This is a genomic window from Flavobacterium ajazii, assembly GCF_010614725.1.
Lineage (GTDB): Bacteria > Bacteroidota > Bacteroidia > Flavobacteriales > Flavobacteriaceae > Flavobacterium > Flavobacterium ajazii.
On the sequence record NZ_JAAEHL010000009.1, the window covers coordinates 1 to 57,671 of the forward strand.

Consider the following 57,671-nt stretch of genomic DNA (forward strand, 5'->3'; position numbering starts at 1 on the left):
TCTGCCGGGGTATAAGTCGTTCCTGAGATGCTTCCGCCTCCTGAAACTACCGACCAAGTCCCTCCTGCCGGTGTAGCCGATAAGGATTTGGTTGTATTCTCACAAATTGCTGTTGTTGAAGTCGTATTGCTGGCTGTACCTGAAAAAGCATTCACAGTGAAAGTTGCATCGGAACTTCTAGCGGCACATGATCCGTTGGCTGCAACCGTGTAGCGGATTGTTACCGGTGTATCTACTGTTACATTTGCCGGAGTATAAGTAGTCCCTGAGATACTTCCTCCTCCTGAAACTATCGACCAGGTTCCGCCTGCCGGTGTCGCTGACAAGGATTTGGTGGTATTCTCACAAATTGCTGTTGTTGAAGTGGTATTGCTTGGGGTACCAGAACTGGTATTTACAACCACAGTCCTTGTAACTGTTATTGCCAGACTGCAAGTTCCATTACTTACATTAGTTAAATTTAATGTAGTACTAGGTGAAACTCCTAATGTCGTCACAGTTACAGTGCCTCCTGAACCTATTGTTGCTGTACCTGAAACTGCTCCTGAGTAAGTCACTACATCTCCAGCTGTACCTGTAATCGTGAAAACAGCATTACTCCCTGTACAAATTGGAGTCGGCGAAGTCAGAGTTGGGGTTGTTAAAACGCACAAATTTGCAACCCTGGAAGTGGGTCCGCAAGCCAAATTACTCTGTTTAACTAAATCCCTATATTTATAGCTATTCATTGCTGCAGTAGCCGCTGTGATAGTTAAAGTAGCAGTTGTTGCTCCAGAATAAACACCTCCATTGGTAATGTTGGTCCAAGTAGTACCATTATTTGTGCTCACTTGCCATTGATGTTCTGTTGTTCCTGAACCTGAGGTTGTAACAGTGGTTGTAAATGTTGTATTTCCTCCTGCCAATACAGATTGATCTGCGGGTGTCGCAGCATTTAAAACACTTGAAACACCACCACCAACAGTTACATTTGTATAACTTCCTGTATAAGAAGCCGCAACCGGTCCGGTTACAAGTCCTGTACTGCTAACCGTTGGAGTCCCTATACCATAAACACCTCCATCATTACCATCGGCAGAAGCTAAATGATAATACTCATTAGCATCAGAACAGCCATCGTTATCGGAATCTAAATCAAATTTATTTGCAATTCCATCACCATCACTATCACACTCCCCTATCAAACTGGCATTATCAAAATTAATAGCATTATCCATTGATACCACATATGAATAAGTACCAGCAGGTAAACTTACCGTACCTTCAATAAAGGTCCAGCTAGTATTATTTGTAACTGAAATATTACCAGTGGTAGCTCTTACAGTTCCCCCTGTTCCAGTACCATTTACAATTCTTATAGATCCTATACCTGTTGCAGGAGCAGGATTACCACTAGCAATATTTCTTGAAGAGAAAAATCCACTAAAAGTTAATAAAGTAGTTCCTGATCCTGTTATTGTAAAGGTTTGATAAAAATCATTAGAACCATTAGCTATATCTAAATAATGTTGGGGAGTATTAAGATTAGCCAACCCTGGATCTGCACTGCTCTCTGGCCCAAAACCATTTCCGTATACATAAGGACCTGGCCCATCAACTTTAACTACATTTGCATTACTTGTACCTCCCAGTACCCAAGGAGCTATATTTACACCTATGTTATTTCCATTGTTTAGTCCTGTAAGATTTTCAAAACTTCCTGATAAGATTAAGTTATTACACTCATCAGTATCTAAAATTCCATCATTATCATCATCCAAATCCTGAGAATTGACTATACCATCTCCATCAAAATCATCCGAAGGACCGTATTGAGCATTTGCCGAAACAATAAAACAGAATAGTATAGCTGTTAGTGTTGTTTTTGAAATTAAAACTGATTCTATTTTTTTTATCAAATTATTATTTCCTATTCTACAATTGCATAAAGACGATGCAATTTTTTTGAAAACGATAAAAAACACATTAAAAAAAGTAAAATTATACATAGGCGTTTAGATTTGGAAAGTGAACTAAAATCCAAAATAAATATTTAGAAAAGAATAGCTTTTTGAAGGGAAAATAAAGTGTTTACGAAAAAAATATTTCGTGAAAGCAGAAGCTTAATTATAGTAGGTATCATAAAACAGAATAAGGACCGACAATAGTTTTTGTTTAATAATCAGTAGTTTGAGTTGCACAAAACTAAATAAACCCTGAATTAATAAATATCTTAATCGGTAATCTACTTGAATAAACGTCGAAATACGTTTTTAAAAAAGAATACGTAACTTTTTATTTACAAATAAATGTTAATTATCAATGTTTATAAGGTGATTGGTAATAAACAGCTGGAGCCGGTAAATCTAATTTTAGATAACATAGCATATTAAAAAACAGAACAAATCAATCAATTTTAAGAAATAAAGTAACTCATTTTGAGTCAAAAAACTAAAACAACGATTGGTTAACAACTAAAAACAAACACTTTTACTTTTACGGAAAAATCGTGGCCTTTCAGTTTTGATAATCATATATTTTAACTCTAAAAGGACTAATAAACTACCTTCTGCAATTTCAGGATAAATTATTCTACAAACCGACTTCAAAACAAGCTATTTTGTTTAAATTCTGCATAAAATGGTCCGAGAATTGTACTGTTCCAGCTACAATAAAAAAGATAAAACCTGAAAAATCTTATTCTCAGGCTTTTTTGTGATTCAACAAATTTTACTTTTCTTCCCTAAATTTAAAACCCAATGTTTACAACAAAAACTGGTTCATGCTTAGTCAAGTAAATCTAAAAAACAAAACTACAAACTAATACTTCTTTATATAGTCAGCATTGATTTTCAATTAAAGTGTTTTAATACCAGAAATCAATGTTGCATTTTCGCTTAATTGGTTGCAAATTAAAATGTGAAACAACCTTTTCTCTTAAAAATTCTGTCCCCTATTATTTTAAAGTTAATTTCGATACACACTATGATATAGGAATCAACATTATAATATATAATAACTTAAAATAAGATATTACCATGAAAAAAGCATCGAAAACAGCAGTCAGGTTTTTATTTTTTATAACCTTAAATTTACAGCAATGCTAAAACTTCCGGAATCGCTGGATAAAAAAATCTACAATAGAAGAGATCATATTTTTCTGTTTTCTGTTTTCTACACTTCTAATTATGAGCCAATTTAAAAGAGTTTTCATTTCTTTATGTGCAATATTAACTGCACAAATTTCAAGAGCACAGCTGGATCCACCTTATACAATTGGATTCATTCCGGCTTCTATAACAGAAGGGGATATTGCTTTTCCAATATATGAAAAATGGAACTTAAGTGGCCAGACTGATGTACAATTGGTGACTCAGGGTACTTATGACACTAAAAATCCTTTTGAATATACACAGCGAGTGGTTGTAAGACCGTGGCTGATATATTCTGGTTTTAAAAATATTAAATTGTGGCTGGGATATGCGCACAATCAGAAATATGCCGTTGAAGAAATGGGAAATTATGAAACACTCGAAAACCGCTTGATCATAATGAGCACCTTTTCACAAAATATGCCGAGAGGGAATATGTTTGAACAGGTTCGTTTTGAAACCAAATTTTTTGATGACCGAAACGGGGTTCATCAAACGATACCAAGAATTCGAATGAGATTTGGCGTAAATCATTTTCTTCCTGAAAGTAAGAGTAAAGCATTATTTTTAGCTCCAAACATAGGTTACTACGCAGAGCTGATGCTTAAATTCGCCTCAAAAGATTATGCGAAAGAGAATTTTGACATTTTCAGATTGTCAGTATATTATACGGCAGGAATTACTCCAAATATTCATTTTTTGGCTGGAGTAATCGGGCAAATGCAGCTTCGCACAAATGGAACTCAATTCGATATTTACTATGGACCAATGGTATCTGTTAAATACAGTATTAAACCCAAAGAAAGAGAAACTTTTGACAGTGTAGATGGGGGAGCGGATTAATCTGTGCCTTTCTATTTTTTAAGAAATTAGGCCTCAATCAGTTAATACCTAGCTTGCTTTTATTTATCCTTACACTGCCAAAAAATTAAGTATCTTCGTGTACGATCCATACTTTATTAATACATTTCCATAAAGCATTTTTTTATACAGATAAACAAAACTTTTTATAATGCAAATAAAGTTTAGGTATCTTATAAATACTTAAATAGAGGTAATGATAAACTCACTTCGTCTATTCTCCTGATGTTCCTCTTCGGTACATTTTACTCCGTCAGAACATTTGTTTACTAACTGAGTTTCTCCATACCCTCTTCCGGTCAGTCTTTCCGGATTTATACCGTTTCTTACTAGCCAGTATATAATAGATTTAGTTCTCTTATCTGATAAAATCTCGTTGTACTTAAATGTTGCCCGACTGTCTGTATGCGAACGGATATCAAGTTTAACAGAAGGATTCTCTTGTAAAACAACTAATATTTTTACCAAATCTACCGCTGCTTCCGGTCTGATATCTGACTTATCCAAATCAAAATAAATCCTTTTAATTCCAAAACATTTTGCTAAATCACCTCCCACAACTAATTTACAGGCATCTTTATCTAAAGCGATAGGTAAATTGGTTTTGCCGTTTAATTTTGGTATTATAACATTAACTTCCTTTGTGATGTAATCCGGATTTTCGGTTCTTACGGAATAAGATTTTCCACATTCGACAGGAAAACTGTAAAATCCGGTTGATTCAGCAATGGTGGAGTTTTTGATAACCTGATTTTCATACAAAATGACTTTTGTTCCCGGCAGGATAATTTTGGTTTCAGCATCCGTTATGATTCCGTTAAGTTCCTGAATACATTTTAGCTTTTTGGTTTCCAGAAATTTGTAAATATCATCACTCCCCTCTCCTCCTTCTTTATTTGAACTGAAATATCCTTTTCGGGAAACCGGATCGATGATATAGGCAAAATCATCCTGAGGGGAATTAACATCGGTACCTACATTCTGAATATTGCTTATGTTCCCGTTACTCTCAATCTGAGCCACAAAAACATCCAGTCCGCCAAGTCCTGGGTGACCGTCTGAAGCAAAATAAATTTCATTTTCAGATGTTACAAACGGAAATGTTTCTTTGCCTTCTGTATTAATCGCTTTTCCTAAATTTATCGGCTTTCCGTAGCTTGCATCTCCATTTATACTGACTTTATAAAGATCCGATTGTCCTATACTTCCGGGCATATCAGACGCAAAATATAATGTCTTTTCATCAGGGCTTAATGCAGGATGTGCAGTACTGTAATTGTCACTTGCAAATGGCAGGGCGCTTATATTAGTCCACTTATCATTTACCAGAGTAGCTTTATAAATTTTAACTAAGGTAACTTTTTTATCGTCTTTTCCTTTTTTACCATTTAGATAATTATTTCTGGTAAAATAAACTGTTTTTCCGTCTTTAGTAAATACAGGTGAAGCTTCATTAAATTTAGAATTCAAAGAAGTTTTAAACTTGGTTACCCGAGCAGAATCAACATCAGCAGTATATAAATTGGTAAAATATTCTCCTGTCCATTTATGCTTGCGCTGCGTGAAATTACCGGTATCTCTTGCCGATGCAAAGTATATTTTATTCTTGTATATAAAAGTTCCATAATCTGAATATTTTGAATTGATTCCGGCGTTTTCTATAACATAACGTCCAGAATTTGCCTTAATCTGATCAAGATAACTCACATTTTCGTCATAAAGCTTTGCTCTGCTGTCGGTTTGTTTTTTTGAGTTGAATTCATCCAGTATTTTGTTGGCCTGCTCTGTTTGTCCTGATGATTTTAAGGATTGGGCATATCTGTAATAGTATTCAGATCCTATTTCATCAGTATTCATTGCAAACAGCTCTCCATACCATTTGGCAGCACTTTCAAAATGCGAGTTGAAGTAATGAGCGTTTCCCAGTTTTTTAAACAGCTCTTCCGATTTATACCCCTTTTCTGCTACTTTTTCGTAAATCTTTATAGCATCAATGTAAGCATAATTGTCGTAATCTTTGCCTGCAGTTTTTACTTTTGATTCCTGTGCATAACCGTTAAACGAAAAAATATTTATTATAATCAGGGATAGGATAAAATTTTTCATAACCTTTATTTTTTAGAAAAAACGAGGAGTTGTCATTTTGCCGTTGTTTTTGAAGAATTCGTAACGCAGGAAAATTTCGTGTGATCCTGAATTGTAATTATTAAGGTTGCTGGTTTCACGATCATAACCATAACCTATATAAAGTCCATCAGTAATCTGGAATCCAACCATAGCGCTCAATGAAGCGCTCCATCTGTAAGCAGCACCCAGTACAAATTTGTCCACAAACATAAAATTTGCCGAAATGTCAACCTGAAGCGGTGCTCCTTGTACCATTTTAGCCAAAACTGCAGGCTTGAATTTGAAATATTCATAATGATCCAGATTGAAGACATACCCACCCATTAAATAATAATTGATTTTGTCTTTGTAAATAGCAATGTCATCGTCATCATAACGGTTTGTTTCTATGAAATTGGGTACCGAAAAACCAATATAAGCCTTGTCAGAATGCCAGTAAACACCTGCTCCTACATTGGGTGAGAATTTATTGTCGAGATCCTGAAACTGTGGATCGCCCTGATCTTCGGGATTTAGTTTACTGATATCCAGATTGAATAAATTAGCGGTTCCCTTGATTCCAAAAGAAAGCTTAAAATCTGCAGATACCTGCACGGTGTAGGATACATCTGCAGAAAAATTGTTCTCATTGGTAGGTCCTATTTTATCATTTACGAGCGAAACCCCAACACCCAATCTACTATTGTTTATAGGAGTATTGACAGAAAAACTACTGGTTTCAGGAGCTCCGTCCAGACCAACCCATTGTGTACGATACAGACCGAAAATACTCAATGCTCCACGAGAACCCGCATAAGCAGGGTTTATATTGATGGTGTTGTACATGTATTGTGTGTACTGAGCATCCTGCTGTGCAAAACACGAAGCTGTTACAAACATAACGACCAAAGAAAATAGTTTAGTTCTCATAGCAGATAATTTATTTTTCGATTATTATCATTTTTTATATAGTGCATATATCAATTATTTCCTGATAAATACAGGTATCCTGTTTTGCTTACGGGTTCATTTAAATATGTTGTGTAAGTAATAACATAGAAATACGTACCGTCTGGTAATCCTTTTTGTTTAGCGACAGTTGCCCTTCCTTCAGAAATTCCTCTAAAGGCTACTGCATCATTATCGTAACCGTAAGCATCATAAACTAAAACTCCCCAGCGATCATAAATTTGTACATAAGCATTTGGATAACATTCGATTCCGTCGATTTTAAATACTTCGTTTTTACCATCACCATTTGGAGAAACAGCATTATGAATTGTAACCAGACAGGCATTTAAAGGCAATACTGTAGGATCATCTTCCAGATTAGAATTATCATCAGAAAGATCTGTTGCCATTACTCCGTCCGGACTTACAGACTCTGCAACGGCCTGATTTTCTACTTTTCCTAATTCAATATCTGCTGCTGTTAAAACATAAGTTCCTGTAAATGCAGTAGTATTTGTTTCTCCTTGTTTCAAAATAATTGGACCACCTGTTATTTTCATTCCGGGTTTAGGATCTTTTACAACAACATTTACCAAAACAACATTTCCGGTATTGGTTACAGTAAAACTGTAAGTAACAGTTTCTCCAATTTCTGCATAACCATTTTTGTTTTCATCATTAAATAATGCCGTTTTAATGACTGCGATTGATGGCTGAAGTGTTAAGTCAATTACTGTCGGGTCATCATCACCTGGCAAAGTAGGATCTGTACTGTCTGAAACATCTGTAACAGGATCTCCTTGCGGATCATCTCCAATAGCCAGCGCCGTATTAATTACCTCTCCGTTTGCAACATCAGCCACAGTAACCGTATAAGATGCTGTTGCGGTTCCTGTTGCGCCTGGTGCCAATGTACTTGGTGTCACGGTGATTGAACTGGATGATAACATTGGATCTGTAATCTCAACATTGGTCAAAATAACGTTTCCGGTGTTTCTTACTGTGAAGTTATAGTTGATTACAGAACCAACTCCTCCACTGCCGGTCAATTGTCCGCCTTTAATTAATGTTAATTCTTTAAACTGAGTAACAGGTGTAACTGTCGGATCGTTATCCCCAATAAGAGTTGGATCATTACTATCGGATAAATCCTGAATAGTACTTCCTGTGACAGGCTGAGCGGTAACCAAAGCCTGATTTACGACAAAACCTAAATTGATATCAGCTTGTGTCAGAATGTAAGTCCCTGTATAAGCTGTCACATTCACCTGACCTACCGCAAGCGTAATCGGACTTCCTGAAATGGTTGCTTTTGGATCTGTAACCGTTACATTGTTTAGATTTATTGTTCCTGTATTGGTAATACGGAAAGAATAACGAATCAACTCTCCAGGCTGTGCATAACCATCTCCGTTTGTATCTGAGAAAACTCCTTGTTTAATTAATGTAACAGATAGCTGAACTACAGTTATTTTTATAACTGCCTGATCGCAGTTTGTCGCATTCAGATTTTCACAAATTTGATACACAATAGTATAAATACCTGATGATGTGCCGGCAGGAACATTTACCAATCCTGTAGCAGTATTTAATACAGGAACTGCTCCTCCTGAAATTGCATCAGCAGGTGACAAGACACTAATTGTAATTTGTGATAAAGCTGGTGTCGCATTATCTAATAAATCGTTTGTTAAAACATTTGCAACATTTACAGCTCCGTCCAGCCCGTTAATTCCCGTTGCGGAATCGTCATTTGCAATAATTGATCCTGAAACAACCGTTACAATAATATCTGCCTGGCTGCAATTCGTTGGATTTAAAATTTCACAAATTTCATATCTGATTGTATATGTTCCGCTTGGCGTACCTGCCGGAACACTTACACTTCCGTTAACAGTATTCAATGTTGGAACAGGTCCCGCATTAATTGGTGTTGCCGGCGTCACAACATTCATAGTGATTTCAGCCAATTGAGCTGCAACTCCATTAAGATTATCATTTGTTATGGCATTAATCACATTAGCCTGACCCTCAAAGCCATTGATGTTTAGCACTGTATCATTATTTGCTTCGATTGCAGTCGCTGTAACGGTAATGAATACCATTGCATCATCAAAATTTGACGGATTTAAATTCTCTGTAATTCGATACTGAATTCGATATATTCCTGCTGGTGTTTGAGGAGGAACACTTACAATTCCGGTAGCAACATCTAAAACCGGCACATTTGGGCTGCCGTTTACAGGATCAGCAGGATCCAGAACCGTAATGGTAATCTGACTGATGTTAATAGCCACTTTTGCTTTTTTAGACGTAATCGAAGAATCATCAAAAGAGTCGTTACTTAAAACATTCAGTGCATTTACAGATCCTGTATACCCATTTACATTAAGATCAATGTCGTTATTAGCTACAATTTGTGCAGCATTTACCTGAATTACAATATCTGCCTCACTACAATTTGCAGGATTTAATTTTTCGCAAATACTATAATGAATCGTATATGTTCCTCCTGAAGTTCCTGCCGGTACATCTACCCTTCCGTTTGTTATATTTAATACCGGAACAGGGTTTCCTGATACATAATTTGCAGGTGTTGTTGTAGTTATTGATGAAATATTAATTTGAGACAACTGAGCTGCTGCCCCGTTTAACAAGTCATTTGTAATTGCATTTACCACATTGGCTGCGCCGGTGTATCCGTTAATGTTTGCTGCATTATCATCAACTGCAAGAATTAATGGGCTTATGACTGTAATATAAACAGTCGCATCATTACAATTCGCAGGATTCAATTTTTCACAGATATGATATTTAATTTCATAATTTCCTGCCGGAGTACCTGCCAAAATACTTACTTTTCCGGTAAGAGGTTCTAATACCGGAACTGGTCCACCGTTGATTGGCGCAGCCGGAACATCTACAGAAACAGTAACATTGTTTAAAGTTGTTAGTGCGCCATTAAGCGTATCATTTGTCAAAACATCAAGAGCATTATTGGTAGCTACATAACCGTTGATATTTGTCAATGTATCATCATTGGCTTCTATCGCTGGCGTGTCAACTACAATTGTAATAATAGCCGTATCACTATTCAATAAAGTTGTTGCTTCTCTAAGTGTGTATGTAATTGTATAAATTCCTGCAGTTGTTCCCGCAGGTACATTCACAATTCCCGTTGCAGCATCTAATACCGGAACAGTACCTCCATTTATTGGTGTCGCCGGAAGAACATTTGTAATAAGAACATCTGCCGGATTTACCAATATGCCGTTTAAAGTATCGTTATCCAAAGCATTTAAGGCATTTGTAGTTCCTGTAAATCCATTGATTCCGGATGCATTATCATCGACAGCATCAATTGCTGCAGGTACAACTCTGATTCTTATTACAGCTTCGTCACAATTTAACGGATTTAATTTTCCACAGATTTTATATCCGATAAAATAGTCTCCTGCATGCGTGCCTGGTGGAACATCTACATTTCCGGTAAGAACATTAAGCACAGGAACCGGAGCGCCGTTAATTGAAGTTGCCGGAGTAAGTAATGTACCGCTGAAATTTGAGAAGTTTACCGGATTTCCATCTAAGATATCATTATCATAAGCGTTCAATACATTATTTACTCCCGTATTACCGTTAATGTTATCTACAAAATCATCATTGGCAATAATTGGCGGTTCAATTACGAGTATGGTAATAACTGCTTCATCACAATTTAACGGATTTAGTCTGTCGCATAAAGCATATCGTATTTGATAAACTCCCGCCGGAGTACGTTCAGGAATCGATACAAGTCCTGTTGCAGGAATCAAAAACGGAACGAAACCTCCATTAATAGGAGTTGCCGGAGATATTACTGTTCGTAATACCAAATCTAAATCACTCAAAGGCGATCCGTCATATCTGTCATTGCTTGTCATCGCATTCAATACGTTTGGAGCTCCAAGATATCCGTCAATATTTGTAATCGTATCGTCTTCGGCAACAATTTGTGGTTGGTCTACAACCACATAAATTGAAGCAGTACTACAGTTAGCAGGATTTAATTTTTCGCAGATTTCATATTGAATGATATAGGTTCCTGAAGATGTTAATAATGGAACATCTACATTTCCTGTAATGGTGTTCAATACCGGAATATTTCCGTTAATAGAAGTCAAAGGAACAATAGTACCAATATGGCGAATATTTACCTGAAGTAACGAAACCGATACACCATTCAGCTGGTCATTTGTCAAAGCATTTACCACATTGTTTCCGCCTCTGTATCCATTAATGTCCTGTGCAAAATCATCATTGGCAACAATACCGGTAGCCAAAACTGTAATTACAATATCAGCTTCACTACAATTTGAAGGATTCAGTTTTTCGCATATTCTGTAATGAATAGTATAAGTTCCCTCTGAAGTTCCTGCTGATACATCTACGCTTCCGTTTGTTTCATTTAATACCGGAACAGGGTTTCCTGCAACATAATCAACAGGTGTGGCTGTACTTATTGAAGTAATATCAATTGCTGCTAAATCAATATCCAAACCATTCAGTCTGTCATTTGTAATAGCGTTGACCACATTACTGGCTCCAACAAATCCATTAATATTACTTGCAGAATCATTATTGGCAATAATACCAGGAGCAATAACATTGATAGTAATAACTGCTGTGTCAAAGTTGGTCAGATTCAGATTTTCACTCAATCGGTATCCAATCGTATATGCTCCTTCTGCCGTACCAGCTGGAACACTCACATTTCCGGTTGCTGCATCTAATACCAGAATTGCCCCTCCGTTGATTGAAATGGCCGGAACAATATTACCGATAGTAACTTGCGAAGAAATTACTGCAACTCCGTTTAAGATATCGTTTGTTAATGCGTTTACAACATTAACTGCACCTGTAAATCCGTTAATATTTGAAACAGAGTCATCAACAGCATCAATTGTTGCTCCAACTACTATTATAGTAGCGACAGCATTATCACAATTCAATGGATTTATTTCCTCACAAATATGATATTCTATTGTATAAGTACCCGCCGGAGTACCTGCCGGAATACTTACTATTCCGGTTAACGGTTGTAAAACAGGAACAGGACCAGCATTGATTGGTGATGCCGGAGTATCAACTGTAATATCAACTTTTGTTAAATCTGTTACTGCTCCGTTAAGTCTGTCATTTAATAAAACATCAATAGCATTAGGTGTAGCAACATAACCATTTACATTGGTCAGAATATCATCATTGGCTACAATAACCGGAGCTTCAACGGTAACGGTTATTACACCATCATCACAATTGGTTGGATTTAGTTTTTCACAAATGCGGTAACCAATACTGTAAACTCCTGCAGTTGTTCCTGCCGGAATACTTACCAAGCCTGTTGTGGTGTTTAATATCGGAACCAATCCGCCGTTTATTGGAGTTGCAAAACTGGTTACTGTCGTGTTGATTTCAGCAAGTAATGCAGGATTGCCATTCAAAGTATCGTTGCCTATTGCATCCAAAACATCTACTCCACCCACATAGCCATTGATTCCTGAGACAGCATCATCATTCGCCACTATTGCCGATACAATGACTGGAATGGTAATCGTTGCCTGATCACAATTGGCAGGGTTTAAAGTCTCACAGATTTTATAGGTAATGATATAAGTCGCTGCCGGAGTATTCGCCGGAACACTTACTATTCCTGTTGCTAAATTCAAACTTGGAACCGGTCCGCCTGATATTGGAACTGCTCCGGAAACAATCGTTCTGGTAATCTGGCTCAATACCAAAGCTGATCCCTTCAGGGTATCATTTGTATAAGCATTTAATGCATTGGCTGTTCCGGTTTTTCCGTTTACCGAAGCAGATACATCATCAACAGCATCAATTACAGGAAGCGATACCTGAACCAGAATCGTAGCCTGATCACAATTTGTTGGATTTAATTTTTCACAGATTTCATATACAATCGTATAAGCTCCCGCTGGTGTATTCGCCGGAACACTTACATTACCTGTATTTGGATTAAACACCGGAACTGGACTGTCAGTAGCAGAAAGAGCAGGTTTAATAATCGTAGTTTCTATTTTTGAAAGTACTAATGCAACTCCATTAAACGTATCATTAGCATAAGCATTTATCACACTTGTATTACCTGAGTAGCCATCAATACCGGTTACCATTTCATCATTGGCTTCAATTGGTGCTGCCGTTACCTGAATTCGCACAATTGCATTATAACAGTTTGTCGGATTCAATCGTTCGCACAATTGATAACCAATTGTATAGGTTCCGACCGGAGTTCCTGCAGGTACACTGACTATTCCCGTTGCAGCATCCAATAAAGGAACATTAGCTCCCGGAAATCTTGGTGAAGCAGGATTTATAATCACAGCTTTTACTAACGCATTGGTAACAGTAGCCCCATTAAAAGTATCATTCCTTAAAAAGGCATTAGCCACATTCAGATTTCCTTCATAACCATTTATTGGTCCTAAGAAATCATCATTGGCAATAATTGGAGCTGCAGCCACCTGAACTAATACCGTGGCAATATCACAATTCGCCGGATTTTGTTTTTCACAAATTTGATATTCTATAGTATAAGCTCCTGCCGGTGTTCCTGCCGGCACTGATACCGAACCGCTGCTTAAGTCTAAAGTCGGAACTAATGCTCCTGCTGTTAATGGAATTGCCGGATTAATCAATGACAAATTGATTTGACTTATTGAAACAGTACTTGCATGTAACCTGTCATTGCTTAAGACATTGATAATATTTGGATTATTATTCGTTCCGTTTACAATTGCAGGCGTATCATTTACTGCATCAATAACAGGAGGCACAACAATAACGGCTATCGAAGCATTGTCACAATTAGCTGGATTCAGTACTTCACAAATTTGATAATTAATTAAATAATTACCCGCTGAAGTTCCTGCCGGAACAGATACTAATCCGGTTGTGGTGTTTAGAACCGGAACCTGACCACCATTTATTGCTGTGGCAGTTTGGGTAACGTTTATAGTAATTTGTGAAAGATTTATTACTGCCCCATTTAATCTGTCATTCGTGATGGCATTCAGGACATTATTGGCACCTACAAAGCCATTAACTCCTGTAATGGCGTCATTGTTAGCTACTATAGCCGGGCTGGTAACCGAGATATAAGCAATTGCCGTATCGCAGTTGGCCGGATTTAGTTTCTCACAGATTTGATATTCGATAGTATAAACTCCTTTGGCAGTGCCTGCAGGAACAGAAACTTGTCCCTTAGCACTATCTAATACCGGAATTTGTCCTCCGTTGATCGCAATTGCTGGCTGCACCACACTAATTGTAATGTCGCCAAGTACAACCGGACTCAGATTCAGGTTGTCATTTGTGATTACATTTACCACATTTGCAGCACCTGTAAAGCCATTGATTCCTGTAACAAGATTGTCATTGGCTTCAATTGGAGCTGCCATAACTCTGACTGTAATTAAGGCATCATCACAATTCGAAGGATTCAGTTTTTCACAGATTTGATATCTAAAAGTATACAATCCTGCTGGTGTTCCTGCCGGTACGCTTACAATTCCAGTTGTCGAATCAAACGCCGGAATTCCTACTCCTGGAATTGGTGACGGTGAATTGATAATGCTTACATTCACTTCGCTTAGAATTAAACCAGCACCATTTAAAGCATCATTATCAAATGCATTAAGTACATTGGCTAAACCTGTTTTACCATTTACAGGTAAAATTCTATTGTCATCATTGGCTACAATTGGAGGTGGAAGCACGTCTATTACTGCCGTAGCAATATCGCAGGAAGCTGAATTTAAGATTTCGCAAATTCTGTAGGTAATAAAATATTTTTTAGCCGGTGTTCCTGCCGGAATACTTATCAGTCCCGTTGTTGTATTTAATACCGGAACCGGAACTCCTCCCACAGAAACTGCAGGCATTACAACTGAGATTGAAATGTCTTTTAATTCCGCAGGAAACCCGCCAACTTCATCATTTGCAATGACGTCTAAAGCGTCAACTGCACCTATATATCCGTTAATTCCTCCAACTGCATCATTATTAGCAATTATAGTTGATGCGCCTACATTTACTTTTATGCTCGCACTATCGCAATTAGCTGAATTTAAATTTTCACATATCTGATAAACAATTGTGTAACCTCCTGCTGTTGTTCCCGCAGGTACAGATACCATTCCTGTTGCAATATCCAAATACGGAATTTGTCCTCCCGAAATTGGAACTGCCGGGTTTAATACCGAAATTGTAATATCTGATAATGAGACAGCTGTTCCATTTAGTGTATCATTTGTAATGGCATCTAAAACATCACTGGCTCCCGTAAATCCATCAATTCCTGATACTGTATCATCATTTGCAACGATTTGTGCCGCAGTTACATCGATAGTGATAATTGCATCATCACAATTGGCTGAATTTAAAATTTCACAAATTCTATACGTAATGGTGTAGCTTCCAACTGGTGTGTTTGCAGGAACATTTACTTGTCCTGTAGCAGTATCCAATACCGGAACCGGACCTCCTAATGAAGTTGCAGGAGTTACTTCTGTAATTTGAATTTCTGCAAGCTGAACAGGTGATCCATTCAAATTGTCATTGTTAATTGCATTGATGACATTCGACGCTCCTGTTAATCCGTTTATATTAGAGACAAAATCATCCTGTGCTTCAACTACTGCAGGGTTTACTGTAATTGTTATTGTTGCATCATCACAATTTGATGCATTTAATGTTTCACAAATTCTATATACAATCGTATATGTGCCCGCAGTAGTTCCGGCCGGAACAGATACAAATCCTGTCGCAGTGTCCAATACCGGAACAGCTCCGCCTAATGAAACTGCCGGAGTTACTATGCTCATATTAACTTCTGCAGCCACTACATTGGTTCCGTTTAACATATCGTTCTGACCTGCATTCAAAATGTTCGATGCGCCTGCATATCCATTTATTCCGGTTACCGAATCATTAACAGCATCAATCACTGGTGCGGCAACGGTAATCGTAATTTTGGCATTATCACAATTTGAAGGGTTTAATTTATCACAAATCTGATATCCAATTTCATAAGTCCCTGCCGGTGTTTGGGCAGGTACATCTAAATTTCCTGTAAGCGTATTTAAGACTGGAACAGGTCCTCCATTGATAGGGATTGGAGATGTAAGTATAGAAATTTGTACATCTAATGCTTTTGCAGGGAGCGCATTTAATAAATCATTATTAATCGCATTAATCACATTCGAAGCTCCGGTATAACCATTTACATTTAATACTGAATCATCATTGGCTGTAATAATTGGTGCTATAACAGTAATGGCGACATTGGCATTATCACAATTGGCAGGATTTAATTTATCACAAATACTATATTCAATAAGATAACTTCCTGCCGGAGTGCCTGCCGGAACATTTATTCTTCCCGTATTTGTATTTAAAACAGGTACAAGTCCTCCGCTAATTGGAGTCGCTGGCTGGACAATGCTCAAATTAACATTGAATAACTGAACCGGCTGTCCGTTGAGCGTATCATTTGGCAGAACATCCAAAACATTATTTGCACCTGTCATTCCGTTTATATTCGTTACCAAATCATCATTAGCTACAATTGCCGGAGCATCAACGGTTATGGTTATTGTTGCATTATCACAATTGGCAGAATTTAATTGTTCGCACAATTGATAATCTATCGTGTAAACGCCTGCTGGAGTTCCTGCAGATACGGTAACTTTTCCGGTGGCAGTATTCAATGTTGGTACTAATCCTCCATTTATTGAAACCGCTGGCTGTACTATTGAAATAACAGTTTCTGATAAAACCGCTGGCTGTCCGTTTAACAAATCATTCGTCATTACATCCAAAACATCATCGGCTCCTGTAAAACCATTAATATTATTGACAGTATCGTCATTGGCAACAATAGAAGTTGCCCCAACAGAAATTGTGATTCTTGCATCGTTGCAATTCGCCAGATTTAATATTTCACAAATGCGATAATCTATAAAATAATTTCCTGCCGATGTACCCGCCGGAACATTCACCTGCCCTGTTACGGTATCTAAAAATGGTACAGCCCCTTCGTTTATTGAATTGGCAGGGGTAATAACCTGAGTCTGAATCTCGCTTATATTTACAGCGCTGTTATTTAAGGTGTCATTGGTAAGGGCACTCAGAATATTCGATTGACCTGTGTAACCATCTATCCCGCTTATGGTATCGTCATTGGCAACAATTACAGGAGCTACAACCGTAATACTAATAGTAGCCTGATCGCAAACTGTCGGATTTAGTTTTTCGCAAATTTGATACACAATAGAATACGTTCCTGCCGAAGTTCCTGCCGGCACATTTACCAATCCTGTTGCAATATCCAGTTCCGGAATATTTCCTGTACCGATAGCTGTTGCAGATGTAATAACTGTCAGGTTCACCGTTGTTAATGAAGCAGGAAATCCTGTTATCTCGTCATTTGTTAATGCATTAACCACGGCATTTGCTCCAACATAACCATTTATATTTGTTGCCTCATCGTTATTTGCAACAATTGTTGAAGCACCAACCCCTACTTTTATCGTGGCAATATCACAATTACCGGAGTTCAGGTTTTCACAAATACGATAGACAATTGTATAAGTTCCTTCTGTAGTTCCCGGTGGCACATTCACTTGTCCAGTTGTAATGTTCAAAATAGGTACATTTCCTCCTAACGAAACTGCCGGAACGACTACGCTAAGTGTAATTTCTGACGGATTTACCAAAGTACCGTTTAAAGTATCATTTGCTAAAGCTGCGACCGCATTAGCCTGTCCCAATAAACCATTTACATTGGTTACTGCATCATTTACAGCATCAATTATTGGAGGGTTTACAGTTATTGAAGCTGTAGCTGTGTCACAATTTGTTGGGTTTAATTTTTCGCAGATTCTATATACAATCGTATAGTTTCCTGCTGTGGTTCCTGTCGGAATACTTATTAATCCGGTTGTCGTATTTAATGTTGGAACTGCTCCCCCGTTTATAGATACTGCCGGAGTAACAACAGTCATATTAATTTCTGAAAGTGTTACTAAAGTTCCGTTTAAAGTATCATTCGGAATCACATCCAGAGCGTTTGCTGATCCCGTATAACCGTTTATTCCGGAAATTGTATCATCATTTGCAACTATTGATGCTCCTGTCACATTTACCGTTATGGTTGCTTGGTCGCAATTGTCAGGATTCAGGTTTTCACATATTTTATAGGTTATGGTGTAAACTCCCGCCGGTGTATTGGCAGGAACACTTACGTTTCCGGTAACAGTATTTAGTGCCGGAACTGGTCCTCCAAGAATTGGTGAAGCCGGAGTGACTACTGTTCTTGTTATTTCACTTAAAATCAAAGAAGCCCCGTTTAAACTATCATTTGAATAGGCATTCAATGCTGATAATGCTCCGGTTTTTCCATTGATTGATGATGAAACATCGTCATCAGCTATAATTGGGGCCGGCGCCACTCTAATTGTAATTAATGCGACATCCTGATTATCCGGATTTAAATTTTCAGTTAGCAAATACTCTATTGAATAATCATCTGCAGGAGTACCTGCCGGTACACTTACTATTCCTGTATTGACATCCAAAACCGGAACCAAAGCTCCCGGAGTTACCGGAACAGCAGTATTAAGTATTGTTGGTGTTACAAATGCAAGATCAACTACTTTTCCGTTAAAAGTATCATTGCTGTAATAAGCATTTCCTACGTTTGAGTTTCCTACATAACCGTTAATTGGTCCGGCATTATCGTCATTTGCAATTAATGGCGCTGCAATTACAGTAACAGTTGCAAAAGCATTATCACAATTGGAAGGATTTAATTTTTCACAAATCTGATAATTGATAGAATAGGTTCCCGATGGAGTCCCTGCCGGAACACTAACAATGCCATTTGCCACATCCAGAACCGGAACTAATGCTCCAGGTGTTTTTGGCGTAGCACCTGCTATTTGGGTTAAATTAATCTGACTGATTGTAAAAGTAGCTCCGTTTAAACTGTCATTTGAAAGAACAGTCATTACATTCGGATTTCCATCAACGCCACTTACAGGACTTGCCGAGTCATCAACTGCATCAATATTGGGAGCTACTACCGGAATCACAATCGTAGCGATATCGCAATTAGCAGGATTCAGTTTTTCGCAAATTTGGTATTCTATCGTATACGTTGATTCCGGAGTTCCTGCAGGTACAGAAACAGTTCCTGTTGTAGTATTTAATGTCGGAACAGGCGCGCTTCCTATTGAAACTGCAGGGGTTACAACAGTAATAGTAACCTGAGAAGCAAGAACAGCATTACCATTCAGCTTATCATTTGTTAAAGCATTAATAGCTAATGGTCTTCCAATAAAACCATTCACATTCGGAGTCACCACGTCTGCCACCGCATCTATTAAAGATTGGGTTACCTGAACCGTTTCTGTAGTAGAAGAGCAATTGGACAGATTTGCTTTTTCACAAATGGTATAATTAACCGTATAAGTTCCGGCTGGTGTTCCCGGGGCAATTGTTATTAATCCTGTGGCTGGATTTAAATTTATCTGAGGAGATGAAGCAAAATTGACTGTTATATTTACCGTTAAAAGTGATGCCGGATTTCCGTTTAAGGTATCAGATCCTAAAACTGTAGTTGTATTTCCGCCAGTTGCTCCATTTATAGAAGCATATACTTCCGGATTCGCACAGATTCTTTTATTAACAGTAAAATTAGTTCCCTGAGAAACACAGGTACTGGCTCCTATTTTTCTAACGGTTATGGTTTTAACACCATCTGTCAAACCGCTAAAAGTACTACTTGCCTGATAGCTCGTACCGCCATTTATTGAATATTCAAAGCCAGTTCCTTCTGCAGGAGAAGTGATTATTATTGTTCCAGTTGCAATACTGCAATCAGGCTGTTGAGTCACGGTTCCAACTGGTTTTGCAGGTTGTGCTGAAATAGTTAAGGTAACTGTATTTGATAAAGTTTCACAGCCCGAAGTTCCTTGAGATATCACAACTCTGTAATATCGTGTTGTTGTAGTGTTAAAAACAGGAGTTGTATAATTAGCTGTTGTTCCGCCTGTGCCATCTGTAACATTGGCAAAAAGCCCCGTTATTACAGTGGCAGTCTGCCATTGATATTGCACTGCTCCAAGACTTGAATCTCCTGATGCAGCAACACTAAAAGCATAATTATTCCCCACACAAATTGCTCCGTCCTGAGGTTGTGTCGCAATAATTGGATCATCTACCACTGTTACGGTTGCCGGATCAGAAATTACAGTTGTACAACCATTTCCCGAAGCACTAACCTGAACTCTGTAATAAGTAGTTGCCGTTAAAGCCGGTGTTGTATAATTGGCACTTACAGCTCCTGAAATATCCGTATAGGTTCCTCCTAATGTTGATGCTGATTGCCATTGATATGTTAATGATGGCGTACCATTCGAAGCAATTACAGACAAATCGTAAGTCCCTCCCTGACAAACAGAACCATCTGCAGGTTGTGTAGTAATTGAAGGATCAGGAATCACAGTTACTGCCACGACATCAGAAGTTAAACTACACGTTGGTGTTAATGAAGTTACTATTGCTCTGTAATAAGTGGTTGCAGTTAATGCCGGAGTTGTATAACTGTCTGAATTGGCAGAACCAATAGCCGTCCATCCGTTTACGCCATCAGTAGAACTCTCCCATTGGTAAGCAAAAGTCGCTGTTCCTCCATTTGCAGAAGCTGTCAAAGAAACCGTTGCAGTACCTCCCGAACAAATTGGATCTGGTGCGACAGGCTGTACATTAATATCTCCAATATAAACAGTCGCAATATTTGAAATGATATCATCACAACCAGAGCCTGAATTAGCAATGACAACCCTAAAATAACTGGTAGCTGAAAGGTTTGAAGTTGTATAAGTATCTGATGTTGCTCCGCTTATATCAGCATAAGTTCCTCCTAATGTTGGTGCTGACTGCCATTGGTATGAAAAAGAACCAGAACCTCCAGAAGCTGCTACAGAAAGCGTTGCTGTTCCGTTTTTACAAATTGTAGTATTGCCAACTGGCTGTGTTGTAATAATTGGATCCGGAATCACAGTGACCTCAACCTCAGCAGAAGTAATCGTAGTACAACCATTTCCGGAAGCTGAAACAAGCACCTGGTAGTAAGTGGTCTGTGTTAAATTTGTTATGTCTAAAGTACTATTCGTAGCACCTGAAATATCTGTAAATCCAGCTCCCGAAGTCGTACTCGATTGCCATTGATAAGTTAATGACGGAGTTCCATTAGAAGCCTGAACGCTTAACGTAAAATCTCCTCCTGTACAAATAGTGCCTCCCAAAGGCTGTGTATTTATTGTCGGATCAGGAACAACGGTTGCAGTTACTTCATTAGAAGTCAAGGTGCAACTGGTTGCTGAAGAAGTGACTATAACCCTAAAATTAGTGTTTACTGTTAAAGCATCAGAAGTAAAATTGGCTGTAGTTGCCGTTGGATTTGTTTCATCTGTAAAACCTGAACCTGAATCGCTTTGCCATTGATAACTTAATACTCCTGCTCCTCCATTTAATGAGGCTGAAATGCTTAAACTTACAACGCCTCCAACACAAATATCTGCCGGTGTTACAGGCTGTGCTGTAATTGTTGTAACAAATACCGGAACAGCATCTGAATAGGTTTCACAGCCATTTAACGCCTGTGTAATTCGTACTCTGTAATATAAATTTGAAGTTAAAGCTGTTGTTGTATAAGTGTCTGTTGTTGCTCCTGTTCCTCCTGAAACATTCGCCCAGCCAGATGATCCGTCAGTTGAACTCTCCCATTGATAGGCTAAAGCACCTCCTGAAACATCTCCTGAAGCAACAACATTCATAGTATGTGTTCCGCCAGAACATATTGTATTTCCAACCGGCTGCTGGGTAATAAGAGGATCCGGAATTACATCTGTCAAAACACTCGCAGAAGTTGCCAAACCACAGCCGTTTCCGGTAGCTGAAACTTCTACTCTGTAATATGTATCATTTGTCAGTACTGGTGTAGTATAAGTGCTTGAATTTGCCCCGGATAGTAATGTAAAACTAATATTGTCTGAACTGCTATACCATTGGTAATCCAATCCCGGAGTTCCGCCTGTTGCTGTAACCGATAAATTGTAAGTTCCGCCTGTACATATAATTCCGCCCGTTGGCTCAACAGTTATTACAGGATCTGAAACAACATCGGCAGTAACACTATTTGAAGTCAAAGTACAGTTTGTTTCAGATGAAGTAACAACACATCTGAAATTAGTATCTGCCGTTAAAACATCAGAAGTAAAATTGGCTGTGGTTGCTGTCGGGTTCGTTTCATCAACAAAACCGGAGCCTGAGTCACTTTGCCATTGATAACTCAATGTTCCTGAACCTCCATTTAATGAAGCTATAATACTTATGTTTACTGTACCTCCAACACAAACTGGTGCAGGTGTTGCGGGTTGTGCTGTTATTGTGGTTACACTAACTAACGCCGGATCTGAAAAAGTTTCGCAGCCGCTTCCGCTTTGTGAGATTCTGACTCTAAAATATAAATTTGAAGTCAAAGTAGCTGTAGTGTAAGTATCGGTTGTGGCTCCTGTTCCTCCTGAAACATTTGCCCAGCCTGAACTTCCGTCTGTAGAGCTTTGCCATTGATAAGCAAGTGTACCGGCTAAAATATTGGTGGTTGTCGCAACTACGCTCATAGTATGGGTTGCGCCTGAACAAATTGTATTTCCTGCTGGTTGAGATGTTACCACAGGATCAGGAATAATCGTTAGTTTAGCAACATTACTTGTAATTTGAGTACATGAATTTGAAACATTAACTCTGTAATAATATTCGCCCGAAGTTAACGAACTGTCTGTAGTATAAGAGGCATTTGTCTGTCCCGAAATATCTGACCAGCCTGATATTCCATTTGCAGAACTTTGCCACTGATAACTATAAGGTGTCAGACTTCCTGAAGGTGTTGTGTTTAAAGTTAATGTACCGCCTTCGCAAATGGTTGAATCATTTGTTAAATCGGATGTTATTAAATCGGATGCTTTTTCAATATTTACTTCATCAGAATAAGGTGCACAGGAACCATTTGAAATCGTCCATTTCAACCTTGTTGTTCCAACAGAAATATTTGTAACGGTGGAATTAAAAGCATTTGGATTTGTTATAACAGCCGTATTCCCGGGGTTTAAAACAAATGTCCATGTACCTGTTGCTGTTAAAGGATCATTTCCGTTTAAAGTGGCTGATGATGTATTACAAATCGTTTGATCTGCTCCTGCATCTGCCAAAGGAGGCAATTCATTAATCGTTACTGTAACATCGCTGGAACTGGAAGGGCAGGTCCCGCTTGAAATAGTCCATCGAAAAGTATACATTCCAGATTGTGTTCCCAAAACAGATGTAGTTGGAGAAGCTGCATCTGTAAATACTGCCGTTGTAGGACCTGAAACTTGTGTCCATAATCCTGTTCCTGTTGTTGGAGTATTAGCATTTAGAGTTACGGCTTCAAATTGACATACTGATAGCGGAGTTCCTGCATTAGAAGTTGTCGGCAAAGGATCAACCGTTAAGGTCATATCATCAAAAAAAGTACAGCTAAGATTTGTTGCCGTCCAGCGTAACACATAAGTTCCGGCAAGAACTGGTGTGAATGTGGAAGTCGGACTTGCTGTATTGGAAAAAGTCCCGCCAACTGGTCCGCTAAACTTAGACCACGCCCCCGTTCCTACAGTAATATTGTTTGCAGCCAGATTTGCGCTTCCGGATACGCAAATGGTCTGGTCCGGTCCAGCATCCGGTGTGGTTAAATCGGCTGTTACTGTAATCTGAACAGTGTCGGTTGTTGGTGTACAAACCGATCCATTACTGACAGTCCAGCTAAAAATATAAATTCCTCCTGTCTGGGTCAAACCAGAAACAGTCGTTACAGGCATAATTTGAGAACTAAAAGTTACAGGTGTTGGTCCGGAAACCAGTTCCCATTTTCCGGTTCCAACTGTCGGAGGTGTTGCGGTAAGCTCTGTAGTTGAACCACAAATGGCATTATCACCTTCTGCAACAGCAGCTGATGGCGGCTGCGCATTTTCTATTCTTACCTGATCAGAGCTATTACAAGTTCCTGAACTTACTGTCCAGTTAAAAACATAAATTCCATACCCCGGATTTGCAAATATCGTATTAGGATTTGTATCATTAACAAAAGATCCTCCTGTCGGACCTGCTAAAACAGTCCATTTACCTGTTGTGCCAGGATCAAGAGGTGATGCTGATAATTGAATTCCTAATACACCGAATACGCTGGTAACATCACACAAAATCTGATCTGGTCCAGCATTGGGAGTCGTTGTTATTTGTCCGTTTACATCTACACTAATATCATCAGATGTTTCCGGGCAGGCACCTTCAGCCGCTATTGTGTATCTGAATACATAAGTGTCCGGAGTTAATCCCGTTACAGCTGCACTATTACTTCCTGTTGGTGTAATTGTTGGCGGAGTACTGCCTCCTGAAACATAACTCCAGGTTCCCGTACTGCCATCATTACCTGTTAAATAAAGAGGCCCTTCCAAACAAGTTGAATAATCAGATCCTGCAGCAGCTACTTCTGTTATTTTTATAGTTACCTGATCTTTACTTTCAGGGCAATATATTCCATTGTATGTTGTCCATTCTAAATTATATTCTCCTGTTATCAAATTTGATAAAGTTGAAGTTGCTGATCTTACATCAGAGAACACAGGCGAATTTGGTCCTGAAATTAATGTCCATCTACCGTTTCCAACTGCTGGAGGTGTTGCAGCCAGTGTAACACTATTTACATCACATACTGTTTGGTCAGGTCCTGCTATAGCCGTAGACGGCGCTTCGTTTATATTTAATTGTACTGTATCTGATGAGGCTGCACAAACACCTCTGGAAATTGTCCATTTGTATACCCATGAACCTGCTGTTAACCCCGTAATCGTTGTTGTTGGGCTTGTCGGACTGGTTATAACAGGCCCGTCTCCTCCACTCACAAATTCCCACAACCCTGTTTCTCCCACAGCAGGAGTATTTCCGGTTACCGTTACACTATCACCACATACATTTTGATCGTTTCCGGCTTGTGCAATAGTAACATCGGGCGCAATTGTAATGGCAACTGTATCATCTGCATCTGTACATCCCACATTCGAAACTGTCCATTTAAATTCATAATCTCCATCGCTTAAACCTGTAATAGTTGTATTATACTGACTGGGAGTTGTTATAGTAGCAGCAGCCCCCGAAGTCTGTGTCCACATACCAGTTCCGGGTGCAGGATCATTTGCTGCTAAAGTTATTGATGTAGTTCCGGCTGCAGCACATTGGTCGGGACCTGCATCGGCGGTAGCTCCTTGCGAATTATTAGTATTTACATCAACCATATCTGATGATGTACCGCAGCCGTTTTCAATTGTCCAGGTAAAAGTATAAACGGTATTTTGTGCTAAACCTGAAGCGATTGTATTAGGATCGTTTACATCGCTAAAAGTCACACCAGTATTTGGCGAAACTGTCCAGGTTCCGGTTTCACTGTTAACTACTGCATTTCCCTGCAACTGAACTGGTGTGCCATAACAAACAGACTGGTCATTCCCGGCATTTGCAGGAGTTGGTGTTACACTGGAAACTACAACTTCAGAAATACTTTGTGTAACCTCACATGCTGAACCTCCAGAAATAGTCCATCTAAATTCATATCGACCGTTTACTAATGACGAAACTGTTGTCGTTGGATCAGTTATATCTGAAAAAACTGCTGCTGAAGGCCCCGAAACCTGCGACCATTTTCCTCTTCCCCGGGTTGGAATATTTCCTGCCAAAACAGCTGATGTTAAATTACATGCCAAAATCTGTGTAGTTCCTGCATTAGAACCTGATGGCTGTGCCGAAACCACTATTGCTACATCATCATAAACGGTTTCGCAATGACTTCCGGGATCTGGATTTTTTATAACTCTTACAATATAAGTACCTGAAAATGTTAATTGATGTACAATAAAACTATTACCAGAAAAATTCACTAAAGGTGTTGGAAAGGAAGGATAAGGCGGATTCAAAATTGGATTTATAGCCGGACCATCCACGATTTGCCAGCTCATTTGCCCGCTACCTGTCGAAGTTACCGGAATTATTGCTTCGGAAACACCACAATCAAGAGCCTGATCAGGTCCTGCTGATATGGATATCAAATTTTCCAAAACAACTTTATGTGTCCCCGTTGATACACAGTTTGTTGTACTATTAGTCAGAGTGTATATGAAAGTATATGTTCCTATAGTATTCATTCCTGAAACAACCGTCGATGGAGAATTCGGACTTTCGATTGTTGCAGCCGGCCCACCTGTTTGTATCCATTGTACTGATTCATTTACATACAAAGGCACTGTACCCTGTAAAACAGTAGAAGTCCTCCCGTCACAGTAATATAAATCTGCATCTCCAACATTAGTGACATCTGCGGTTGGTGGCGGAACAGTAACAGTTACTTCATCAAAACCATTTGCACATGTGCCAGCAACTGTCCATCTAAAAACATACGTTCCTTCAACTAAACCGCTAACATTTGTATTATTATCATTTACATCCGAAAAATTAGGAACATTTGGTCCTGAAACCACTGTCCAGACTCCTTGCTGCTCTCCAGCTGTGTTTCCTCCAAAACTTCCATTCAGATTAACATTTTGGGTAGCCGAATAACAATTAGAGAGTGTAATATCAGCTCCGACAGTTACAGGTTCTACCCCTCCTAAAGTTGTAATCACAATTTCATCAAAAGATTCACAATTTGAAGCAGAATTTTCTATGGTCCATCTTAAAGTAGTAGTACCGGAAGTGGTGCCTGAAACAGTAATTGTTGTATTGGGAGAATTAGGATTATTAATCGTGATTCCGGCATTATTTGAACCAACAACACTCCATGTTCCTGTTTCAGATGCTCCGGGTACATTTCCGTTTAAGGCATACGTCCCCTGGCAATAGGTTTGGTCTGTATCTGCATTTGAAATTGTAATAGGCAAAACAGTAATATAAACATCATCAAAAACTGTTGAGCCGTCCGCACATTGAGCTGTTAATCTAAATCCATATGTATTTCCGGGAACTGCTCCGGTCACTAAGGTCTGAACTAAAGTTGGAATAGTAATATTGACTGCGCTTCCTGAAATCTGACTCCAAACCGGATCCTGTAAATAATCAAACCCAACATCTGCATTGGCCGTACCTAATAAATAAAACTGATCCGGAGGCAAAACCAATTGACCGCCAGGACACAATGACCTGTCTACATTTGCATTAACGGTACAATTTTGTGCAAATGAATATACAGGTAATATAAAAAGTATAGATAATAAAAATTTTCTAAGAATCTGAAAATCAACAAAAGTGTAAATTAATTTCATATACTTTTTGTTTTAAAATTTTAATAAAGAATACTACTTAATTACATAATCAAAGAGAAGTATAAATAAAGAAGTGGCTTTTAAAACAAAACAGAAGGCATAAAGTGGCTTTGATAAAAAAGTAAGAGAAGTAATAAAAATCTAAAAGTAAGGCTTAATAAAGTGTGAAAAGAATCTTAAAACAAAAATGCGTTTCATATTATAAAATGAAACCGAATTTTATAGTATTTAAACAATATGCCTGTTTTTATATCTATTTTTGAATAGCAATGCTGTTTTTTCTTTTACTATTTGAAACAAAAAATAACTCCATGTCGAAATAAAAAATCAATTAATTATGAATAAATATTCACTAATTCAGACTGAAGCCTGGGTAATTGCCCTGCTACTTTTTACATTAATGGTAATTTCTAGTTTTATAGGGAAAAAAACAGGAAGTTATATTCGGAGTAAAAAACCATCCAAAGAAAAATCTACTGAAACTTCAGCACTTATTGCACTACTTTTTTTCTTATTAGCCTTTACATTTGGCATGAGTGGTGATCGTTACGATTCACGAAGAAAAATCGTTGTGGAAGAAGCAAATGACATTGGTACTGCCATATTGCGAAGTGATTTGTATCCGGATTCAATACGAACATTATTCCGCAAAGATTTTAAAGAGTATGTAGAAGTTCGAATATCCTATTACGAAACAGGTCCTGATTTAAAAGGAATTTTAAAAGCCGACAGCCTGTCTCAGGTCATATCAGCAAAATTATGGAAACGGGCAGCCAATCTTTCGAAAGATCCTGATAACCTGGCTGCAACCCAGCAAATGATTCCTGCGCTAAATACCATGATTGATGTAACCACATCCCGTCTTTCAGGAGAGAAGGCAAAAGTTCCGCAAAGCATTCTGGTCATGTTGTTTTTTCTGTCCATTATAATTGCCTTTTACAGTGGGTATTCTGAAGGGCGTAATGGTAAAATTGACTGGTTAGTGCAGATTGGATTTTGTCTGTTAGTTTCTTTGGTTGTTTTATTTACACTGGATTTAGACAGACCACGAAGAGGATTTGTAAATCTGGATGTTCCAAATCAGACTATAATAGATTTAAGGAAAAACTTTGAGTAATAATCTCAAAAACCATTGTTGGTGGATTTTTCATTAATTAAAATCTAAAATTCCTTTGCCGCATGACTTTAATGATGCATTAAAATCTTCTACTGAAGTATGCGGCAGCCTTTTTATAAGATCTGAATTTACTATATAAATTTGTCCATGATCTGAAAAAGGTACAGTTGGAACAAAAACAACGGCTTTTTCCTGATCTGACTCCTCTTTCAAAAGCGCAGGCTGCCAGTACTCTCCGAATTTTAGCAATATTGGAAGATCAGTATTGCTTTTTTTTACTTTGGCATTTAATTTCTCTTCCGCTATCTTTTTATTTTTCTCATAACCCGGCAGAAAAATCATTAATTGATTGTCAATCCAGCTGGTAAACTTTTTCAAAAAAGCCAGCCGCATTAAATAACCACTGAAATAGAACAATACCACTAAAAAGAAACCGCCCACAATATCTCTTGCAGCAATACCTAATATATCATCCAGCCGCAGAAAATGAGCCGCTTTTTCTCCATAAGTCTGGAAGAATGACCAGATTTTCTGCATTATAACAAAAAAAACAATTAAAGGAAGCAGTACCAGCGCTCCGGAGATAAAATTTCGCTCAGCCTGTTTAAAGAATTTTTTCATAATATTGATAAATTAAGATTAAAAAGCTTTTATTTCAATTTTAATCAGATATAATCAGGATTAAAAACGTATTAGTTTAAAAGCAGCGAAAAGTGTAACACTAAATATTCTTAAGAATATAAAATAAAATCTCCTCTTCTAATTCCTGTGATAAGTTTTCGTTTTCCAGCTGCTGGTATAGATATTTATCGCTTTTTTGCTTATTTCTTTCTGCCTTCATTTTACTTACGCAATATTGATCACAGATCATTTTAAACCTGTCATCAATTAGATACATTATTTTTATAGACTCCATATACTGTTTTAGTTTTGAACTATGTAATTCTTTAGGTAGAGACATATTTAGATTTTAGTTAAGTATGATTAATGACTACGGCCGTGATGATTCAATTATATCATTAATTATTCAATATTAAACTACTGTTTATCAAAATATTTTATTTTCTAAAATATCTTTTCATTGCAAATAGTCAACTTAATACACTATAGTAAAAAAAGGTGAAACTATATATTTCAGCTTTTCAGCCTTAGAGTTTGTATTTCTTAATATTTTACATCTTCAGGTAGTTTCATATCTTTTTCTTCAAGCATTTTTTTAGCTTCCTGGATATTTCTAAATCTGGCAATACTTTCATTACCCATATAAGTTTCGCCTTGCAATTGTCTAGGAGGGCATTGAATGTAGGTTTTTATCAAATCCTGAATTGCTTTATTGAAGACCGGGAACGTCCATGTTTTCTCTGTAAAACTATTCATAAATAAATCATAACGCTCCTGTGGATCCTGCCATAAGTCATAAATAGCCGGAACAGTTGCAACATACGTTTCATCTCCTCTCCAGCCTAATTGCTGTCCTAGTGCGTCGCTTCCTGCTTGGGCTCCATTATCCCCTAGTTTCTTTAGATACTCTAAACGGGGTATAACCAGCATTTTTTACTACTATCAAATTTAGAAAAGAGAATCAGGCAGTTATAAAAAAACACGTTCCATATTATAAAATGGAACTTGTTTTTGAGATAATACAAAGTTCATAATAGTTGAACTCCTTCAAATAGTTAGGTTATCATCTAATTAAACCCGTTAGGTGAAATTATCAAAAACGTCAGTTTGAGTGTTTTTTTTTGCATAATCGCTACTTTGCTCAAATTCTTATGTGTCTGATTTTGTTCCTAAAAATTATGCTGTCTCCACAACCAAAACAAATTTTTGCTATAACAACAATTTTTATTTTTTTATCACCTCTATCAATGCCCATAAACGTTAGGACTAAGTCAAAAATAGATTTTATTCTGCCGGTTAGATACTCCCTGTTTTCAAACATAATTGACAATCCCTCCGGAAACACCAAATTCTGCATTCTTATTTTACTCTCAATCTCTCTCCTCTGTATTTAATAATATTTGAAACTTTTTCTACTACCTTATCAATATAAATTTTGTGGTTAGATATTTTTTTCTGTTGCCGGCCATTACCTGTTCCTTGACTTCTCCTAATTCCTTCTCAAATTGTTTGTAGGTATATATTATATTTCTAATCACGGAAATTTGGATTACCAAAATAACGTCTATCCTAATTTTCAATTTTAATTTCTAAATCCTTTTTCTTGATCAAAAAAACATCCATTTCTTCCCTGCTTTCACTTTCCATAATATCAAAAAGTTTATCCAGTTGCAGTTTGAAAAGTTCAACAAATTGAGAACTTAGAGAATATCTGGCCTATAGCTTTTCAAAAGAATTATTAAGCTCTTCCGTTTGGAATTTGGAGCCGTCAGTGCATTGAAGTTTGCATTCTTACATTTCTGGCATTTGTAATAATGTTTATTTTTATGTGGACTTTCATAGTTCGTCAAAAGACATCCGCATAGCACATCCAACCTTATTGGATATAAAAAATGTTGATATATTTAAACATTATTTAGAACCCTTATAAATAAAAACATATATTTGTATTACTTCAACAAGTGATACTACCGCATAAAACCAATAGAGATATGCTAATCAGAGCTAAAATAGAAAATTATAATGAATGGCTTTTTCTGGAAGAAATCCCTGAAAAATATGTGGCGGGACATAGGCTGTCCGAACGTCAGATCAGTATCAAGCATTTACCGGTTGATATGAAAAATTATCAGCTATCTACAAACGGCATGTTCCTGCTTCATTCTGAAATGAGTTTTAGTGAAGCTGTAAAAATTGAATCAGAAGTAGAAGGAGATGCGATTGCCTGCCAGTTCATTTTTAGCAAAGAGAAAAATAGCAATACTGTTAAGGGAAACGGATATGGACACAGTCATCATAATATTCGTTATATTCCTTCAGGAAAAGAGTCGCATGAAATTAAACCTGAATTGGAGTATGTTTATTTTCTTATTGTACTCTCAAAAGATTATTATTTCAATTTAGTAGATACAGCATCACCTCTGCACGAAGATTTTGTAAGGCAGATGGAAAAAGGTGTCAGTACTTCATTTATTGAAGGAGATTTGTATGTTACACCAGAAATGCGTCATTCGATAAACAGTATTAAGGAATGTAAACATGAAGGCCATCTTAAAAGAATGTTTATCGATACCAGAATCATGGAGCTGATTATGTTTCAATTAGAACAATTTGGTCAGTATCTTCACAATGATAAAGAAGTATTACATGAAGAAGATATCGAAAAACTGGAAACTGTTCGTGAGCTATTAGAACGGAATTATGTAAATCCGCCTACACAAAAAGAACTCGCCAGATCAGCCTTGATTAATGAATCTAAAATGCGTACTGGTTTTAAGAAATATTTCGGCACTACCATTTATGATTTCGTTACCCGAATACGTATGGTAGAGGCACGCAGACTCATCACAGAAGAAAAGAAAAACAATATGTATGAAGTAGGCACAATGGTTGGTTTTAAGCATCAGGCCAGTTTTACCAATGCTTTTAAACGTTATTATGGACTACCTCCAAGTGAAGTTAGACTTTAGCCTGAACATCTTAACTCAGGTTATTTATCAATACTTTCTTCCAGCTCTCTAATTCTGGAATACCAGGTTTACGTTCACCAAAAAACTGAACAATCATATTGCCATTTGCACCATACAATTCTAAAGAATTAACATCACCATCAACAGTTGGTTTAACTACATGCCATACACTATGAACATCATCTTCATTCAGTCTGGTTTCTCCTCCGGATCTTTCTGAAAGATTTAACCAGGGTCCGTTACTGTTGACATTGCATAATTGTCCTGTATTAATCTGTACGCATCCTTCATTGGCAGTAAACATCATAACCGGAACTTCAATGTCTGAACAATTTAAAATAGTACGACGAAAAGATTCTAAACTTACCTGTACTGCTCTGCTTGGCGGCGCCAGTCTTAATGCCTGGGTACGTGTTAATCCAAAACGTTTTAGTAAACCATAGAATTCATGAGTATCCAGCATATTATTCCATGCCTGATGAAAATCGCTGATATCAATTTCGGCATCACGTTTTTCCTCCCTTTCTTTTTGTTCCGTCTTTTCTAATAAAGGAGCAGATTGGTCTTTTTGCTTAAATTCCGCTATCAAATCTAAATAAACCTGTCTGTAGCTCCCTCCTGTTAAATAAATTTGGTGCAGAGCTTTTCCGTTACAGTCAAAAAACTGTAGGCTTTCTTTACCTCTATCTTCTACAGCCAAGGCTATCTTCCATCTATCTGCAAAAATTCGAAGATCAATATCTTCTCCTAAGAAAAGTGTTGTATATCCCTCTTTTGAAAAATTTCGGTAAACACCTATTCGTTCTGCTTCACAGTGTTCATTATAAGTCACCGCTTTCACCAGTCCTAACCCTTCTATTCGCTGCAGTATAGCGTCCATTTCTGGACGCAGCAAAATTACATTGTCGCCTAGTCCGGCAAACATTATTTCTGCCGGAGTGACTCCCAGAATTTCTGCTATCTGCCATAATGGTTTGGCTGGATATTCATCGCGATACGAAATAAACCGTTCTTTGAGTGAACGCTTATTATGAGATGCTGCCAGATTAGAATTGAATACAGCCGCATCTAACTTGAAGCCGTTGGGTGTGATTTGCGTTAGTAAAGTCCTCGGATCAGTATGTACCTGAGTATGTACACCAAAAGCAGTAAATATATTTCGGTTTGTCAAAACTTCTTCGGGAGCACCGTCCCACCACTTTCTTCCTCCTTTAAGCATAATAACACGGTCTGCATATTGTGCGGCCAGATTAATTTCGTGCAGTACACACACTACCATAAAACCTTTTTTTGTCAATGCATTGGCTATTGCTAAAGTCTGATGTTGATAGAGCATATCCATACTTGAAACTGGCTCATCTAATAATAATAAGGCCTCCTTATTATCCCATACTTGAGCCAAAACTCTTGCCAGGTGTACCCTTTGCTGTTCTCCACCTGAGAGCGTAAGCATTGAACGATCTGCCAGATGGCTCACACCACAGATTTCCATAGTTTCTTTAAGTACAAGCTCATTGGATATATTAGTATTGTCTTTTTCTTTGACATAGCGTCCCATCAATACAATTTCCTCAACGGTAAAGGCCAGACTCACCGTATTTTGTTGGTATAAAGTAGCGCGTTTACTGGCAAGTTCCTTTGCCGAATAATCATCTAAGTTTTTAGCATCATAAACTACTCGCCCTTCAGAGGGTTGTTTTTCTCTGCACAGTATTTTCATCAGTGTAGATTTTCCCGCTCCATTAGCGCCCAATATTGCTACCATTTCTCCTTTTCGAATGCTGAAGGTAATATCCTTCAGTAAATATCTGTTATTAATTTTATAACTAATTGATTCTACTCTTAACATAGACTTTCCTTAATAGTAATTATTGCAATATCTTCTTTTTGTCTTTATATAATATGTAAAGGAATATAGGAGCTCCTAATAGTGCCGTAATTACACCAATAGGCAACTCAACCGGAGCAACCAATACTCTTGCCAGCATGTCTGATACGGTAAGTACTAAGGCTCCTAAAAGTGCCGATGCGGGTAAAACCAGTCGATGGTCTGCCCCTCCTATTAATCGGATAATATGAGGAACCAGTAATCCCACAAAACCAATAATTCCTGTTACTGATACACAAGCTCCAACTGATAATGTCGAAAGAATGACTACTCTGTTTTTTATTTTTCCGGGATTCATTCCTATTTGTTCTGCCTGATGTTCCCCAATTGCAAATAAATTTAATCCTTTACCATAAAGAGGTAATAAAAACACCGGAATTAGAATAAATGGCGCAATACCGATAATCATATCCCAATTTGCTCCACCCAGACTGCCAAGCATCCAGAAGGTAATGGTACGGAGCTGCTGTTCATCGGCTGTATAAGTTAGTAATCCTGTGAGTGCACCTGCTAAGGCATTTATTGCAATACCAGCCAGTAGCATAGTAGCTACATTGGGTTTTCCATCTGTTTTGGAAAACTGATATACCAACATTGCGGCCAATCCAGCCCCGGCAAAAGCGCCAAACGCAAGTAGGTAGAAACCTAAAAATTCACTTAAAGAAACAAACAAAAACGACTCCATTCCAATGATTAATACTGCAAATAGTGATGCCCCAGCTGAAATTCCGATTAATCCCGGTTCAGCCAAAGGATTACGAAAAATACCTTGAATGGCAGCGCCCGATATCCCTAAAGCAGCACCTACTAATACTCCCAATATTATTCTGGGGAGCCGTACATGCAGCAGTACATTTTCTGCCAGATCATCAGCAGCTGCAAAACCGTTAATCCCTATTCTTTTCGCCAGTATGGTAATTACATCTAAAACAGGAATATGCATTGCTCCCAAACCTAAAGAAAATACTACAACAATAAAAAGTCCCAGAGTTAAACAGGTATATATTGTTTTTTTATTTCTCATTATTTTATTTAATTTTTTATAAATTCCTTATGCAGAGCTAATATAGCCTGATCCAGCCTTGTTGAGAAATTGATCATCAATGGACCATCCATAGCTGCTATTCTTTTATTTTTTCCGGCATTGGTATAAGCAACTCCGGGCATTTTAAGTAATCCATTACTGCCGCCAAGACTCTCAATTCCAAAATCAAACAAAAACAGGACATCAGGATTAGCACTTACAAGTGCTTCTGTAGTATAGGTTTTGTATCTGTTAAATTCCTGTATTGCATTACGCCCTCCTGCCAGTGCAATGATAGCATCCATGTTGCTGCCTTTTCCTGCCACAGTCATTGTTCCCATTCCTCTGGCATATATAAAGAGTACTTTAGGTTTCTTTTTATTTAGTTTTACTGTCTCCAATGCTTTATCAATACGTTTTTCTGTTTCCAAAGCCAGTTTATTCCCTTTATCTTTCTCTCCGAGTGCTATACCTATTTCGCGAATAAATTGTAACGCTCCTTTTACGCTATATTCCTGTTTAACTGCAATAAATTTAATTCCTGCCCCTTTTAAAGACTGGATAACTCCATAAGGCACATCACCATAGGGAGCAATAATTAAATCTGGACGATATGCCATTAAACCTTCAGCTGAAACCGAACGATTCTTACTTACTTTAGGCAGTTTTTTTATCTGCTGCGGATATTCGCTGGTAACATCTACGGCAATAATCTGCTTTTCAAAACCAAGATCAGCAACTGTCTCGGTAATAGCACCGCCTAATGTAATGATGCGTTTAGGCTGGGCATGAATAAGGAAAGAACAAAAAAACAAAATGCTGCCAAGGAGCTGATTTCTCCAAATTCTCATCTTCATTTCTATAGGTTTTTAATGGCTAAAATAGTTACTGTTATAAATCATTATCAATGCAAAAGAACTATTTAATTGATCTAAATACAAATAAAAATATTTGTTAAAAAACGCATTGAACAAATTTGAATCTCCTAAATATTACTCATCAAAAAACACTCAAACACATAAAAATCAAATACTTAAAACCCTAAAAAAGATAAATTCTTCTGTTACTATTTCCTTGTCTTTGGTAAATAAAAAACGGATAGAACAAAAGAAAAAACGGATAGAACAAACCTTCTACGGACTGTTATGAGTAATATTGTAAAATAATTCTTGTTTAGAATGAATAAAAATAATAACCTGGTTTTGAGATTGAAATTTAACACTATAAAACATATTTATTTTTTGTTCCCATTATTACTATTTCCAGTTTTAATTCATGCACAAATGATTATAAGAGGAAGCCTTACCGGAAAAATAACGGATAAAAATGGTCAGCCTATTGCTAGTGCAAATCTTATTTTGCAGCCTGATATGCATCAGGTTCAGACAGACAAAAATGGATACTTTACCTTCAAAAATATTATTGCAGGGGAGTATAATATCACAGTTTCTTACATTGGACACCAACTTTACCAAAGCAATGTGCAGATAGAAGCTGATAAAAAAAATAATATCAAAATTATCTTAGAAGAAGAAGAAAACACTTTGAAACAGGTAACGGTATATAGTAAGGAAACTAAAGCAGATAATTTACTGGACATTCAGCGCAGTGCTATGCCTGTTACAGTTATAACTAAAGAGACCATTGCCCAGATGGGCAGCCGCAGACTGGATGAAGTATTAAAAGAACAAACTGGGATTGCTGTAGTCAATGATATTGGCGGAGGTGCAAGAGCTGTAGGAGTTCAGATGCAGGGTTTTGGAAGCGATTATGTTATGATCCTTATCGACGGTCAGCCTATGGTGGGACGAAATAGTGGTAATTTTGATCTTTCCAGAATCAGTGTGAGCAATATCGAAAGAATCGAAATCATCAAAGGTGCTTCTTCCTGTCTTTTTGGAAGTGAAGCATTGGGAGGAGCAATTAATATTGTGACCCGCCACGGAGCATTTCAGCCGCAGGCATTGGCATCTGTACGTTATGGTTCACTCCACATTGTAGATGCAACACTAGAAGGAGAAACTCCTTTTCACCACCAGCGAGGCTCTGCCAATATATCTGCTAATTATTACCGTACAGATGGTTTCAATACAGACCCTAACTTCCTGTCAGGCGGTACAACAGCACCACCTTATGACGATTATACCTTACAGGGTCGGGTGCGTTATCGTCTTACGGAAAACAGCACTTTAGGCGCTTCAGGCAGATATGCACTACGAAAATCTTTTATGGAGCAGATATTTGGAAATAATGAAAATCAAAATTCAGCAGCTGACAGCCAAAACATTACAGATATTAATGCTTCCGTTACTTATGACAATCTTTTCGATAATGGACTCAGAAGCATGAGCCGATATTATCTGACCCGATATGTATCCGATATGAGTATACTATGGCAGGAAAGCGGTTCACAGACAAGTGCCGAAAAGTTTGCCCAGACGCTGCATCGTTTTGAGCAGCAGTTTTCTTATGCGCCAGTTACAGATTTGAAATTGACAGCCGGACTAGGCGGTACTTCAGAACAAATGGACAACCGAAATTTTAATGTCCCTGGCGGTATGTGGAGTGGCTTTACCTACTTACAGGCAGATTGGAAAATGAATGATAAATTCGAAGCCGTAGGCGGTTTTAGATATGACCACAACAACAGCTACGGTGGTAAGCTCAACCCCAGCCTTGGACTTCAATATCATATTATTCCAAAACTTACTCTAAAAATAGCTATGGGCAGCGGTTTTAAAACTCCTGATTATCGCCAGCGTTATCAGGTATTTATGAATCCCACAGCCAATTATCTGGTCATTGGTTCAGAAATTCTGCGAGCTACTCTGGAAGAAATGAAAAATAACGGGCAGATTAGTGAAGTAAGAGAATATCTGGTCAATCAGCTGGATCAAAACTTGCAGGCTGAAAAATCGCTTTCATTTAATGGCGGCTTTACTTATACTCCTAAGAAAAACATCAAGCTCGATGTCAATGCATTTTACCATAACATCTCGAATCAGATTAATAGTATTCGTGTTGCGACAGGAACTAATGTAAGAGATATTTATACCTATCAGAATCTGCCAAAATCCTTCAATACCGGATTAGAAATGTCATTGTCCATAAGACCACTTTCCGGATTAGATATTAGTACAGGATATCAATACCTCATAGCCAAAGACAGAGGTGTGATGGACAGCATAAGTAATGGAACCGGTGCTTATGCCTCCATTAGGGACAATGCTACAGGATTGTTCCGCAAGTCCAGATTATCGGATTATTTCGGTATAGAAAACCGTTCCCGTCATATGGCCAATCTTCGTGCTGCCTATAACTATACGCCTTGGGACATTACAGGAAATATAAGGGTTAACTACCGTGGAAAATACGGCTTTGTAGACAGCAACAACAATCGCTTTCTTGACCAATACGACATTTTTGTAAAAGGTCATTTTTTACTTAATGCTGCAATAGAAAAAAAACTCATGAAACAGCGTCTAAGCCTGCAGCTTACGGCAGATAATATTATGGATTATACAGACAGGCTCATGCCCGGACAGCCGGGACGTGTATTATTACTGGGGCTAAAATACCGATTTTATAAAGAATAAAACAAAATAATTTAATAACCAGGTGGTAACCACCATAAATAAAATGAGGGACGAAATGAAAACATGAAAACAATAAAAATTATATACAGACTACTGCCTGTTCTTTCCCTTTGGCTGGCATTTACTTCTTGTAGCAATAACGAAAATAGTGATACTTCGGCGGGACTTGAAGATGGTAAAAGTACTGTCATTAAAGATTTGGCAGGAGATACTAACGGTTCTATGGGGGAAGGAGTAGATGGAAAAACTAAAAAAGGTTTTGATACCTTTCTTTTCCGGTTCAGCGATAAAAAGCAGATATGGATTCGCAATGCTGCTGATTCTGCCCAATATTTAAAAACCAAAGATTGGGACATTGCTTTTACAGGGCCTTATAACAGCGAGGTTTATGTTAATAAAGGAAGCTATGAATTTAATCCGGGTTATGGCGGCACTGCTACCAGTGCTGTAGTAAAAATTGATAAGCCATATGCTGAGGTCGATACTGCGCCATCAGATGAAGCATTTGCCGCCAGCGAAATAAATAAAATTGGATGGGCAGTAAATGAAAGTGCAGCCGGATGGTTTTTTTACAGCCTGAATACTCATATTATGATAGCCATTAAAAACAGAACCTATGCTATAAAGCTTCCTGACGGGAAATATGCAAAACTGGAACTCATTAATGCTTATCAGGGGAATCCTCCTACGGTAACCAATCTGAACTGGCCGGCTCCTTACTTTACTTTTAGATACTATGTACAGAATGACGGCAGTAAAAATTTAAATACTAAATAAGAATGAAAATAAAAAACAATTTTAAAAATAATGTGATGTTTAAGGCATTGTTATTGTCTTTTTTCAGTATTCTGTTCTTAACCTCCTGTTCAAGTGACAGCGGTAATCCGGAATCAGGTACAGACGATGATACTCCATCCACAGCCACTAATTATCATAAACTGCTTAGAGTAGAAAACTTTGGCTACACTTTGGCTGATGGAGATAATTATGCTGAGAAAAGCATTTTGTATTATAGCTTAGTTGATAACAAAGAGATAACAGCTGATTATAGAAAAACTACCCGATGGGATCTGGCTTTTAGCGATTTATACAGCAGTTTTATTTCAGGAAACAATGGATCAAATAGTGGAAATTTAGGTGCAGGAACTGCTGCGATTGGCGGTGTTTATATTGTAGAGCAGAACTTTGATGATGTTATTGATGTTCCAAACGATAATGTATTTCAAACAGGGAAAGGAATCTATGGTAACGATATCAATGGTGATTTAGCTTCTGGAACAGGTTGGTATCTTTATGATTTTGACGGCATTCTTGTGAGAGATGGTGCTTATGATAATAAACACATTGCTTATGCTTTAGGAGAGCCATTATTATTAAAAAGTGGTAAGACGGTTGGAGCACGTACTCTTATTTTAAAAACTGCCAAAGGCGATTATGCTAAAATCAAAATGATATCAGTTTATAAAAACATTTTTAAACGTGAAGATTTTACCAGAACAGCACCTAAAATGTACTTTACCTTTGAGTATGTACTTGTTCCTAAAGGAAGTACTAAGTTTGAAATTAAAAAATAAATTGAATAAAAGAAATTAAAAATAAGGGATTTTATCTTTTTCTGAAAGATTAATTAACTTTTCTTTTGGAATATAATATTATTAATTATTTTGATTAAGTCTAAATAAATAAAAATAAATGAGAAAAATATTAAACTATTGCACATTCTTACTAATGACTAGTGTATTCCTATTGAGTTGTACTAAAGAGGAAGACGTGACAGAAATCACTATTGACCAGACTAAAAACAAGATCATTAGTTATGGCATTACCAATCCAGGAAAAAAAGATGCTATTTATAGTGCTATAGATCATGAAGCTAAAATTATTACAGCCTATTTACCTGCTTATTATGAACTAGAGTTTATGGAAGTAGGAATAGAGCTTCCTCAGGGAACCACTATTTCACCTTCTACAGATGAATTAGTACCGGTTTTCAGTGAAAAACCATTTGAATATACGGTAATAGCTGCCGATGGTACAACAGCAAAATATAAACTAAATGTGGTAATCCAGTACCCTGATATGGTTTTAAATGAATTGTCTACTATAAATGCATCGACGGGAGCAGTTAGCACGGCAAAATTAGAATCTATAATCACATTGTCAGGTAAGAATTTTCTACCTTCTGGTTCAGTGACCAAGTTATATATTGTGGATGAAAATGGCAACAAAATATGGGGAAGTTATGTAATGGATGAGGTAAATAGTACCAGTAAGTCTTTGACGTTTACTACCGATCCTAAATCGGAAACATATATTGAATTAATAAAAGATAAAACTAAACAATACTGGGTACAGTTAGAGAGTTATGGTATGATTAAAAAAATGACTCGACATGTAACCTTTAAATAAAAATTAATAACTATCGGGCAGCATTATTAATATTGTAAAGTAAATAATTATGAAGAAAATATTTCTAACATTATCTTTAATGACTGCTATGTTCTTTGTTTCTTGTGATCAAAACTCAGCAGATGATGGGGTACAGGGCGGTACCTCAGCTAATCGATCAGCAGTAAACAGTCAGGCTAACTTAGCTTCAAATGCTTTAGTGGCAGATTGCGAAAATCCAGTATCTGACAGTGCCGTTGTTACTAAAGCATTGACAGGTTCTTCGGGAGACTATTGTGTTTGGAATACAACGACCAAAACAATAGGTAGTACAACTGTACAATTTGAAGGAATGTATGCTAGTGGTATTCGTCCTGCTGAAGAAGGTTGGTATGTAGGAGTGGTAGATACCTCTTATGTTTGTACAAGTGGCTGGAGTACTATAGCTGCTGCTATAAATGTTAAGAATGCTACAGGTAACGTAGGTACGTCTCCTAATTGTACCAGTGTGATTGTACCCCAAAACGTAGTTAGTGCTCAAGGAACTATTGGTTCACTTAACTTTGGATTAGGTTATTATACTTATGCATCACAAGCGTTTAGTATTACTAAAAAAATCGTGATATGGAAAGATGACTTCGAAACAGACCCAACTGCATATTCTGATCCAACAAAAACAAATGGGGATATTACAGAAGCTTATTTAATAGAAGTTACCAGCATTGTACCTACATTTGGCACACCACCTTTCTATGGTACAGTAAGTTATACCTATACTAAAGTATTATAGTATAAAAAAATGCCCGAGCTGGCGGTTCGGGCAAAATGTCTAATAAAAAACAGCTGCCCGATAGTTTAAAAAATAACAGACTTTAGTTTGAGTCTGTAAAAATAATAAAAAAAGCCTGTCCTCTTTTTTTGAACAGATAATTTAGAACCGTTTTAAATTTTGATTACGTCTTAGTCCGGAGTGTACCTAATTTTTTAACCATATAAGTCATATAAGGTAAAAAAACTTAAGCAGGATAAAACTTAAATAGGCTCATATAAGACTTTTAGAATAACTAAAAATAGCTTAAATGTCTTATATGTTAAAAATATATGCTTTAAAAAAACCAGACGTTAAATAAACAACACTTAATAAAAAAATAAAATGAAACAGAATCAATATAAAAATAACTTTTTTTCTTTTGTAGCAGTAGCCATTACAGCATTAGGATTTATGACTTCCTGCGATACCGAATACAATACTACCTATGTGTCAGGAGATGCCTATATAAAAAGCTTTACCATACAGGAGTTTGAAGACCAGGAACCTATTCAGGCAGCTATTGTTAATGATACGATAAAGGTTTTATGGACAAGTTATCATGAAATGCCTGAAACTATAACCCCTACTATTACATTAGCCGATAAAGCAGCAATAAGCCCTAAAGCAGCTGTTGAAATCCCTTTTAAAACAGGTGAAAAATACACGGTAACTTCTGAAGCTGGTACAACTAGGCAATATACTTTAGAGGTTGATTTCCGTCAGCCACAACCTAAAGTATATGCAAATAGTATTACTACAGGGACTTTAGGCGGATGGAATAATTTGGGATTTACAGCAGATAATCTTTGGTATAATAGAGAGCAAACCAGGTTCTATTTGGTTTCGGCAGTAGATAAAACTACGGAATACGATTGTGAGATTGTCTATTTTAATGAAGTAGGTACAGGTGTAGCAGGAGATCCTTTTAGAAATGGGGGGATTTATTATTACCTGCCTACTAATATACCAGTGGGTAAATATGATTTTCGTATAAAAAACGGTGAATATGTTTTAAGGGATTCTAAAGAGGAGAATTGGTTTAATTATACAATTACAGAGCCTACTGCTGTAGCTCTTTCTCTATTTAATCCTATTTTTACAGTAAAAGGAGGTGATACATTTAGTATTAGAGGGACAAAATTAGATACTGGTAATAAAGTACTTATTTCGATAGGTACTAATGGTACACGTCGTCAGTTAGAGATTGTTTCACGTACGGCTTATACAGCTACTTTTAAGGTACCAGTAGGTACACCAGCAGGGACCTATAACAGAATCTTTTTTGAAGATGAAAATGCTGTAGCTGTAAGGGTATCTACACATATTAATGTAACAGAATAAAAACCTAAAACCTCTATTCTTATTAAAGAATAGAGGTTTTAGTGTTTTGCAAAACACAGCTTAAAAAAGATAGATTACTCATAAAGTATTTGTTTAAAATTAGGCAATCTATAGAAAAAAATCCGCTTAGCGGTTAGTTAGGAAACAAATTAAAATAAATCAATATGTTAAGCACACAAATTAAAGAGGCTACAAAAACGGAGCATCAGGAAACGGAGAAAAAAGTAGTTCTTCGTATTAAAAACATCAGTACTAATGAAGACTATATAGAGTTACTAAAATGTTTTTATGCCTATTTTAATACTGTTGAAAAAGCAATAGCACCTTATATCAATACGGTATTGCCTGATTACAGTGAACGCCGTAACTCGTCTTATATTAAGGCTGATATAGAGGAGTTGGGCGGTACAATTGACAAATTACCATCAGCCACAGCGGCTGAAGTAAAAGATGCCATTCAAGCAATGGGTGCTTTATATGTACTTGAAGGATCGATCATGGGAGGCCCATATATTGTACAGATGCTACAGAAAAAAGGGATTGAAAAAGGATTTTCTTTCTTCAGTGGCTATGGTGCCGAATCCGGACTGAAATGGGCTTCGTTTACCTCAGCTTTGAATGTTCTCCCGCAGACAGAATCAGATGTTGCAAAAGCAGTAGATATAGCTCGAGAAACTTTTAAAAGGTTTGGTGATGTATTTGAAATAACATCCTTGATTCAAGCAAAATAAATAATCTTTCTTTAAATATTATTTACTAAAAAAACAGAAATGATAATCGTTTTGATGTTTGAAATAGCCAACCGTCGAAGTGGGCAGATTTTACGAAAAATGAATAATCAATGAAACTTAACTGAATTAATAATTCAAAAAATCATTTAAATTGGAACAGAATTGACTCTGTTCCAATTTATTTTGTCTTTTTTTAGGTAATATATCAGATATCCAGGTGATTAATATCGCCAACAAACCGGTTAGATATTTCTATACTTCTCAATACTTATAAAAAACGTTAAAACTTGTATTCTAGCATTTTTTTTATGTTTCTAAAGATTATTTGATAAAATGTTAGTCTATAAAAAAGGTTTGAATGTCTCATCTAGGAAACTTAACAGAACATAAATCTCCTAAATATAAAAAACAACAAGTTAATCGAATGCTGATTTATATCCTTAATTATTTAAAAATCTTCCCAATAATTTTACCAATCTCTGCAAAATCATCCAGATTATTTACAGACCTCTTTTCGCTTACTGTACTATTTTCCTCCAGAGAAGGATAAATAAGTATATAATTGTTATTAGTAAGATCTCTGCTTAAAATTTCGGGTAACTCTTTTATTTTAGAAAAATACGGATACATTTCCCTGTCAGCCATCAGAATTATCAAACCTTCATCCTTCTGTAGAGTAAAAGCTGTTTTTTGAGCATCCTGCCAATTTTGAAAAGTGTTAAATACCGCTTCAATATTTGATTTTTTTACTATGCTGGTTAAGATTCTGGCTGTTTTCTCATCTGCATAGAAATTCATTTTCGCTCCTGAGTTTTTTGCGAGATTCCATACTTTTAATAAAGAGTGAAAAAAGCCATTTTCTCTTTCAGTATTTACAGGAATAAGGACAGTGTATTCTTTGATTGTTGAAACAGGCTGAACTTCATGATAAACAATTACACTGATTTGCTTGTTGCTTAAATAACCTTTGTAAAGGTTATAAATGAATGAAGATGAAATTTTTTTTTCATCTTCAAGTCCTATAACCAGATCAGTTATATTTTGTTCTTTTATTACATTATTTATACCTGATGCTACATTATTGTCGTAACGTGTTATCGGATTTAATACCACGTCTGCTCCTGCGGCCATGTCTACAGCCGTACTAAGAAGTTTTTCAGCATTTTTTGAAGATGATTCGCTTTTATCTTCATTAATTACATTTAGTGCAAAAAGTTTGTGGCTACTATTTTGTGTTCTTATGAGAAGCGAAAGATTAACCATTTTTTCCACAGTATCTTCATGATTTAAGGCCAGCAGAATGTTTTCGTCTTCATCACTAACTCCTGTCGCTGTTTCTTCTTTGTCAGTATCAGCAATTCGCTGTGCGCTGGCCATGGCAACAAAAGATGAAATTGTACAGGAAATTAAAATGAGCAGAATACTTCCGTTAAGTACATGCTCATTTAAGAGCCTCACTGGTTCACCGGCTTCATTTTCTGACAAGATAATATTATATCCTACCATCACAGAGGCCAGGGTTGCTGCCGCTGAAGCTGTACTCATTCCAAAAATAAGCTTTCCTTCATCGTCTGTAAAACGAAATGTTTTTTGTGTGCAAATTGCTGCGACATATTTACCTCCAATTGAAGCTACAATCATAACTGCAGCAACACCGAGTGTTTCCCAGCTTTGAATAAATGCATTAAAATCGATCAGCATTCCTACGCTGATAAGAAAAAAAGGAATAAAAATAGCGTTTCCGACAAATTCTACCCGATTCATAAGAGACGAGGTATGTGGTATAAGCCTATTCAATGCAAGGCCTGCAAAAAAAGCTCCTATGATAGCTTCTATTCCTGCTAATTCAGCCAGTAAGGCTGCGAGATAGATCATAACAACTACAAAAATGTACTGCGAAATTTTATCTTCAACATTCTTAAAAAACCAGCGTGCTATAATTGGAAAAACCAATAAAACAATTAAAGCAAAAACCAGCATAAACACGGACAATTTAATCCAGAATGAAGTTCCTACCTCACCCTGTGACATACCTACTACTACTGCCAATACCACAAGCGAAAGAACATCTGTGATCATGGTCCCTCCTACCGTGATATTTACCGCCATCTTTTTTGCTACTCCCAGTTTGCTTACCATTGGATATACAATAAGGGTGTGTGATGAAAAAAGACTTGCAAACAGCACTGTTGTCAAAATAGAAAAATGCAGTATAAAATGTCCTCCGATAAGTCCGAGTACAAAGGGTATTATAAAGGTGTATAATGAAAAAGTAATGCTTTTCCATTTATTCTTTTTAAAATCTCCCATGTCGATTTCCAGTCCTGCCAAAAACATGATATACAACAGCCCTGTTGTACCGGTTACAACAATACTACTATCTCTGGCAAGTACATTAAATCCGTTAGGACCTATCACCGCTCCGGCTATTATAAGTCCCAAAAGGTGTGGTACTTTTATTTTATTCAGCAAAAGCGGAATACACAGAATTATAATTAATTCGATAAGGAATTTTAACAGCGGGTCTTCAATAGGAAGGCTAACATGTTGGATACTAAGCAACATACATTATTTTTTTTGAGGAAGTGTAAGCTCTACAGAAAATCTGGCAGAGCAGTTGTTTTGTCCTGTTATTGTCTGTGTACCTTTAATAACATTTTCTTTGATATCATCAAGAACCACATTCATTTTTACTTTATTTTTTGAAATACTATCACTGCTGAATTCAAATAATATTTTATCCTCTGCATATTTTGCCTTAAAAACACGTACCAGTCTTTTATTATTTAAAACATTAGCATACAGTCCGGTTGAATCAGACAAAAACTGCCAGACTTCGTTACGTTCATCTCCTATTACATAATTGTTACAATTTGATTCCCTGCATAACAATTTACCATTCCAGGTACCATAAAGACTTTTTGGCCATTTCTTTATGGTTATATCATTTTTTATAGTATCATTTTTAGCGGCAATTATACTGTCGCGCATCAGCAGGAGTGATTTATAGTCTGCTTCTTTCTCTGCCAATTGTTCTTCTCTTAAAACCAGCGCTTTCTCTCTCTTTTGTAAATCAAGCTCTTTTTTATTTTCACACGAAATGAATGTACAAGCGGTTATTAATAATAGAAACAGCTTTTTCATAAATTATTTTTTTTGACATACAATTTAAACAAAACATAACTTTAAAGCAAAAAAACAAATTCAAAAGAGACAATTAAATGTAACCCTGTTTATTGTTTCTCTCCAGTGTTTAGATTTTCAATAAAACAAGAAACCCTGTAAATCCGATTTGCAATCCGACACAAAAAAACAAAAAAGTACAAATGCGTTTGACCACATCCGTCTTTGATAAAAAGTAAGAGAATTAACAAAAAACTAAAAGTAGGTCATAATAAAATGTGAAAACAATCTTTAAAAAAAATGTGTTTCAAATTATAAAATGAAACCGAAATTTAGAGCATTTAAACAATATGCCTGTTTTTATATCTATTTTTGAATAACAATCCTGTTTTTCCGCATCGTAAACTAATAGCATTATATATTCTTAATAATGTAAAATAAAATCTCCTCTTCTAATTCCTGCGACAGGTTTTCGTTTTCCAGCTGCTGACATAAATATTTTTCGCTTTTTTGCTTGTTTCTTTCTGCCTTCATTTTACTGACACAATATTGATCACAGATCATTTTAAACCTGTCATCAATTAGATACATTATTTTGATAGACTCCATATACTGCTCAAATTTTGAACTATGTAATTCTTTAGGTAGAGACATATATTAATTCAATTAAATATGATTAATAATTACTTCCTTGATGATTCAATTTATATCATTAATTAATTATTGCTAAAACTTCAGGCTCTCAGAAGGCTGGATATTGTTTTCACACACCAATTTACAGGTTGTTTTTTTGCACAATAAATTTAACGCTTATAAGCAGAGTTCGAAAGCTTATATCATTTCACTTTGTTGCAGATTATAATCTGCAACATCTTTTACTTTATTAAGTATGGATTTAGAAAAGAAACTAGGAGAAATTAACTAAATAGCGAACAAAAATAATAGAACAACAAAGGATAAAATTATCTTAACTTTTAATTCCTTTTTTTGTTTGTATATCTATTTGGATAAGCAAACAAATACTTATATGCTTAGAAAGAAAAATATATTTTAACTTTACTCTTATTTTTGTTTGCCTATCCGGGACATCTTACCTTGTCCATCTAACATTATGTAAACATATGTACAGTAGTAATAATTTTTGCTAAAAATGAAAAATTTATTATGCCTGCCAAGAACAATTTCTTTATTACTATCGCTGTAATTATGTTAATTATACCTTCATTCGCATTTTCTCAAAAAATGTGGAATAGGCAAAAAACATTAATGTCACAGCTCCAGAAAAGTACTGCAGATACAAGCCGTGTGAATATTTTATTGAAATTGAGTCACTATTATCTTTATCGTGAATATTACCTTTACAAAACCGGCAGCCCCACAACACAAATGGACAGTGCTTCCTATTTTGCGAAGAAAGCTCTTTTTCTTAGCAATAAATTGAAATATGAATATGGAAAAAATCAGGCAAATTTATTAATAGGTGATACTTATATCCGAAAAGATCAAATACCATCTGCTGTAAATCTATTAGGAACGTTAAAAGATTCGACCCGTTTTTCTATGCTGGTTATCTTAGGACGGCATTATCTTTTTCATTTAGACAGATCTCCAAAAGATTTAAAAAATTCTCTGTATTATCTGGAGCAATCAAATAAAATTACTGAAATTCAGGCCAATTCAAGACTGCAAGCAGAAAGAATGCATGTAAAAGCAATGTGTTTATTTATTACAGAAGGCTTTCAGCAAAGTAAAAAGCAATACCTAAAAACTATCAATGAAGTAGATCTTCCCGGCAACGAAGAAAAAACAGCTCTTTTATGGCATGAACTTGCCACACTGATACCAATACGCGAAAAAACGGGATTAACTAAATTGAATTGTTTTGAAAACATGTTTGCTCTTTATAAAAAGAGCGGTAATATAGAAAGACAAGCATGGGTTTTAAAAACTATCGCTGATATACATTTGGTGAGCGGTAAACCTGATCTTGCTGAAACAGAATTATTGCAGGTACTTGATCTGTATAAATCAATAGCTTATAAAGATCTTCATTATATTTATGATTTGTTGTCTGTTACCTATCGTTACAAAGGTGATTCCGGTAAATGTATTTCTTATGGTTTAAAAGCAATAGAAAGCATGGAAGCAGCAAATGATTCAACCTCTGCCCTTACTTTCTACAGCCGCCTTGCCCATATGTATAAAGAACTCGGTCAGCCTGACAAAAGTATAGAATGGTATTTAAAGATTTTTGATAACCAACACTTTAAAAGTACTGATAATTTATACAAATTCAGAGAAGCAAGACTTTTTGCAAAAGAACTTATAAATCTAAAAAAAGATAAAGAAGCACTATCCTATATTCTTGACATAAAAGCTAAATACAAACCTGTTGGAATTTATTCTAAAGCATGCCTTATTAGTTCCCTCGCCTATTGTTACCACTCGATGCAGCAGGGCAAAAAGGCTGAAAAATATTATCTTGAACTAATAAAATTGTCAGGAGAAATGGAACAAGGAAATGAAATAACCGCAAATATCGATTCAGAAATTGGTGAGTATTTTATAAATAAACGACAATATGACAAAGCGTTACCATATCTACAAAAAGCGTTAGATTATTCAGAAACAACTAATAAGCTATCTTTTACTAAAGATATTCATCTCATGTTTTTTAATGCCTATTCAGGTTTGAAGAATTTTAATTCTGCCATTAAACATTTACTTAAGCATCAACAATTAAAAGATTCCATGTTTAATGAAACCAAAAATTGGCAGATAGCAGAATTACAAGTTCAGTTTGAAACCGCTAAAAAACAAAAAGATATCGAACTACTTAACAAGCAAAATCAATTACAATATATCAGAATTGAAGAAACTAAAAAATTAAGAAATATTACACTAGCAATAGCAATATTGCTGCTAATTATAGTCGGGTTACTTTATAATCGTTATCTCATCAAACAAAGGACTAATCGTAAGCTGGAAGCTAATAAAAAAGAGCTTGACCAGAAAAATTTCTATCTGGAAAATCTAAATACAAAACAAGATAAACTTCTAAAAGAAAAAGAATGGCTGGTGAAAGAAGTACATCATAGAGTAAAAAACAATCTCCAGATGGTTACCAGTCTGCTCAACTCACAATCATTATACTTAAAAGATAATGAAGCTAAAATGGCACTTAAAGACAGTCTTCGCAGAATGCAGGCTATGTCAATGATACACCAAAAACTTTATCTGGATGAAAATGTTTCTATAATTGCAATGCCCGAATATGTTAACGAACTTGTAGATTATTTACATGAAAGTTTTGACAATGAAAATCAAATAATTTTCAAAAAAGATATCGAAGCAATAGATCTGGATGTTTCGCAGGCAATTCCATTGGGGTTAATAATTACGGAAAGTGTCGTAAATGCCATAAAATATGCTTTTTTAGAAAACCAAAAAGGAATTATTGAAATCAGTTTATATAAGGAAGCTAATGATTTGATCCTTAAAATATCTGATAACGGAATAGGTTTACCTGATTTTGACAATAAAACAGATACTAATTCTTTGGGGCTTAGTCTTATAAAAGGCCTTGCAAAACAACTAAAAGGCAGTTTTAGCATCGAAAATAATAACGGCGTACATATAATAATTAAATTTATGCCTCAAAATATCTGATTTACGATGAGCAGCAAAGTATTAATTGTAGAAGATGAATTTATAGTCGCAAATGACTTACGGCTAATATTAAAACAAGCTGGCTATATTGTAACCGAAATTGCTGTTTCTGCAGAAGATGCCTGCGAAAATATTGCAAAAAACAAACCCGATCTCGTATTGCTGGATATTCATTTAGAAGGAAAACAATCAGGAATTGATCTGGCAAAAAAATTAAAAGCAGAAAACATTGCCTTTGTTTATCTTTCTGCAAATTCCAATCAAAAAATACTTGAAGAAGCAAAAAAAACAGATCCTTACGGATTTCTTGTAAAACCATTCAGAGAAAAAGATTTGCTTATTACTTTAGAAATAGCTTCTTACAGGCATAAAAACAGCATCGAATCTCGTTTGAAACAAGAAGAGCTTTTACAGAACAAGTTAAAAGCAATTAAAAAGCAAACTCTTAAATGCGAAGAATTTCTTCAGGAAACGGCTCGTGAGTTACAAGCCTTTATTCCATACGATTTGATTGTATTTGAAATGAAACAGCAAAATCAAAAAACATGCAAAAGCACTGCTTATATGCGTATAGGTTTTGATGAATATCAATATATAAGTGAAAAAGAATTAAACAACATTACCAATTCAAAAAACAATTCTTTTTTTACCGAAATTAATTATCTGGAAAATGAAGCTGTTATTTATGAAAATGACCTGGAACATATTAATCCAAATTTGTCTTTTCTAAAAAATCATTTTAAAGCAGAATCATTTCTCGTATTTCCTTTTTTACTGAATAACGGATTAAAGGTTCAATATATCTTCTGCAGTAAAAAGAAAAACAATTATTCGCAAAACCATCTTGATTTGCTAACGAATGCTAAAAAGGAAATTACAAATCTTATTGTTCAAGTTACCGATCAGCAGAAACACTTGAAATATAACTATAAAGATAATTCTAAAGAAACTGTTTCTTATCAATTTAACTCTATTATTGGGAAGCATCCTCTTTTATTAGATGCTCTCGACCTTATTACACAGGTTGCTCCATACAGCACATCGGTTTTAATACTGGGAGAAAGCGGAACCGGAAAGGAAAAAGCGGCTCAGTCTATACATGACCTTTCAAAACGAAAAAATGGTCCTTTTGTAAAAGTGAACTGCGCTGCGATATCCCCCACTTTAATAGAATCTGAATTATTTGGTTATGAAAAAGGTGCTTTTACAGGCGCTGTTGAAAGCAGAAAAGGAAAATTTGAACTGGCCGATAGCGGAACCATTTTTTTGGACGAAATCGGAGAATTATCTAATGAAATGCAGATTAGGTTATTAAGAGTTTTACAGGAAAAAGAAATAGATTCTGTTGGAGGAAATACGGCCCGAAAAGTAGATATACGAATTGTTGCAGCAACAAACCGAAATCTAGAAAAAGAAGTTGCTTTGGGCAATTTCAGAATGGATCTTTACTATAGACTTAATGTTTTTCCTATCACTATGCCTCCATTAAGAGCTCGCAAAACTGATATTCCGGAATTGGCCGATTATTTTGCAGATAAATTCTGCAGGGAATTCAATAAAAATTTTAACGGGATAACTCCAAAAATGATTCAGCAGATGAATGACTATGACTGGCCGGGAAATATTCGTGAATTAGAAAACTTTATCGAAAGATCGGTCATACTCAATAATGGAAAAACAGAATTAGAACTTAAACTGAATTCTTCCGGAATTTCAGAAATATCCAAAACAGAAAATGTTCAGACTTTAGGAGATGTAAAAAACGCCCAACAGCAAATCGAACGTGACTACATAATTTCCATTCTAAAAAAAGTAAACGGCAGAATACGCGGAACTTCCGGCGCAGCTTCTATATTAAATATCAAGCCTACGACTTTAGAATCTAAAATAAACAAATTGGCCATTAAAAAAGAAGACTATACAAACTAGAAATCTATTTTAAATACTCCACTTTTTTAGGAGGTATTTTTCTGCTTCTCCAAAATTTTCGTAGAAATATAATGTTTTGATTTTCTATTATTTAAAAATCAAAAACAAAAAGAAATAGCAGTAACAACAGGTGAGATACTATTTCTGTTCTTTTTTCTTCCACATAAAATTATTGGCATGTTCTTGGTCTTTTTCGGCAGCATATTTATATCTAAATACTTATTCACCCAAATGATGTATTGTCTATGGATCAGCTGCGAAATCATATTGAAGAAATTACTCCTATAAGTGATGAAGAGTTTGCTTATATCAAAACTTTCTTTACCAAAAAGAAAATAAAAAAGCATCAGTACTTAATTCAAAGCGGAGACAAAGTACAATGCGAATATTGGATTATAAAAGGTACGCTAAGAGCATTTTACATTAATAAAGATGGTAAAGAGCATATTCTCCAGTTTGCTATAAAAAACTGGTGGATTTCAGATTATAATGCCTACTTCAACCAAGCTGAATCGAATATAAATATCGTATGCATGGAAGATGCCGAAATATTATGTCTGACACTTTATGCAAGAGAAAAACTGGCTTCTGAACTTCATAAAATGGAGCATTTTTTTAGAATGAAATTAACCCTTCTCTACTCTTCTCAGCAAAAAAGAATTATTTCCTTGTTATCAGACAATCCAAAAGAGCGTTATGAGAAGTTTGCGAGTTATTATCCAAGCATTCTTCAGAAAATACCAAAAAAATATATTGCAGAATATCTCGGAGTATGTCGGGAAACGCTGAGCAGACTTTATCTCAATAACTAATACAACATAACCAATGGTTTCAACCATTGGGATGCAGCAATAATCACCCCTCTTTGCGTTCTTAAGGTTGAAACCTTGGGCTATGTTGAATAAAATTGTCAAGAAGTTAATCAATTTCACATTTCACAATTCACAATTAAAAAAATTCATTCTTAACCAAAGTCAATGATTTGGAAAGAATGACCGATATACTTTTGTCTTGTTTTAAAATTAACGTGATTGTAATCACACTTTTAAAGTGAGTTCAATCAACTTCTAACGAATATGCAAGATGGAAATTTGTCTAAGAGATAACCGAAAATTTAAACCGAGAAAATATGAAAACAATACAATATAATTCAATCGCTCAAAAAGTTTTGATAGTCGCACTCTGTGCTTTTATGACTATTACAGCCAGTGTTAAAGCTAAAAAATCTGACAGCATGAAAAAGAAAATTTTGTTCGTGGTAACCAATCATGAAAAAAAGGGAAATACAGGAGAAAAAACAGGTTTTTATTTTTCTGAAGTGACGCATCCGTGGGATGTATTAACAAGCGCTGGCTATGAAATTGATTTTGTTAGTCCGAAAGGAGGCAAAGCTCCCATAGAAGGATTTAATTTAAGCGATTTGATAAACAAAAAATTTTGGCTCAACACAGCATACAGACAAAAAATAGAAAACACGCTGAAACCAGACAGCATCAATCCAAAAGATTATGCCGCGATACATTATGCAGGCGGACATGGCGCTTTATGGGATTTGCCAAACAATAAACAGCTTACTGCAATCGCTTCGAAAATATATGAAAACAACGGATTTATCAGTGCGGTGTCTCACGGTTCTGCAGGGCTTTTAAATATTAAGCTTGATGATAAATATCTTGTTGACGGCAAAAAAATCAATGCTTTTACAAATGAAGAAGAAACGGCTGTAAAACTAGACAAAGCCTCGCCTTTTTTATTAGAATCCAAATTAATAGAAAGAGGAGGATTTTTTGAAAAATCAGGTTTATGGCAAGAGCACGTAACGGTCGACCAACGCTTGGTTACAGGGCAAAATCCGCAATCGGCAAAAGCAGTTGGCGAAGCACTTTTAGAGCAATTAATGACTTCTGAAACCATTGCAAAATTAACAATGTATGAAGTGCCAGAGAATGTTTCGGAGCCATTTAAAAAAGCATTGAAAGATTATGTAATAGCTTCTCTTTCATTCAAATATAATATCATGGCAGAAGCTTTTTACCAACAAGAAAAACCCAATATTTTGTGGCTGATCGAAAGATGGAATGGAAAAAGTCAATTGGAGAATTTCAGTAAAAAAACTCAGGCAAAAGCACTACAAGCTTTAACCGAAAAGTCATTAAAAACAGCACCTAAAATCTATTATGTAAAAGATCTGGAACCTCTTACTAAAGAGCAATGGCGAAAAACTTCTAAAAAAGAAGACCATCAGCTTGTGATTATGCTTTTTGTTGACGGGAAAAAAGGAACCGAGCAGTATTTTAAAGACACGTATCATATCGCGATGCCGCAATTTCGCAATGAGCCTGGGGTAGTAACGTACCAGCTTTCCGAAATTGAAGGAGATGAAACTCAATTTGTAACCTATGAGAAATTCAGAAGTAATGATGCCTTTCAATATCATCTCAACTTTCCTCCTATCAAACCCGTAATCGAATATTTAGAAACCAGTATCAAGAAACCTCCTTTTCAAAACGGACTGCATAATCTCATAGAACTTGCTCCGATGACAAGGGAATAAAAGAAAATCAGTAGTAATAGTTAAAATAAAAAATCATGAAAAAATTAAGACAAATTATGACAGCAAGTTTATTAAGTGCAGCAGCATTAACAGATGCACAAGCACAAGATATTGATCATAAATTAGATGTGATCAACCAATTAACAACACCGTCTCATGTTTCTGTAATGCCTGTTTCTTCACTTTTAAATGCACCTGGGAACGAAGCATTAAGAGCTTTCTTTTTTGATCCTGTAAAAGACAAAACCGTTTTAAAAGGCAAAAAAATAGCAGTTCTTGCAGCAGATGGTTTTGAAGAAATAGAATTAACAGGTCCAGTCTGGTATTTTAGAGAATTGGGCGCACAGGTCGATATTGTATCACCAAAATACAATCCTGCTCCAGCAAGATACGGATTAAGCAGTCCAGAAATGGCAAAAACACACGTTATGGCGATTCAGTATTTACAGCCTGTTGGATGGATAAAATTTGACCGCACTGCAGATCAGATTAAAGTGAGTGATTATGATGCCGTTTTTATTCCGGGTGGCGCATGGAATCCTGATAATCTTCGTTACGACAAAGACGTTATCAAATTTATTCAGGATTTTAATAAATCTGGAAAATTGATCGCTGCTATTTGTCATGCACCAGTTGTATTGGCTTCGGCCGATATCTTAAAAGGAAGAAAACTGACGGGATACTGGAACATTCAAATCGATCTTAAAAATGCAGGCGGAATTGTATCCGATCAACCTGTGGTAATTGACGCCAACATTATAACAAGCAGACACCCAATTGATGTAGCTAATTTTTCGAAAGCAGTTGAAAACTGGTTAGTTAAGAAGAATTAATTCTGTTACATTACTGCTGAATAAAATATAACGGAAGATAAATTTTGTCTTCCGTTATATTTTATTTTAATGAATCACTTACCGATCATTCGTTTACGAAGTCTGCTTAGAGATTCAGGTTTTATACCTATATAAGATGAAAGCTGGTTTTGCGATACCATCTGAAAAAGATAAGGTTCTTTTTTTAGAATGGTTTTGTAACGTTCTTCGGGAGTTTGAAAATGCAGCATTTCTTCTCTTTCGATAATAATCAAATAAGCATATTCAGCAATTAATCTTCCAAATTTTGACCAATTTGGAGAACTATGGTATAAGTTTTCTACTTGTTCATATTCTAAAGCAATTACTTTCGAACCTTCCATCGCTCTGCAATAGTATTGAGCTGTTCTTTGCGTAATGAAACTAGCGAAATCTACCAGAAAATCATTTGGTTTTGCAAACCTGCAATTGATTTCGTTTCCCTTATAATCCACATAAAACATTCTGAAAAAACCACTCTCTATAAAGTATATATGACGACAGATTTCTCCCTGCTGTAAAAGGTCGGTATCTTTTGGCACTTCTCTCCTTTCGATTATGGGAAGCATCAAATTATACTCTTCATCAGACATAGGAACAAATGATGTTATAACATTTTTAAGTGTATCCATAGCAGAAAGTTAAGAGAAATAACTTCTCTAAAATTAGATTTTATTCTGCTAAATACAAAATGCTTTCTTTTTAAATCTAAAAGATTCGTTCTTAACCAAAGTCAACGATGTTCGTCAAATACCCGCTCTACCTTTGTCATGTAAATAAATTGATAATCAAACCATTAAAAACATTTCAATAAAAAATATTCTATTACTAATCATTTAAAAAACTTAATCATGAAAACTAAATTCAACATCGACACTAAAGCACACAATCCAAAATTAGGATTCAAAATTCACTTTCTTGTTTTCTTATTAGCAACTCCCATAATCTTTCTTATTTGGTATTTAACAGATACTACTTATCCTTGGCCACTTTGGTCAACATCTGCTTGGGCAGTTGGAGTTCTTTTTCACTATTTAGGTGTATTTGTATTCAGAAAAAATAAAATCTAAATCTCGATAACCATGGAAACAAACACAACATTCAGACGCATCGTAACGGGACATAATACAGAAGGAAAAGCTATTATAGTTTCTGATGAAGTTCCAACGAAAACTTTTATGATTGGCGGCCCAAATGGAGCCAAATTTCATGAGGTTTGGAATACGAAACAAACTCCTGCTATAATAGACAGCATATCTACAGATCCAGAAGAAAATGGACTTATTCTTGGGCCTCCAAAACAAGGAACAAGAATACGAGTTATCGATTTTCCGCCAGAAAATGATGAAATTCGGAACCTTACAAAAGAACAAGCTTTTGAACATTTTAAAACCATGAGCGGAGAACACGCTTCAAAAGCTGGTGGAAACGCACCCCATCCTTTAATGCATAAAACCGAAACTATTGATTACGGAATTGTTCTCGAAGGCGAACTAACTTTGATTGTGGACGAAGGCGAAACAACAGCAAAAGCAGGAG

General features: G+C 36.2%; 30 protein-coding genes and 1 pseudogene (1 of these 31 running past the window's edge). 17 read left to right on the top strand and 14 right to left on the bottom strand.

The window, feature by feature from the left end:
- Window positions 1–1,988: pseudogene (locus GWR14_RS16370) on the bottom strand (hypothetical protein); the annotation flags it as partial.
- Window positions 1,989–3,167: 1,179 nt separating this feature from the next.
- Between GWR14_RS16370 and GWR14_RS16375 the strand changes: the two are divergent.
- Complete coding sequence (locus GWR14_RS16375; RefSeq protein WP_163410157.1) at window positions 3,168–3,974, top strand: DUF2490 domain-containing protein; 807 nt, start codon at window positions 3,168–3,170, stop codon at window positions 3,972–3,974.
- A 201-nt stretch (window positions 3,975–4,175) separates the two neighbouring features.
- Here the strand turns inward: GWR14_RS16375 and GWR14_RS16380 are convergent, their stop codons facing one another.
- Genes GWR14_RS16380 through GWR14_RS16390 form a run of 3 tightly spaced genes read right to left on the bottom strand, consistent with a single transcriptional unit; the run spans window position 4,176 to window position 27,520 of the window.
- A complete protein-coding gene (locus tag GWR14_RS16380; protein ID WP_163410158.1) occupies window positions 4,176–6,098 on the bottom strand; it encodes an OmpA family protein in 1,923 nt (640 codons plus the stop codon).
- 12 nt (window positions 6,099–6,110) lie between these two features.
- Window positions 6,111–7,028, bottom strand: a complete 918-nt coding sequence (locus GWR14_RS16385) for a PorP/SprF family type IX secretion system membrane protein (protein WP_163410159.1) — start codon at window positions 7,026–7,028, stop codon at window positions 6,111–6,113.
- A 50-nt stretch (window positions 7,029–7,078) separates the two neighbouring features.
- Window positions 7,079–27,520: a PKD domain-containing protein gene (locus GWR14_RS16390; RefSeq protein ID WP_163410160.1), complete on the bottom strand. Its 20,442-nt coding sequence runs from the start codon at window positions 27,518–27,520 to the stop codon at window positions 7,079–7,081.
- A 337-nt stretch (window positions 27,521–27,857) separates the two neighbouring features.
- Between GWR14_RS16390 and GWR14_RS16395 the strand changes: the two genes are divergently transcribed.
- Window positions 27,858–28,637, top strand: coding sequence for a bestrophin-like domain (locus GWR14_RS16395; protein ID WP_163410161.1), 780 nt, complete (start codon window positions 27,858–27,860; stop codon window positions 28,635–28,637).
- Window positions 28,638–28,670: 33 nt separating this feature from the next.
- Here the strand turns inward: GWR14_RS16395 and GWR14_RS16400 are convergent, their stop codons facing one another.
- The 3 genes from GWR14_RS16400 to GWR14_RS16410 all read right to left on the bottom strand — a co-directional run bounded on the left by GWR14_RS16400 (window position 28,671) and on the right by GWR14_RS16410 (window position 30,188).
- Window positions 28,671–29,258 carry a DUF502 domain-containing protein gene (locus tag GWR14_RS16400; RefSeq protein ID WP_163410162.1) on the bottom strand — a complete coding sequence of 196 codons (588 nt, stop codon included), beginning with the start codon at window positions 29,256–29,258 and terminating at the stop codon, window positions 28,671–28,673.
- Between the two features lie 100 nt (window positions 29,259–29,358).
- Window positions 29,359–29,553, bottom strand: a complete 195-nt coding sequence (locus GWR14_RS16405) for a hypothetical protein (RefSeq protein WP_246236331.1) — start codon at window positions 29,551–29,553, stop codon at window positions 29,359–29,361.
- A gap of 248 nt (window positions 29,554–29,801) precedes the next feature.
- Window positions 29,802–30,188 (bottom strand): arylsulfatase, encoded by a 387-nt coding sequence (locus GWR14_RS16410; protein WP_163410164.1) that lies wholly within the window; start codon window positions 30,186–30,188, stop codon window positions 29,802–29,804.
- A 1,061-nt stretch (window positions 30,189–31,249) separates the two neighbouring features.
- On the opposite strand from GWR14_RS16410, the gene GWR14_RS16415 reads away from it, so the two are divergent.
- Window positions 31,250–32,227 carry a helix-turn-helix transcriptional regulator gene (locus GWR14_RS16415; RefSeq protein ID WP_163410165.1) on the top strand — a complete coding sequence of 326 codons (978 nt, stop codon included), beginning with the start codon at window positions 31,250–31,252 and terminating at the stop codon, window positions 32,225–32,227.
- Between the two features lie 10 nt (window positions 32,228–32,237).
- Here GWR14_RS16415 and GWR14_RS16420 read toward each other — a convergent pair whose 3' ends face one another.
- The 3 genes from GWR14_RS16420 to GWR14_RS16430 are packed head-to-tail and all read right to left on the bottom strand — an operon-like array spanning window position 32,238 to window position 35,996.
- Window positions 32,238–34,076, bottom strand: coding sequence for a heme ABC transporter ATP-binding protein (locus GWR14_RS16420; protein ID WP_163410166.1), 1,839 nt, complete (start codon window positions 34,074–34,076; stop codon window positions 32,238–32,240).
- 19 nt (window positions 34,077–34,095) lie between these two features.
- Window positions 34,096–35,139 carry a FecCD family ABC transporter permease gene (locus GWR14_RS16425; RefSeq protein ID WP_163410167.1) on the bottom strand — a complete coding sequence of 348 codons (1,044 nt, stop codon included), beginning with the start codon at window positions 35,137–35,139 and terminating at the stop codon, window positions 34,096–34,098.
- Between the two features lie 8 nt (window positions 35,140–35,147).
- Window positions 35,148–35,996: a heme/hemin ABC transporter substrate-binding protein gene (locus GWR14_RS16430; protein WP_163410168.1), complete on the bottom strand. Its 849-nt coding sequence runs from the start codon at window positions 35,994–35,996 to the stop codon at window positions 35,148–35,150.
- Window positions 35,997–36,422: 426 nt separating this feature from the next.
- On the opposite strand from GWR14_RS16430, the gene GWR14_RS16435 reads away from it, so the two are divergent.
- The 7 genes from GWR14_RS16435 to GWR14_RS16465 all read left to right on the top strand — a co-directional run bounded on the left by GWR14_RS16435 (window position 36,423) and on the right by GWR14_RS16465 (window position 44,006).
- Window positions 36,423–38,735 carry a TonB-dependent receptor gene (locus GWR14_RS16435; protein WP_223150978.1) on the top strand — a complete coding sequence of 771 codons (2,313 nt, stop codon included), beginning with the start codon at window positions 36,423–36,425 and terminating at the stop codon, window positions 38,733–38,735.
- Window positions 38,736–38,798: 63 nt separating this feature from the next.
- Window positions 38,799–39,512, top strand: a complete 714-nt coding sequence (locus GWR14_RS16440) for an HmuY family protein (RefSeq protein ID WP_163410170.1) — start codon at window positions 38,799–38,801, stop codon at window positions 39,510–39,512.
- Window positions 39,513–39,514: 2 nt separating this feature from the next.
- Window positions 39,515–40,309 carry an HmuY family protein gene (locus GWR14_RS16445; protein ID WP_163410171.1) on the top strand — a complete coding sequence of 265 codons (795 nt, stop codon included), beginning with the start codon at window positions 39,515–39,517 and terminating at the stop codon, window positions 40,307–40,309.
- 154 nt (window positions 40,310–40,463) lie between these two features.
- Window positions 40,464–41,144, top strand: coding sequence for a hypothetical protein (locus GWR14_RS16450; RefSeq protein WP_163410172.1), 681 nt, complete (start codon window positions 40,464–40,466; stop codon window positions 41,142–41,144).
- Window positions 41,145–41,193: 49 nt separating this feature from the next.
- On the top strand, window positions 41,194–41,913 hold the full coding sequence (locus GWR14_RS16455; protein WP_163410173.1) for a hypothetical protein: 720 nt from the start codon (window positions 41,194–41,196) through the stop codon (window positions 41,911–41,913).
- Window positions 41,914–42,276: 363 nt separating this feature from the next.
- Complete coding sequence (locus tag GWR14_RS16460; RefSeq protein ID WP_163410174.1) at window positions 42,277–43,275, top strand: hypothetical protein; 999 nt, start codon at window positions 42,277–42,279, stop codon at window positions 43,273–43,275.
- Window positions 43,276–43,439: 164 nt separating this feature from the next.
- Window positions 43,440–44,006, top strand: a complete 567-nt coding sequence (locus tag GWR14_RS16465; RefSeq protein WP_163410175.1) for a biliverdin-producing heme oxygenase — start codon at window positions 43,440–43,442, stop codon at window positions 44,004–44,006.
- 444 nt (window positions 44,007–44,450) lie between these two features.
- Here GWR14_RS16465 and GWR14_RS16470 read toward each other — a convergent pair whose 3' ends face one another.
- The 3 genes from GWR14_RS16470 to GWR14_RS16480 form a co-directional block, all read right to left on the bottom strand.
- Window positions 44,451–46,571, bottom strand: coding sequence for a cation:proton antiporter (locus tag GWR14_RS16470; protein ID WP_163410176.1), 2,121 nt, complete (start codon window positions 46,569–46,571; stop codon window positions 44,451–44,453).
- Window positions 46,572–46,574: 3 nt separating this feature from the next.
- Window positions 46,575–47,150, bottom strand: coding sequence for a hypothetical protein (locus GWR14_RS16475; protein ID WP_163410177.1), 576 nt, complete (start codon window positions 47,148–47,150; stop codon window positions 46,575–46,577).
- A 393-nt stretch (window positions 47,151–47,543) separates the two neighbouring features.
- A complete protein-coding gene (locus GWR14_RS16480; protein WP_246236332.1) occupies window positions 47,544–47,738 on the bottom strand; it encodes a hypothetical protein in 195 nt (64 codons plus the stop codon).
- 633 nt (window positions 47,739–48,371) lie between these two features.
- Between GWR14_RS16480 and GWR14_RS16485 the strand changes: the two genes are divergently transcribed.
- The 5 genes from GWR14_RS16485 to GWR14_RS16505 all read left to right on the top strand — a co-directional run bounded on the left by GWR14_RS16485 (window position 48,372) and on the right by GWR14_RS16505 (window position 56,114).
- Window positions 48,372–50,798, top strand: a complete 2,427-nt coding sequence (locus GWR14_RS16485; RefSeq protein ID WP_163410179.1) for a sensor histidine kinase — start codon at window positions 48,372–48,374, stop codon at window positions 50,796–50,798.
- A 6-nt stretch (window positions 50,799–50,804) separates the two neighbouring features.
- Entirely contained in the window at window positions 50,805–52,727 is a 1,923-nt protein-coding gene (locus GWR14_RS16490) for a sigma 54-interacting response regulator (RefSeq protein ID WP_163410180.1), read from the top strand.
- Between the two features lie 245 nt (window positions 52,728–52,972).
- Window positions 52,973–53,539 carry a Crp/Fnr family transcriptional regulator gene (locus tag GWR14_RS16495; RefSeq protein ID WP_163410181.1) on the top strand — a complete coding sequence of 189 codons (567 nt, stop codon included), beginning with the start codon at window positions 52,973–52,975 and terminating at the stop codon, window positions 53,537–53,539.
- A 317-nt stretch (window positions 53,540–53,856) separates the two neighbouring features.
- Window positions 53,857–55,281: an antibiotic biosynthesis monooxygenase gene (locus GWR14_RS16500; RefSeq protein WP_163410182.1), complete on the top strand. Its 1,425-nt coding sequence runs from the start codon at window positions 53,857–53,859 to the stop codon at window positions 55,279–55,281.
- Window positions 55,282–55,316: 35 nt separating this feature from the next.
- Complete coding sequence (locus tag GWR14_RS16505; protein ID WP_163410183.1) at window positions 55,317–56,114, top strand: DJ-1/PfpI/YhbO family deglycase/protease; 798 nt, start codon at window positions 55,317–55,319, stop codon at window positions 56,112–56,114.
- Between the two features lie 74 nt (window positions 56,115–56,188).
- Here the strand turns inward: GWR14_RS16505 and GWR14_RS16510 are convergent, their stop codons facing one another.
- Complete coding sequence (locus GWR14_RS16510; RefSeq protein ID WP_163410184.1) at window positions 56,189–56,764, bottom strand: Crp/Fnr family transcriptional regulator; 576 nt, start codon at window positions 56,762–56,764, stop codon at window positions 56,189–56,191.
- A 219-nt stretch (window positions 56,765–56,983) separates the two neighbouring features.
- Here GWR14_RS16510 and GWR14_RS16515 point away from each other — a divergent pair, with 219 nt between their 5' ends.
- Window positions 56,984–57,202: a 2TM domain-containing protein gene (locus GWR14_RS16515; RefSeq protein WP_163410185.1), complete on the top strand. Its 219-nt coding sequence runs from the start codon at window positions 56,984–56,986 to the stop codon at window positions 57,200–57,202.
- A 12-nt stretch (window positions 57,203–57,214) separates the two neighbouring features.
- Window positions 57,215–57,671, top strand: the 5' portion of a protein-coding gene (locus GWR14_RS16520) for a cupin domain-containing protein (RefSeq protein ID WP_163410186.1). 110 nt of this gene lie beyond the right edge of the window; 457 of the gene's 567 nt are visible here — the first part of the coding sequence; the start codon lies at window positions 57,215–57,217; its stop codon lies beyond the right edge, outside the window.

Bases quoted from the DNA above. Each gene is read 5' to 3' on its own strand.
- GWR14_RS16375 (WP_163410157.1), top strand. From the start codon at position 3,168: ATGAGCCAATTTAAAAGAGTTTTCATTTCTTTATGTGCAATATTAACT.
- GWR14_RS16380 (WP_163410158.1), bottom strand. From the start codon at position 6,098: ATGAAAAATTTTATCCTATCCCTGATTATAATAAATATTTTTTCGTTT.
- GWR14_RS16385 (WP_163410159.1), bottom strand. From the start codon at position 7,028: ATGAGAACTAAACTATTTTCTTTGGTCGTTATGTTTGTAACAGCTTCG.
- GWR14_RS16390 (WP_163410160.1), bottom strand. From the start codon at position 27,520: ATGAAATTAATTTACACTTTTGTTGATTTTCAGATTCTTAGAAAATTT.
- GWR14_RS16395 (WP_163410161.1), top strand. From the start codon at position 27,858: ATGAATAAATATTCACTAATTCAGACTGAAGCCTGGGTAATTGCCCTG.
- GWR14_RS16400 (WP_163410162.1), bottom strand. From the start codon at position 29,258: ATGAAAAAATTCTTTAAACAGGCTGAGCGAAATTTTATCTCCGGAGCG.
- GWR14_RS16405 (WP_246236331.1), bottom strand. From the start codon at position 29,553: ATGGAGTCTATAAAAATAATGTATCTAATTGATGACAGGTTTAAAATG.
- GWR14_RS16410 (WP_163410164.1), bottom strand. From the start codon at position 30,188: ATGCTGGTTATACCCCGTTTAGAGTATCTAAAGAAACTAGGGGATAAT.
- GWR14_RS16415 (WP_163410165.1), top strand. From the start codon at position 31,250: ATGCTAATCAGAGCTAAAATAGAAAATTATAATGAATGGCTTTTTCTG.
- GWR14_RS16420 (WP_163410166.1), bottom strand. From the start codon at position 34,076: ATGTTAAGAGTAGAATCAATTAGTTATAAAATTAATAACAGATATTTA.
- GWR14_RS16425 (WP_163410167.1), bottom strand. From the start codon at position 35,139: ATGAGAAATAAAAAAACAATATATACCTGTTTAACTCTGGGACTTTTT.
- GWR14_RS16430 (WP_163410168.1), bottom strand. From the start codon at position 35,996: ATGAAGATGAGAATTTGGAGAAATCAGCTCCTTGGCAGCATTTTGTTT.
- GWR14_RS16435 (WP_223150978.1), top strand. From the start codon at position 36,423: ATGATTATAAGAGGAAGCCTTACCGGAAAAATAACGGATAAAAATGGT.
- GWR14_RS16440 (WP_163410170.1), top strand. From the start codon at position 38,799: ATGAAAACAATAAAAATTATATACAGACTACTGCCTGTTCTTTCCCTT.
- GWR14_RS16445 (WP_163410171.1), top strand. From the start codon at position 39,515: ATGAAAATAAAAAACAATTTTAAAAATAATGTGATGTTTAAGGCATTG.
- GWR14_RS16450 (WP_163410172.1), top strand. From the start codon at position 40,464: ATGACTAGTGTATTCCTATTGAGTTGTACTAAAGAGGAAGACGTGACA.
- GWR14_RS16455 (WP_163410173.1), top strand. From the start codon at position 41,194: ATGAAGAAAATATTTCTAACATTATCTTTAATGACTGCTATGTTCTTT.
- GWR14_RS16460 (WP_163410174.1), top strand. From the start codon at position 42,277: ATGAAACAGAATCAATATAAAAATAACTTTTTTTCTTTTGTAGCAGTA.
- GWR14_RS16465 (WP_163410175.1), top strand. From the start codon at position 43,440: ATGTTAAGCACACAAATTAAAGAGGCTACAAAAACGGAGCATCAGGAA.
- GWR14_RS16470 (WP_163410176.1), bottom strand. From the start codon at position 46,571: ATGTTGCTTAGTATCCAACATGTTAGCCTTCCTATTGAAGACCCGCTG.
- GWR14_RS16475 (WP_163410177.1), bottom strand. From the start codon at position 47,150: ATGAAAAAGCTGTTTCTATTATTAATAACCGCTTGTACATTCATTTCG.
- GWR14_RS16480 (WP_246236332.1), bottom strand. From the start codon at position 47,738: ATGGAGTCTATCAAAATAATGTATCTAATTGATGACAGGTTTAAAATG.
- GWR14_RS16485 (WP_163410179.1), top strand. From the start codon at position 48,372: ATGTGGAATAGGCAAAAAACATTAATGTCACAGCTCCAGAAAAGTACT.
- GWR14_RS16490 (WP_163410180.1), top strand. From the start codon at position 50,805: ATGAGCAGCAAAGTATTAATTGTAGAAGATGAATTTATAGTCGCAAAT.
- GWR14_RS16495 (WP_163410181.1), top strand. From the start codon at position 52,973: ATGGATCAGCTGCGAAATCATATTGAAGAAATTACTCCTATAAGTGAT.
- GWR14_RS16500 (WP_163410182.1), top strand. From the start codon at position 53,857: ATGAAAACAATACAATATAATTCAATCGCTCAAAAAGTTTTGATAGTC.
- GWR14_RS16505 (WP_163410183.1), top strand. From the start codon at position 55,317: ATGAAAAAATTAAGACAAATTATGACAGCAAGTTTATTAAGTGCAGCA.
- GWR14_RS16510 (WP_163410184.1), bottom strand. From the start codon at position 56,764: ATGGATACACTTAAAAATGTTATAACATCATTTGTTCCTATGTCTGAT.
- GWR14_RS16515 (WP_163410185.1), top strand. From the start codon at position 56,984: ATGAAAACTAAATTCAACATCGACACTAAAGCACACAATCCAAAATTA.